The following is a 57,671-nucleotide window of genomic DNA, read 5'->3' on the forward strand; positions in this document are numbered from 1 at the left end:
TTGAAACGTCCTACACATTGGTTCGTTTGCTTGCTTTGTTCAGTTTTCAAAGGTCTACAGTGCTGTGTTAGCAACTTTTATATCATATCAGAGCGACAATTGATTGTCAACTCTTTTTTAAAAGTTTTTTTCGCTCGTTGTTTTTCAACTTCGCAGCGGCTGTCTCAGCGACTTCATTAGAATAACAAATGATTTGTTATTTGTCAACAACTTTTTTTAATTAATTTTGTTGATGTATCAACATCGATTAACTATTTTAAAATTGCGACTTCGTTATAATATCATCTGTCGAGCTGTGCGTCAACCACTTTTTTAAATTCTTTTTACGAATTCGTTTAGTCATTTGGCACATGTAATAATATACCAAGACTTGCGCTATTCGTCAACCATAAAATGATTGATAGACCAACGTTTCTAGTTACTCCGTTTCCAAAGATGATTCGTGATTTTTAGTCCGTGATTTCCGCCTTTTTTAAGGACTTTTTCCGTTATTATTTGCCTATCGTTCGTCTTTTTCCTTTTTGTGTTTTCTTAATTCCTATCATTCTTATAAATTTAAGTATGATTTTATCTATTTTGTGGAATATTTGCTAAAATGGAGAAAAGAATATTGTTCCTAGGAGGACCCAGTATGAAAATACTTGTAGCAGATGATGACAAAGAGATCGTAGAACTATTAAGCATTTATTTACACAATGAAGGTTATGAATCGGTCAAAGCATATGATGGAAAAGAAGCACTGACCAAGATCCGCACCACTTCTGATATCGAACTATTGATCTTAGATATCATGATGCCAGAAATGGATGGCATGCAAGTCGTGAAAGAATTGAGAAAAGAATCCCAAATCCCTATTATTATGCTGACCGCTAAAACAACCGATATGGATAAGATTCGTGGATTGGTCGCCGGTGCGGATGATTATGTCACAAAACCTTTCAACCCATTAGAAGTTATGGCCCGGGTAAAATCGCTATTGAGAAGAACCAAGATGCAGGCTGCTTCAAATCAACCAGAGATTCTAGAAGTAAGCTCCCTTATTATCAATCGCGATTCCCATGAAGTAAAAACCGTCGATGGCAACGAAATTCAATTGACTGCATTAGAATTCGGTATCCTCTACTTGCTGGCATCGCATCCGAACCGTGTCTTTAGCGCCGATGAGATTTTTGAACGAGTTTGGAAACAAGAAAGTGTCGTTTCTGCCAAAACAGTTATGGTCCATGTCAGTCACTTACGAGATAAGATTGAAGAAGCCACGGATGGTGAAAAAGTCATCCAAACAGTATGGGGGGTCGGCTACAAAATAGATGCGAAGTAAACCAACTGAAAAAAAGCGCAACACACCAATCGAAAAAAAGAAACGGATCACGCTGACCTCAAAGGAAATCAGTGAGTTATTTGCCGAAGGAATTGTAACGATTGTTCTTTTACTTCTATTAAATATCGCTATTTTGGTCATCTTGACCTCAATCGTTGAAAATTCACCAGATTTAGTTGATGCCATCTACGCATCGAAGAATGCTTTCACATCTGCCTTTAATACAGATATCTTCCGCAGTGGGCGCAACTTCATTCTACCGATGTTCTTCCTATTAGATGTGATCGTCTTATATTGGCGTTTGATTCGTCGCTACCATCAAATGCAGCTACGTCACATTATCAGCGAGCTTCATTTTATTGCGGAAGGCAATTACGATCATCGCATCCCCTTCGAGTTACGGGGCGATTTAAGTCGGATCGTTTCTAATATCAATGGCTTAGTCGACAGTACGGTGGCGGCGATTGAAGATGAACGGCGGATCGAGCAATCCAAAGATGAGCTGATTACCAATGTCAGTCATGACATTCGAACACCGTTGACTTCGATCATCGGCTATTTAGGTCTAATTGAAGATCGACAATACCATTCAGAAGAAGAATTGCTGAAATATACCCATACGGCGTATGTCAAAGCCAAGCAAATGAAATCCCTTGTCGATGATTTGTTTGAATACACAAAAGTGCGCCAGCCTAGCGTCCCAATCAATGTGATGGAATTTGACATGGCCCAGCTAGTGGAACAATTGGCGGCGGACTTTGAATTAGAAGCTAGTCGGAAAGGCATCAAGATTGAAACATACACCCGTCCGGAACACATCGAGATGGATGGCGATACCGAAAAACTGGTACGGGTCTTCAATAACTTGCTTTCGAATGCCTTGAAATACGGCAAAGGCGCCGATAAGATCCGCATGGAAGTCGAGAAAGTCGGGACCGAAGCGATCTTAACAGTCAAAAACAATGGGCAAATGATCCCTAAGCAAGCCCTTGATTCTCTATTCGACCGTTTCTACCGAGTGGAAGAATCCCGCTCTCAAGAAACAGGAGGAACTGGCTTAGGTCTAGCGATCGCTCAAAGCATCGTCGCCTTACATGGCGGCTATATCTATGCCAAGTCAACGCCGGAATGGACGTCCTTTATTATCCATCTCCCGTTGAAACGCAACAACTTATCCAACACACAAACCTATGGTTGACGACCCAACATTTTTTGGGTATGCTAGAGAAAATAATCAAGGCACAGAACCTAGTATATTTTTTTCATCTGTATAGAGAGCTGATGGTTGGTGAAAATCAGTGTTGGAAAAAATAGAATCCAGTTCTTTAACGTGTATTTTTCGAAAGAAAAATCGTTGGCTCACGATACGAGCAGCAAGGGCAGCGCAAGCTGAACTTGGGTGGCACCGCGAATGGTCATTTCGTCCCAAGCAATACGGGATCGGAATGGCCTTTTTTCTATGGAAAAATCAAAGGAGGATGTATCACTATGTTAGATGTAAAAATGATTCGCCAAAATTTTGCTGAAGTACAAAGCAAACTCGCAACACGAGGTGTCCAAAAAGAAGTGTTGGACCGCTTTTTAACACTTGATGAGCGTCGCCGAGAACTCTTAGTCCAAACGGAAGAGCGCAAGAAATTGCGTAATGAGGTTTCTGGTGAGATCGCCGCCTTGAAACGGGCGAAAGAAGATGCGGCAGATAAAATTGCCCAAATGAAAGAAGTCGGCAGCCAAATTAAGCAATTGGATGAAGAGATCGCTCAAATTGATGAAGACATCAAAGAGATCGCCACGACGTTGCCGAACTTGCCGAATGATTCTGTTCCGGTGGGCAAAGATGAAGATGACAATGTAGAAGTCCGCCGTTGGGCAGACCCAAAAACCTTTGCCTTTGAACCAAAACCCCATTGGGAGATCGCAGAAGACTTGGGGATTCTCGACTTTGAGCGGGGTGCCAAAGTTTCTGGTAGCCGTTTTGTTTACTACAAAGGCTTAGGTGCTCGTTTGGAACGTGCCTTATACAACTTCATGTTGGATCAGCATGTTTATGAGCATGGGTATACGGAGATGATCACCCCGTATATCGTCAACAGCCAAGCAATGTTCGGTACTGGGCAATTTCCGAAGTTTAAAGAAGATGTTTTCCAATTGGCAGACACTGATTTGACTTTGATCCCGACTGCGGAAGTACCTTTGACCAACTACTATCAAGGGGAGATCTTAGAACAAGAACAGCTCCCTGCCTACTTCACTGCCTTGAGCCCATCATTTCGTTCAGAAGCCGGCAGCGCTGGCCGTGACACTCGCGGTTTGATTCGCTTGCACCAATTCAATAAAGTCGAAATGGTGAAATTCAGTGATGCAGAACATTCTTATGAAGAATTAGAGAAAATGACGGCTAATGCCGAAGATATTTTGCAAAAACTCAATTTACCTTACCGTGTGCTTAGCTTGTGTACAGGAGATATGGGCTTTTCTGCAGCGAAGACCTATGATTTAGAAGTATGGATCCCTGCCCAAGAGATGTATCGTGAGATCAGCTCTTGCTCAAACTGTGAAGACTTCCAAGCACGTCGTGCCATGATCCGTTACCGTGATCAAGAGGGCAAGATTCACTACATGCATACACTAAACGGCTCTGGTTTGGCTGTCGGTCGGACGGTAGCCGCAGTGCTTGAAAATTATCAAAACGAAGACGGCAGTGTAACGGTACCAGAAGTTCTGGTTCCTTATATGGGTGGACTGACAAAAATTGAAAAAGCCTAAGCCTTAGTAACCTCAGTAGCAACCCCTAGAGAACAGTCACACCGCGTGAGCTGTTGCCTAGGGGTTTTCTTGTTTACGTAGCCTAGAGTGGTTTCCATCCCCCTAACCACTTTGATCACTTCTTGCAAGAGAAACAACGCAACAAGGCTGTAATTTTTAAGCGAATAATTAGAAAAATCCCTTTGTCTTTTTAATCCTCTATCAGAAACCGGGCATGATCGTTGAAAGTGCCTGTGACTTATGGTAACGTGGGCATAATTTAGGATGGAATGAAGGGAGCTTCACCAATGCCCGAACGAAAGACCTATGCCCGTCGGAGTGACTTGCACAAGAAACCAAACAATAATCAAAAACGAACAGCATCAGCTGAAGAAAGACCGAAAGGACCACCCTCGAGAAAGAAGCCGTATCGGAAAGCAATTTTTTCCTTATTTGCCTTATTATTGATCGTTTTGATCGCAACGGCTGGCTCGGTTCTTTACACCTTGCACCAACAAGAAGTTGCGGCCAAAGCAAAATATGAGGCAGCTGCAGAGAAATTACTGGCATCAATCCAAGCAGAACAAAGCCAAAATGGGTTAAAAACAACGCCTGAAGTGCTCTCAGAAGGAGCAAACAAAGAACTGATCTACCGCCCGCAAGACCTCGATACGTTTCCCATCAAAGATATCAAAGACCGGTTGACAAAAGCCGCTGAGTCATTGCGCAAAAAACAAACGGAAAAAGAAGTCGTCACCGTTGCCCGTATCCAAGCACAAACGGTAGCTGCAAAAGTCTCTACCTATTCATTAAAAGCCGACAGCTATGTATGGAATCGAGAAACCGGTCGTTTTGAAGATGCTGATCGTTTAACAGATGCACCGATCTTCGTATCAGAGAAGACGCAAACCGAATTGTCTTTGAAAGAACTTGTTCCTGATGAGGGCAGCTTATTAGGTATTCAACAAGTCATTCAACAGAAACTGCTGGATCAAGCCAAGGAACCCGCAAAAATCATCGACGCCGTCTTGGCCATGGAGCGGATCACCTTCGATTCGAAATTTACTTATGATCCGGAAAAGCTGACCATCGAATTGCCAAAAAATCAGACGGAAGCGACAGAAATCACCCTGTCTTACAGCGAGATCGCCCCATTCATTGATCCTGATCTCGTGGCTGCTGACCAACTCAACAATGCCTTGCCAAGTCTTGACCCCAATAAAAAATACGTGGCATTGACCTTTGATGATGGACCCAACAGTACCTCCACTATGGATCTTTTGAACATCTTACAGGAAAATGACGTCAAAGCGACCTTCTTTATGCTGGGACAAATGGTTGAGCAATATCCACAAGCCGCCAAAAAAGTCCAAGAAGCCGGGCACGAGATCGCCAGTCATTCTTACTCTCATCCGCAGCTGAATACTCTTTCAGCGGAAGATTTGCAGGCAGAAGTTACGAAAACCAATAAAGCCATTTACAATGCGACGGGTTTACTACCTAGGAATTTACGGCCCCCTTATGGCGCTATCGACAAACAAAGCGCAGAAACCATCGGCATGCCGATCATTCAATGGGACATCGATTCTCAAGACTGGAAATTGAAGGATCCGAAGAAAATCAATGCCTTGGTTCAACAAAATGTCTTTAATGGTGCCATGATCTTGATCCATGATATTCACCCGAAATCTGTGAAAGCCGTACCGGGAGTCATTAAAACACTCAAAAACGAAGGCTACGAATTCGTGACCGTCGATCAATTATTAGAAGCACGGCAAAAACCGTTGCATCAATACTTTGGGATGAACGATGAACGCCTCGTTGATTAAGAGAAAAAGGAACGCAGCAAATTGTCTCTTGCTGCGTTCCTTTTTGGTTATTGGATCATTCCCTCTTTTTTAGCCCTTCTTTTCTTCATACACATTAGTCACAAAAATTTGAATCAATAGATCAGCGACAGCTTTTGGCGGCATCGTTGAAAAATCTTTGAGCCAGCGTTCGATCAAACCGATAGACCCGCAGACAAAAAAGCTAAGGCACAGTTCCAATTCTTCCTCGGAAGCATCTTGAAAGTATTGGGCAAATCGTTTCAAGGTCTCCGGTTTGATTTCTGACAACAAAAGATTCAGCAAATGGCTGTTGTTCAACAAAATCAAATGGGTGGTACTAGGATTCTCATACAAAATCGTCAATAGCTTTTCCAGCCAAAGATCCAATGACAAATTTTCCTGCTGCAAGTTCGATGCGATCTGCTCAACGAGCTCCCCTTCGATCTCCTCCAACAAAGCGGCTGTGTCCTTATAATATTTATAAAATGTTCCCCGATTGATATCTGCTCGTTCCGCAATCTCTTTGATCGTGATTTTGCGATACTCTTTTTCCAACAATAACTCCTGAAAGGCGCGCCGGATCACTTTTTTCGAGTAGATCGTTCGACGGTTCCCGACAGTCCCTACCATATCGTTTCCCCTTTTCTCTGTACATTTAATCAATATTTGTCTATTTAATGACAAATAAGCAAGCATTGAGGATTGCTCTTACTTTTCTTTCTTAGTATACTAACACCATGTGATTAAATCAACACGTGTTTAAAAAATGGAGGCTTTATTAATGAGTTATGTTGAAGTAAAGAATGAATATAAACGCTATCAGATGGGCGAAACCACTATCACTGCCAACAATGATCTTTCCTTTGCCATTGAAGAAGGCGAATTAGTGGTGATTCTTGGACCTAGTGGTGCCGGAAAATCGACCGTTTTGAATATCTTAGGCGGGATGGACTCGCCAGATGAAGGAGAAATCATTATCGACAATGTCGATATCGCGAAGTTTAACGACAAACAATTAACAGAATACCGCCGCACAGACGTTGGGTTTGTCTTCCAGTTTTATAATTTGGTCCCAAATCTGACAGCAAAAGAAAACATTGAATTGGCTACTGAAGTCTCCCCGAATGCACTCGATCCTGATGAAGTCTTGGCCCAAGTCGGGTTAGAAAACCGCAAAAACAACTTTCCTTCTCAGCTTTCTGGTGGGGAACAGCAGCGGGTATCGATCGCTCGGGCGTTAGCCAAAAACCCGAAACTGCTGCTATGCGATGAACCGACTGGTGCTTTGGACTTTGAAACAGGAAAACAAGTGTTGAAGCTTTTGCAAAACGCTAGCCGGAAAAATGGCAATACGGTGTTGATCATCACCCATAATAGCGCCATTGCCCCGATCGCCGATCGGGTGATCCATATCAACGATGCCACTGTCCGTTCCATTGAAGAGAATCCTCATCCCATCTCGATCGATGAAATCGTTTGGTAGGAGGATCTGATGAAAAATAAGACCTATCTTAAAGCAAGTTTGCGAGAGATTCGCCAATCAAAAGGCCGCTTTATCGCAATCACCTTGATCATTTTTTTAGGAACGTTTCTCTTTGTCGGTGTCAAAGCAACCGGCCCGATCCTGAACCATTCCGCGAGTGAATATGTCAACGGCCAGCAATTAGCAGATCTGCAAGTCACTTCCACGCTGGGATTGACGAAGGACGACATTGATGCCGCGGAAAAAAGCGCTGCTCACACAGAAGCCGCCTATCAATTTTATTACGCTGCCAATTCAGATGAAGTCGTGCAAGTGACCTCCTATGACCCCTCACAGGAACTCAACCAGTTACTGGTGAAGGACGGCCGACTGCCAGAAAAAGCCGATGAAATCGTGCTGGACACCGAAGCAAAAAATTATGGCTGGCAAATAGGTGATACTTTTACGATCGATGATGCCGATAATCTGTCGGACAAAGAGTATACGATCGTTGGGTTTGCCACTTCTCCCATTTATATCAGTGCTGCCGAACGGGGCTATGCAAATGTCGGCAGCGGTGTCGTGACGTACTTTGCTTATGTACCGGAAGAACAGTTCACGATGGAGGTCAAATCGATCCTCTATCTCGCCTTTGATGATGTCGCCGGGCTTGAAACATACTCCGATACGTACACCGACAAGATGGCAGCCCATCAAGAAACGATTGAGGAACTGTTTGCGGACCGTCCTAAGGAACGCTTAGCAGAAATTCAACAAGACGCTTTTGATGAATTAGCCCCTGCAGAAAAAGAAGTCCGCGATGGACAAAAACAGTTAGCTGATGGACAAGCCCAACTGGATCAGGCCAAAGCGGAACTAGAACAACAGCAAGCCGCCTTGGCACAGCTGCCGCCCGTACAACAAGCAGCCCTCGAAGGCCAATTGGCGGCTGGAGAAGCAGAATTGACACAGCAGCAAGACCAATTAGATGAACAGCAACAAGAACTAACCGATGCCCAACAAACACTGGCAGAAAAACGGGCAGAGATCGAAGACTTGGCAGAGCCGACGTATCTTTACAACCAACGCAAAGACAATCCCGGTTTCCAAGAATATGGTGGGCTGTCTGATCGTATCGCAGCGATCGCCAATGTGTTTCCTGTCTTCTTCTTCTTTATCGCTGCGTTGATCACCTTTACGACACTGACGCGGATGGTAGAAGAAAACCGCAAAGAGATCGGTACCTTAAAAGCGATGGGCTATGGCAAAGTCGAGATCTCCCTTAAATATTTGATTTATGCCCTCCTTTCTTCGGCCATTGGCATTATTAGTGGTGCCGTATTAGGAACCGAACTGTTGCCGCGTTTGATCTATTTCCTATCCAGCGAACGGTATCTTTTAGACGGGATTCGCGTCTATTATGTCTGGTCGCCAATTATTTTGGCCGCAATCGCCTTTTTACTGGCGACGCTTGGTGCCTGTCTGTTTGTTCTGATCAAAGAATTGCGGGAAAAACCTGCCCAGCTGCTGCAAGTTCGCGCACCAAAGCCCGGGAAACGGATTTTATTAGAAGCAATTACCCCCTTATGGTCCCGTTTAAGCTTCAATCAAAAAGTCAGCTTCCGTAACATCTTCCGCTACAAATCGCGAATGATCATGGCAATCATTGGCATCGCCGGTTGTACGGGACTGATGGTGGCAGGCGTTGGGTTGAAAGATTCTCTAAGTGCCGTGACTGCAAAACAATTTGGGCCCATTACGGATTATCAAGCCGTCGTGACCTTAAATGATGCGAAGGAAGAAACCGTTGCTGCCGCTGAAACGGTTTTAACAGACGAGCCTCTTTTGACCCATTCGATGCTAGTCTACAATGAAACGATCGAGATTCGACCGGCTAACCAAGGAAAACAAAGTCTGACCTTGATGGTTCCGGCAGATCAAGATGCTTTTGCAGACTATGTCCATTTGAAAACGACGGCAGGACAGAAGCTGTCATTAACAGAGGGTGCCGTGCTGACTATGAAGTACGCAGAATTATATGATTTGCACGTTGGCGATACATTGACCTTCTATACCAGCGATCAAGAAGCCTATGAAGTACCTATTAGTGGCATCGCAGAAAATTATTTAGGCAATTCTCTTTATCTGTCGCCGACCGTTTATGAAGAAATCACCAATAGTACCTTTGAACCAAATGCGTTCTTAGTCAAAAGCAAGACGATGACGAAAAAACAAGAGGAAGCTTTATCAACAGCCTTGTTAGATACCGACAAAGTCAAAAACACGACGTTCCTTTCCACTCAGATTAAAATGCAGGATGATTCGATGGGTAACTTGAACGCCATTGTCTTGATCTTAGTTGTATTATCAGGGGCATTAGCCTTTGTCGTCTTGTATAACTTGACCAACATCAATGTTTCCGAGCGGATTCGCGAGCTTTCTACTATCAAAGTATTAGGGTTTTACAATAAGGAAGTGACTATGTACATCGTACGAGAAAATATCGTCTTTACGTTATTTGGGATTCTCGCCGGTTACGTGGTAGGTTACTTCTTGACTGACTTTATTTTGATCCAAGCTTCGATGGAGAACATGGTCTTTCCATTAGTGATCAATTGGCCGGCTTATGCTTTAGCCGGCGGCATGACGATTCTCTTTACGATCATCGTGATGTACGTCACCCATGTGAAACTGACTCATGTCAACATGATCGATGCATTGAAATCAAACGAATAAACTGCTGCTAAAGCGATTTGCTGATCATCCAGCAGCGATTTTAGAGAAAAGGGTGCCGATCTCAGCCATTTTGGCAAGATCGGCACCCTTTTTTAGAACCAACGCCCCCTCTGTCCACTTTTGAACAGAGGGGGCGTTGGTTTTCACGTGAAACATTTTATGATTTTACGGAGTAGTTTGGTGCTTCTTTCGTGATTTGAACATCGTGGGGATGTGATTCTTTTAGTCCGTTGCCGCTCATTTGGATGAATTGTGCTTCATCACGTAATTGCTGCAGATTGCCGGCACCGACATAACCCATCCCTGATTTCAACCCGCCGATCATTTGGAAGATGATATCAGAAACGCTGCCTTTATAAGCGACACGTCCTTCAATGCCTTCTGGAACCAATTTGTTGGCTTCATTTACGCCCCCTTGGAAGTAACGGTCGCTGGAGCCTTTTTCCATTGCCCCCAATGAACCCATTCCGCGGTACGTTTTGAAGCGACGGCCTTGATAGATTTCAAATTCACCTGGTGATTCGTCAGTTCCTGCCAACATGCTACCGAGCATTACAGCATGTCCGCCAGCTGCTAAAGCTTTGACGATATCGCCAGAGTACTTGATCCCACCATCGGCAATGATTGCTTTGCCATATTGACGTGCCACAGAGGCTGCATCATAGATCGCTGTCAATTGAGGAACTCCGACACCGGCTACCACCCGAGTAGTACAGATCGATCCTGGACCGATCCCGACTTTTACGACATCGACACCAGCATCATACAATGCTTTCGTGCCTTCTGCAGTGGCAACATTTCCAGCAATCAATGTCGCTTCTGGGAAATGTGCACGAATTTCAGAGATTTTGCGTAAAACACCGGCACTGTGTCCATGGGCAGTATCAATGACGATCGCGTCCACGCCTGCATCCAATAATGCTTGTGCACGTTCAAAGGTATCGCTGGTAACGCCGACTGCTGCTGCCACTAATAGGCGTCCATGCGTGTCTTTGGCTGCATTCGGGAATTCGATCACTTTTTCAATATCTTTGATGGTGATCAAACCGCTTAAGATCCCTGCTTCATCAACGATCGGTAATTTTTCGATCTTGTGTTGTTGTAAGATTTTTTCCGCATCTTTCAACGAAGTACCGACAGGTGCTGTGATCAATTGGTCTTTGGTCATCACATCATTGATCGGCATCGTATAATCCGTGACAAAACGCATGTCGCGGTTCGTGATGATACCGACTAATTTGCGGTTCTCCATCGTTTCTACGATCGGTACCCCGCTGATGCGGTACTTGCTCATCAAATGTTCTGCATCAGCAACTAAGTGACTTGGTGTTAAGAAAAACGGATCGATGATCACGCCGCTTTCAGAACGTTTTACTTTGCGCACTTCATCTGCTTGCGCGGCGATACTCATGTTTTTGTGAATCACGCCAAGTCCGCCTTGACGCGCCATTGAGATCGCCATTTTACTATCAGTTACGGTATCCATACTGGCACTTATGATTGGAATATTTAGTGTAATATTTGGGGCAAGCTGCACTTTCATATCCACGTCATTTGGCAAGACGTGACTTTCTGCCGGAATCAATAAGACATCATCAAACGTTAACCCTTTTTTTACAAATTTGGTTTCCCAGTTGGACATTTTTGTAACCACTCCTTAAAGTTTTTAGGTATTTTAAAAAAAATAGCAAAGATTTTTTCATAAGTCAACCATTCGGAAAGCTTTCTTAATAATCCTCTTCAAACCTTTGGTCAAATCTCATAATTCGCCATTTTTTCTAAAAAAACACGCTGATCGTGCGGTCTTTTTTAACAAAAGAAGGCGCACGATCAACGTGTAGCCATCAGCCTCTAGGAACAGACAGACTGCTGATGATATTGTATTTGCGTTTCAAGTAGTACTTCGCTGCTAATGCCACTGCCCCGATCAAGGCTTCGATCACAGGGTCCACTTGTGGATTCAATGGTGGTTGGATCATCGCAGAAAGCGAGATCACAACGATCCATAGCATGAAGGCTGCGACTAAAATCAAAATGATCTTCCACATCTTCGGCCGTTTGCTCTTATCAGCACCCGGGCGTTCATATTGATACATGTATTTGTACATCAAGTAGAAGACCCAACCAGCAAGCATCGCCATCAAGAAGAGGGTCAATAAGCCATAAGGTTGTGCTTGTCCTCTAGTAAAGATTCCCATAACCCCTAGCATCAACCCAAAAATCCCTAAAATCAGCAAGGTGTTATCCAACCACATCAAGAAGGGGCCGGATTCTTTTTGCTCAACGGGTTTGTTGATGATGGCTTCGGTACGTTCAGACACTGTACCAAATAATTGGCGGGCCGTTTTGCCGCCTTTTTGTTCTTTGACTAAGACCGGCAGCATCTCATGCAAGGCAATCGTTTTTTCTTCTTCAGAAAGGTTGGCTGCCTCTAGCGATTTTTTTAAATCAAATATATATTGTTGGTTTCGTTTTGTTAATTGTTGTTCTAATTCACGATTTTCGGAAACATAATTTCGCAGAGTTTCTGGTTCCATGAATTGATTCTCCCTTCTGCGTTTTCTTCACAATGGACATTTTACCACAAATTCACTGGGAAGAAAGCCCTTTATACGTTAAAACGGAACAACATCACGTCGCCATCTTGCACGACATAATCTTTTCCTTCCAAACGTACCCGACCGGCTTCTTTGGCCGCTTGCATCGTGCCGTATTGGTTCAGATCTTCAAAGGAAACAGTTTCCGCACGAATAAAGCCGCGCTCAAAGTCCGTATGGATGATCCCCGCTGCTTGCGGTGCTTTGATGCCTTTACGGAACGTCCACGCACGCACTTCTTGTTCACCAGCGGTAAAGTACGTTGCTAGACCCAGCAAATCATAGGCGGCACGAATCAATTGATCCAACCCTGATTCTTCAATTCCTAATGCTTCTAAAAACTCTGCTTTGTCTTCTTCTTCCAGCTCAGCGATCTCTTCTTCAGCACGAGCACTGATGACGATCACTTCCGCATTTTCGCTTGCTGCAAATTCTTTCACTTTGTTGACATAGTCATTGGTTTCATAGTCTGCCACGTCTTCTTCTGCTACGTTGGCAACGTATAAGACTGGTTTGGTCGTTAGTAAAAACAAACTTTTGACGATGCGCTGTTCTTCATCTGTAAATTCGATCGAACGAGCAGAGATCCCTTCTTCTAAGACCGGTTTGATCTTATCAAGAACGGCCAGTTCCGCAACTGCATCTTTGTCTTTGGTTTTGGCAATTTTTGCGACCCGAGTATAGCGCTTGTTGACGGATTCTAAATCCGCTAAAACCAACTCCAAATTGATGGTGTCGATATCAGCTAATGGGTCCACGCGGCCTTCCACGTGGGTGATGTTGTCATCGTCGAAACAACGAACGACATGACAGATCGCATCCACTTGGCGGATATGGCTCAAAAATTGGTTACCTAATCCTTCCCCTTTGCTGGCACCGCGGACGATTCCGGCAATATCCGTAAATTCAAAGGTGGTTGGGACCGTCTTTTTCGGACGGACTAATTCTGTTAAACGCTGTAAGCGCCAATCTGGCACTTCCACCATTCCTACATTCGGATCGATCGTCGCAAACGGGTAGTTTGCGGCTTCTGCTCCTGCTTTGGTTATTGCATTAAATAAAGTAGATTTGCCCACATTTGGCAATCCAACGATTCCGGCAGTTAACGCCATGCTTCACTTCACTCTTTCTCTTTTTTTTCTAGGATTTTCTTCATCTTTTTATCAAATTCTCGGCGCGTCATCATGACGATGTGGCCGCAATTCGTACACTTTATTTTGATGTCTGCCCCCATGCGGATGATTTCCCAACGATTGGCTTTGCAGGCATGCGGTTTTTTCATTTCGACAATATCCCCAAGATCATACATCTTTATCACCTCAAGCTTCATCAAATTGAATGTTCAATAAATCTAAAATACGGGTTAAATCTTTTTGTGACAGGTATTCGATCTCGATTTTTCCTTTGCCTTCTTTTTCGCGGATCTCGACATTCGTGCCGAATTTATCCATCAACCGTTCTTCGCTTTCTCGTAAATAGTACGGTTTTTCCCGAATCAGACGCGGCACTTTTTTCTTTTCGTTTTTCGTGTCGTTCATCTCAGCGACCATTTGTTCTAATTGGCGGACTGTCAGATTTTCTTTGACACAACGATTGGCTAATTTTAAGATCTGTTCTTTGTTTTTCAAGCCTAATAATGTCCGGGCTTGCCCCATAGACAAACGGTCATCTTGAACCATTTCTTTGACGAGTTTCGGCAAGGACAGTAACCGCAAATAATTGGCGATATACGGGCGGCTTTTCCCTAAACGTTCAGCGACTTGTGCTTGGGTCAATTTCAAGTTCTTCATCAGCATGTCATAGGCTTCTGCTTCTTCTAAAGGATTTAAATCTTCCCGCTGCAAGTTTTCTAAAACGGCGACTTGCATCATCGCTTCTTCATCAAAATTGCGGATGATGGCTGGGATCGTTTCCTTGCCAGCTAATTTGGACGCTCGAAACCGGCGTTCACCAGCAATGATCTCATAGCCTTTGACGGATGATTGCCGCACGATGATCGGTTGAAAGACCCCCGAATGCTGGATCGAATTGGCCAGTTCTTGTAATGAAAGCTCATCAAAGGTTTTTCGCGGTTGATAAGGGTTGGGTCTTAATTCGTTTAAAGGCAGTTCAACGACTTTTTCTGTCTTGATATCGACTTCTTCTAACCCTTGCAGGTCTTGAAACAACGCATCGATCCCACGCCCTAATCCTTTCCCTTTATTCTTCACGGGCTAACACTTCCTTTGCTAACGTCTGATAGACTTCGGCTCCTTTTGAGCGTGGATCATAATCAATGATCGACAATCCATGACTAGGTGCTTCAGACAACCGGATATTCCGCGGAATAATGGTTTCGTATACTTTTTCTTGGAAATAGCGGCGGACTTCTTCCACGACTTCCGCGCCTAAGTTCGTGCGGGCATCATACATCGTCAGTAAGACCCCTTCGATCTCTAACTCAGGGTTAAAATGTTTTTGTACTAAACGCACGGTATTCAATAGTTGGCTCAGCCCTTCCAATGCATAGTACTCACACTGGACTGGGATCAAAATCGAATCACTGGCGGTAAAGGCATTGATCGTCAAATGACCTAAAGATGGCGGGCAATCGATAAAGATATAATCGTATTGTTCTTTGATTTCATTCAAAGCCGATTTCAATCGAGATTCCCGTGCCATCATGGAGGTCAATTCAATTTCCGCACCAGCTAATTGGATCGTCGCTGGAACGATATCCAAGTTTTCTCGGCTGCTAGGTAAAATCGCTTCAACGATCGGTGTTTCATTGACTAATACATCATAGATGTCTTGTTCCACATCTGGTTTGCGAATGCCGACACCGCTTGTGGCGTTGCCTTGGGCATCAATATCTACGAGTAACACTTTTTTGCCGACAAATGCTAAGGACGCACCTAGGTTCACCGTTGTGGTGGTTTTGCCTACGCCGCCTTTTTGGTTTGCAACAGAAATAATACGGGCCATTGATTTTCCTCCTATTTAATTGGTTGTTTCGCTGGCATTCCCGGTTTGCGGGGGTATTTCTTTGGCGTTTCTTTTTTCTTTTGAATGATCAAAAGATGGCGTTCATCGCCGCTGACCGGTAAGGTAAAGCTTTTTTCTTCAATAAATTTGCCGCCTAAGAGTGAGATCGCTGGTTTGGCTTCAACCAGTTCTTCCTCGCTTTTGGCAGCTTTGAGCGCATAAAAATAGCCTGCTTTTTTCACCAATGGCACACAGAGTTCCGTTAACACATTCAAACGGGCAACCGCTCGAGCGGTCACATAATCGAATTGCCCACGAAATTGCGGGTTTTGACCAAATGTTTCTGCACGGTCATGGTACAAGTGGACATTTTCCAATTGTAGATCCGTCACAAGAGTTTGTAAAAAGGTGATGCGCTTATTTAAAGAGTCGACGATCGTCACTTCTAATTCAGGAAACACGATTTTTAGTGGAATACTTGGAAAGCCAGCACCTGAACCGACATCGCACAAATGACTTTGCGGGTCAAAGGCGGTTTCAAAAGCTAAGGAAACAGAATCGTAGAAATGCTTTAAATACACTTCTGATTTTTCCGTGATTGCGGTTAGATTCATCTTCTGATTCCATTCGACTAAACGCTCGAAATAGACAGCGAATTTTTCCATTTGTTCTTCGGTTAAAACGATCCCGTTTTTGCGTAATTCTTCATGAAATTCTTCAGGTAGCATAACGAATCCTTTCTATTTTGTGAAACAGAAAAATGTTTCACAGACTAGTTCCTACTTTAACGCAAAAAGCAATGTGATGCAATAGCCAGACATTGCTTTCTAGGAGAATTTACCATTTTTTAACTGGGGCTTTAAGGTTGGTTTAAGGCAGAGGAATTATACTCATTTCAATCCAAAAAACTTTTTTCATTTTTCCTTGACCAGCGAGGCTGCCAACCCTCCTGGTCAGCTTTTTTCTCAAAGAAACAAGCATTGATCCTGTGATCAATGCTTGTTTTTGTTTCATATGAAACTTTTTATTTCACGCGAGGTTCGTTGTATTCTTCGATACGATCAGACGCGCGGGAAGCCGCATGTTTGGCTTTGTTGGTTTGACGTGAAGCAAAGTCGCCGGTTTTAGATGCAGCTGACGATACTTTGTCTTGAACCGTTTCTTGTTCCTCTTCGTATTCAGCGATCGTTTTTACATCTACAACGTTGATGTTGACTTCGATCACTTCTAATTGGGTCATTGTCGTTACTTCTTTTTGAATGACTTCTTTGACTTGTTCAGCGATTTCTGGGATGTTGCGGTCGTATTCAACCACGATATCTAAATCAACGGCTACTTGTTTTTTCCCAACTTCAGTATTGATACCGGCAGTCACATTATCTGTATTAACTAATTTTTCAGCAATATTAGAGAAGAAACCACCATCGACCGTCAACAGGCCATCTACATTTTCTAATGCAATTCCGATAATTTTTTGGATCACTTTGTCATCATAGGTCAATGAACCATGAACGGGTGCTTCCCCGGTTGGTCCTTCAAAATCGTTGTGGCCAGGTTTTGGCGGTGCTGGATGATGTCCGGCTGGATCTGGATTTCCTGGTGCTGGATGATCCCCTGGTTTTGGTCCATTTTGTTGTCCTGCTACTGCTTTTTCAGCATTTGGTACCACTGGATCAGGTGATTCAGTCATTGGAATCGCATTTTCATTGGCTTGATGATTGGTGTTGGGAACCACTGGATCTGGATGTGCACTGACATTTTTTTCATTGTTTAATTCGTTTTTATCGTTATTCATTAAAAATTCCTCCTATAAAATACGTTATTGTTGGTTAAAAAATTCGTCGATGATACCGGTACGTTGGAGATACAATCCTAGCGCAAAACCCAAACCTGTTAGGAGTAGAATCAGCAATGTTTTGAAAAAACCGATCGTTACAAACAACACAGCCAGAATAAGGCCGATTGCTCCAAAAATCAATGGGATTTTGTATTGTTGTAGTTCGTTCATCATAGCCCTCCTATTCTACTCGCGGGTTTTCCGGAGTCTCATTTTGTTCAAAATTCGCGTAATTGACTTCGACTTTGACTTTTTCACTTGAGCCAAGCACTCGTTGGACATCTTGTTGGATTTCCGCCATTAAGTTTTCGGTTTTGCCAACTAAGGCAGACGTCCGTTTCAAGCGGCCTTTGATTTTGATTAAAATTCGATTTTTGGTCGCCTTGACATGAACTTTTGGTCCTTCAACAAATTCTTTTTCATTTACTTTCGTACGTACAAGTCCTTCGATCGCTTTCTTATCGATCGTCAATGCGCCCTTATCCTCTTTCAAAACAAAGGTTGTTTTGGTTTTTGGATAGAACAGCACGACTAAGATCACGATCAAGAATACGGCGATCAAAACAACGGCTACCCAAAACATATATTGACGCATAAACAAGTTGTCAAAGAAATACGTGACGACATTGCCTCTGCTGTCCAAACCAAATGGCAGCTGCATGTAAGGATTACTCATTAAAACAATTGGTAATAAGACAGTGATAAAGATCAACGAAACGATGATTGATACGATTTTCCACCCTTTACTCATAGGACACCTCCTCCTTTTTCTCCGATTTTTTGATAAGCTTACAAGTTGATGGCTTCTCCGCCGGTAACACCATAAATCTGTGCTGTCACATAGCTAGCTTTATTGGAAGCTAAAAAGACATAGACGGGTGCCAGCTCAGCTGGTTGTCCTGCCCGCTCCAGTAATGCTTGCTGACCAAATTCAGGCAGCTTGTCTTGCGGTTGGCCATGATCTAACTGTAATGGTGTCCAGATTGGTCCTGGGGCTACCCCATTGACCCGAATCCCTTTTTCAGCAAATTGTTTCGCCAAGCTGACTGTAAAACTGGCGATCGCCGATTTGGTTGCCGCATAATCCATTAAATGGGCGCTTGGACTAAAGGCTTGGACAGAAGTCGTTGTCACGATCGCTCCCCCAGCCGGTAAGTGTGGCTCAGCTGCTTTCACTAATGCAAACATTGAGATAATGTTTACCATAAAGGTGTCTTTCACTTGTTCAATCGGTAATTCTGCAATCGATGGCCGCGTGATTTGCTGTGCTGCGTTCAATACTAATGTATCTAACCCACCTAATGCTGCTACCGCTTTGTCAACGATCTCTTGTGGTGCCGCTTCGTCTCGCAGGTCATAGGGTAGCAAAATCACTTTGCGTCCGGCTTCTTTGATGTACCCTACAACTTCTTCGGCATCTTCTTCTTCTCCTGGGAAAAAGTGCAGGGCAATGTCTGCTCCTTCACGAGCGAAGGCAATCGCTGCTGCTCGTCCGATCCCAGAATCCCCACCGGTAATCAGTACCCGCCGGTTTTCTAACTGCTGACTTCCCTCATAAGAGTCTTCACCACAATCAGGTTTTGGTCGCATTTCTTCTTGTAAAGCAGGCGTATCTTGTTCCTGTTTGCTGTATTTACCCGTGTGATAAAGTTCCCGTGGATCAGTCAAAATAGGTTCACTCATTCTTACGTCCTCCTTTTCTCTATAATAAAATTCTAAACCATTCATTTTTTTTTGGGAAATATAACGCTTTGTTAACAAAAATAAATCCTCGTTTATTAGAAAATGAAAAAAGAAAGTGCCCTCATTTTTGACCAGAAAGCAAATGATTTCACTTTTTTATAGAAGGGGGTAAACTAATAAGTAATACTTGGTGGTGCCTGTAAAAGGAAACCCTTGAGAAAATGACTTTGGATCAAGAAAAAGGAGGAACCAAACAATGCCTTGGAATGTCCGTGATTATCCTGCGTCAATGAAGAATCTAGACCCCTTAGTTCGTAAAAAAGCGATCGATATCGCCAATGCCCTGCTAGCCGATGGCTATTCTGACGATCGGGCGATCCCGATCGCCACGAGTCAAGCAGAAAAATGGTATGACAATGCAGATGAAGAGGAGAAGAAAGCTTTTCAGAAAGAGAGAAATCCGCAAAAAGATGATGCCCATCAAACCAATAAAAATGCGAAAAAATTAATGGATGCGGATGTTGAAGTTGTGTATGAAGAGGACCAATGGCAAGTCCGTTCCAAAGGAGCAAAACGTGCCAGTGATCATTTCGACAATAAAGCAGAGGCCATCGCCCGTGCCAAAGAAATTGCCGAAAACAAAGAATCCGTGGTGAACGTTTATAAAAAAGATGGCGACCATCAAAAGGATATTGATTTAGGAGAATAAAAATGGCCGCAAAAAAGCGGAAGGAGGTCTTACGTTTGTCGTTTTAACGGCGCGAAACGTTACCTTCTCTTTCGCTTTTTTGTTTCCTTTTACAGCTAGGTTTGGTTAAAACTAAAGCAACCGCTTCTTTAACGTTTCTTTTAAAAAGCAACGTTTCATTGTCAGAAACCTAAAAAACGAAGACCTTTTGAATGAACCATTACGTTTAAAATTTCTCGATATCCTAAAAAATAAGCCTATGAAATGCTGCTCTAGCAACAACTGTAAACCATCCGTTGCCGTTACAAATTAGCTTGTGCTTTCTTTAACTAGCCAAACCTTGTATACTTAAACTATCAAAAGTACAAGGAGTGGTGTTTGTGAAAAAATTATTTTTTGTGCCGTTTATTTTTATTTGTTTCTTCTTTGCTCTCCCAGCTGCCGCCCAAACAGTGGAAGAACCTGAACTCGTTTACGACTTAGCATCAGATAGTCCCTATGAGCAGCTGATCACCGTAGATGAAGAAGGCAACGAGTTGATTTTGACCATTGAAAAATTGCCGTCATTCCGGGCAAATCTGGCAGCAGGAACGTATCGCGTGTCAAAAACATCCACCGGTAATTGGACCGCTAGTTACAATGTCACGGTCAATAGCCGCAATCAATTTACAGGCACTTCGAATTTAAGTTTAGTTGCTCACAGAGGAAGTATCACTTCTAGTTCATTAACTCACACGCCCACTAAAGCCACCTGTACGTTTAAGCAAAAAGCAGGTATAATCACTACCAATGGGAGTGTCGTAACCACGATCTCAAATGGGAAGCTAGTTGTTAAATAGCAGATAGGAGCATACATTGGCTTTAGCAGAACAATTAAAAAGCTGTCGCGAGTCTTCCGGATTGTCGCAAACAGCAGTCGCAGAAAAATTACAGATTTCACGCCAGTCGATTTCAAAATGGGAAAATGGGCGCGGCTATCCAGATATTGAGAATTTGATTTTGTTGAGCGATCTCTATCAAGTCTCGATTGATGAGCTCTTGCGGGAAAACGAAGCGTTAAAAGAGCGGATCGAAACCAATAATCAAGAGATCAACGACAAAAAAGAAAAATTGTCGTTACTCCAAAGAACGATGGCAACGGAAAAAGATGAAAGTCTGCTCTTGCTACTGTTAGCTGGAATCGGCTCATTTCTCTTTCCATTAGGTTTGATTTTAGATGGCTTTGTCTTATGGCGTAACAAAAAGGCCAATAATTTTTATGTATTGATCTATATCGTCTGTGCCTTCTCAATTTTCTTGAATTTGTACGATGGCTATGTCCATCTCAGCAACATCATGAATTGGGGAACCACTACGATTGAAAAAGTTGAATAATTCAATTGCTAACACAAAAAGCCCGCTGCGAGTTACTCTCGTAGCGGGCTTTTGACACTGTATTTACCATTTATAAATTGGTTTTTCGAAGAATATTAACCGTCTTTAGTTAACCTTTGCAATCTTCCCTTGTTCGATATACACCATCAAAATACTAATATCAGCTGGGTTTACTCCGCTGATACGGCTCGCTTGGGCGATGGTTTCGGGTTGGATTTTTTGCAGTTTTTGTTTGGCTTCTGTTGCCAAGCCATTGATAGCGGCATAGTCGATGTTTTCAGGAATGCGTTTGGCTTCCATCCGTTTGAGTTTCTCCACTTTTTCGAGGGCTTTTTTAATATAACCTTCGTATTTGATTTGGATCTCGACTTGTTCGATCTCTTTTGGCTTCAATGCTTCATTGGCTTCGATAAATTGCAGCATTTCCGCATACGTCACTTCAGGCCGGCGCAAGAATTCATTTGCTAAAACGCCATCTTTCAAGGTGGCCGTCCCTTTGGCAGTCAAATATGCTTGTACTTCTGGCGTTGGTTTGATGCGGATTTTAGACAAGCGTTTGATTTCTGCTTCAACAGCTTCTTTTTTCGCTACATATGCTTCGTATTGCGCTTCTGGGACGAGCCCAATTTGATGTCCCACTTCGGTCAAACGCAGATCGGCATTATCATGACGCAGCAATAAGCGGTATTCGGCACGAGAGGTCAATAAACGGTATGGTTCATTGGTTCCTTTGGTCACCAAATCATCGATCATCACACCGATATAACCGTCGCTGCGTTTCATAATGAAAGGTTCTTTGCCTTGAATTTTCAAAGCGGCATTGATGCCGGCAATCAAGCCTTGACCGGCCGCTTCTTCATAGCCGCTGGTTCCGTTGGTTTGTCCTGCCGTAAAGAGGTTTTCGATGACTTTGGTTTCTAATGTTGGACGCAATTGATGAGGTACCACGACATCATATTCAATGGCGTAGCCCGTCCGCATCATTTCCGCTTTTTCTAAACCTGCGATGGAATGCAGCATTTGGACTTGGACGTCTTCTGGCATAGAAGTAGAAAGCCCTTGAACATACACTTCTTCGGTGTTCAATCCTTCTGGCTCCAAGAATAGTTGGTGACGAGATTTGTCTGCAAAACGCACGATTTTGTCTTCGATGGATGGACAATAACGGGCACCTACCCCTTCGACGATCCCTGTAAACATCGGCGCCCGATGTAAATTCTGGTTGATGATTTGGTGCGTCCCTTCGTTCGTATAGGTCAACCAGCAAGGTTCTTGGTTTTGATTGTAGGCTTCATCGGGTGTGCTGTAACTAAAGTGATTCGGTTGTTCATCGCCAGGCTGGATCTCCGTTACCTCATAGTTGATGGTGCTGGATTTGACCCGCGGTGGTGTACCGGTTTTAAAACGAGCGATCTCTAGACCAAGCTCTTTCAAATGATCGGCTAATCCAATCGATGGCTGGGAGTTGTTTGGACCAGAAGAATACTTCAACTCTCCAATGATGATCTCCCCTCGCAACGCTGTTCCTGCAGTGATCACTACAGCTTGGGCTTGGTAACGAGCGCCTGTAGAGGTCACGACGCCACGGCATTCGCCTTCTTCAACGATCAGCTTTTCAACGATCCCTTGGCGCAGTGTCAAATTGGCTTCTTTTTCGATCGTTCGTTTCATTTCAGCCGCATAGGCATGTTTATCGGCTTGCGCCCGCAAAGCCCGCACTGCGGGACCTTTTCCTGTATTGAGCATCCGCATTTGGATGTAGGTTTTATCGATATTTTTGCCCATTTCTCCGCCTAAAGCATCGATTTCGCGCACCACGACGCCTTTTGCTGGTCCGCCGACGGAGGGATTACAAGGCATGAATGCGACCATGTCTAAGTTGATGGTCAGTAAAAGGGTTTTTGCCCCCATTCGGCTGGCTGCTAAGGCAGCTTCTGATCCGGCATGGCCGGCACCAACAACGATCACGTCATAACTTTCTGCTTGATATTCTTGCATGGTGTTCTCCTTTTTACGCCAGTGGCGCATTCTTTATTTTCCTAAACAAAACTGACTGAACAATTGGGTGATCAACTCATCTTGGACACTGTCGCCGACAACTTCTCCTAGATAGTCCCAGCAGCGTGTCATATCGATTTGAACCAAGTCGACAGGCATTCCTGCTTCGATCCCTTGGATGACCTCAGACAACGACTGAACGGCATTTTCTAATAAGGCAATGTGGCGGGTGTTAGAAAGATAGGAAGCATCCTTGTCGGTGGTTTTCCCCCCAAAGAATAGATCGGCAATGGCTTGTTCCAGTTGATCCAAGCCTTCGTTGGTCAATACAGAGACAGAAAAAATCGGTTCATCTGCTGCGTACTGCGCTAATTCAGCGGGCGCTAGTTTTGGCTCAAGGTCGGTCTTATTCAATAAGATGATCCGACGGCTGCCAGCAGTCAGCTCCAGCAATTGTTTGTCTTCCTGGGTCAATCCTTCGCTTTGGTTGAGAACCAGCAAAATCAACTCCGCTTCTGCCAGTGCTTTGCGGCTGCGTTCGACCCCGATTTTCTCAACGACATCTTCCGTTTCGCGGATACCAGCCGTATCGATCAGTTTCAACGGTACCCCGCGAACATTGACATACTCTTCAATGACATCTCGGGTGGTGCCGGCAATGTCTGTCACGATGGCTTTTTCTTCCCTTAATAAATGGTTCAATAAGCTGGATTTACCGACATTCGGCCGACCGATGATCGCAGTACTCAGGCCTTCTCGCAAAATTTTTCCTTGTTGGGCAGTTGCTAATAAGGCTTGGATCTGCCCTTTGACCATCGTGGCCTTTTCTAACAATAAGCGGGTCGTCAATTCTTCCACATCATCGTATTCAGGGTAATCGATATTCACTTCAACTTGCGCCAACGTCTCTAAGATCTCTTGGCGTAAGGTCCGAATCAAGTGGGAAAGATTGCCATCCAGCTGATTGACAGCGAGATTCATCGCCTTATCGGTCTTAGCACGAATCAGGTCCATCACCGCCTCGGCTTGAGAAAGATCAACCCGTCCATTTAAAAAGGCCCGCTTCGTGAATTCCCCCGGCTCAGCCAAACGTGCGCCTTGTCGTAAAACCAGTTGCAAGAGTTGATTGACGACAACGATCCCGCCGTGACAGTTGATCTCAACGACATCTTCTCGGGTAAAGGTCCGCGGCTTTTTCATCACTGAAAGCATCACTTCATCCATCAAACGGTTTTCTTCTGGGTCCACGATATGACCATAATGAATCGTATGACTAGGGACTTGGGCGAGGGTTTTAGTGCCTGCTTGAAAAATCCGATCCGCAATTGCGATTGCTTCTTCCCCGCTTAATCGCACAATACTGATGGCCCCTTCGCCTGGCGGGGTGGAAATTGCGGCAATCGTATCAAATTCTTGCGTAATATTCGCCATGTTGCATGCTCCTCCTATTTTTTCACATAAAAAAAGTGCCCACTCCACCCGTCAAATTGATTGAAAATCAATAAAAACGAGTAGACTTAGCACTTTGACTGCTTGTCAATTAAATTCTGGAAATAGATTAGCACATTTTTGCGCGAGTCGCAAGCTTCCTTCAAAAACTTTTAAATTTTGCATCTGTCCGCAAAAACCTTTAAAATAAAAGCAAAGAATAAGAAAAGAGGGATCTATTATGGAAACCATCAAATCATCAAACAGTGCTGCCCGCATTAAAGAAATCATTTTATCGACAGGAAACGTGAATCGGCCTTATGTCGTGCGGGATATCGTCTTTGCGGCAGACAAAATCGAAGTAGATCTATTTGATACATCTGTGAATTTGAACGATCTTTTGGCAGATGTGACCTATCGCTTAAAAGAAACCGCCCACAGCTACGGTGCGAATGCAGTGATCAACTGTCATTTCGAACACGACCGCATCGTCGAAGGCGACAAAACCTACCTTGAGATCTTTGCCTATGGTACGGTGGTTCAATTTACTCAATCAACCATTGGCGGCTAATTGCCCCTTTGAACAACGAAATACAAAAAAGAGTCCGCGGCATACGGACTCTTTTTTGATACCAAAGGCTGACCTACGTAACGTATGTTGACTTTGATAAGAATGATTTCTAGTCAAGGATACTTGGTTTTAAATTTGTTGTCAATCGCTTTTTCCCATCAAAAAAGGGAAAGGCTTGTCAGACCGCCTTTCCCTTTTTTCATTAAATTCGTTTGTCCGCAGGTTCCACTACTAAGTAGCGATACGGTTCATCCCCTTCAGAATGAGTTTGAACATACGCATCTTTACTCAATACGGAATGGATCTGCTTTCTTTCAAACGCCGGCATCGGCTCTAAAAAGACCGGGCGGCCTGTTCGTTTGACTTTTTCAGCAGTACGGCTGGCCAAACGTTCTAAGATCGCTTGACGTTTTTCACGGTAATCCCCGACATTCACAACGATCGACAATTTGTTTTTCGCGATGCGATGAATATAAACTTGCGCCAAATATTGCAGTGCATTCAAGGTTTTGCCGTGCTTCCCAATCAAAATGCCTTGTTTTTGCGTTTCTAAATGAAAGACGATCACGCCGTCTTGACGAGCGGTTTTTACTAAGGCAGGTGCATTCAATGCTTTTGAAATATTTGTCAGATAGAGTCCCAACTGAGCTAGTGCTTCCTCATCTGAAAGATCCGTCAGCAAAACAGGTTCGCTCGCGGCCGCCTCCATCACACTGCTTGCATCCTCTGTCGTCACAGGATCTGGTTCTACCAGCGGTTTTGCTGGTACTTCTTCAACGGGTGCCGGTTCTTCAACGATTCTTTTTTCAATGGAGACCCGTGCTTGTTTTTTTCCTAGCCCCAAGAAGCCTTTTTTTCCTTCATCCAGGACTTCGATTACTGCTTGATCTTTGGTGATACCAAGGACTTGCAATCCCTCTTGAATTGCTTCAGCTACTGTCAGATTTTCATAAATCGGCATTGCAGTGCAACCTCCTCTTATTTTTTCCGTTTCTTTTTAGGACTCATTGCTTTTTTCAGGGCTCGTTCACGCTCGCGTTCTTTGCGGGCGGCTTCTTCTCTTTCTTGGCGAATCTTGAATGGGTTATTTAAGATCATTGTTTGCAAGACTTGGAATGCATTAGAAACAACCCAGTACAAGGAAAGACCGCTGGCAATGTTGATCCCCATCAGTAAGATCATCATCGGCATAGCGAAATTCATGATTTTCAAACTCGCATTTGATTCCACTTGGCTCATACTTGATAAGTAGGTACTTGCAAAAGTAAAGAGCGCCGCTAAAATCGGCAAGATGAAGTATGGGTCACGATCACCCAGCTGCAGCCATAAGAATTTTCCTTCTTGCAGAGCAGGAACCCGTGAGATCGATTGCCACAAGGCCATCAAAATCGGCATTTGTACCAATAATGGTAGACAGCCTGCATAGGGATTGACATTGTTTTCCGCATACAAACGTTGTGTTTCTTCTTTTAACTTGCTTTGTGTTTCTGTATCTTTTGACGCATATTGCTGCTGCAGCGCTTTTAGCTTCGGTTGTAATTCTTGCGTTTTGCGCATGCTTTTGGTTTGAAAGTGCATCAACGGCATCAAAATGACCCGGATGATCAATGTAAAGAGGATGATCCCGATCCCGGCATTGCCGAAGGAGAGGGCTTTGATCGCCTCTGCAAAATAATAAACGATGTAACGATCCCATAGACCGGTACTTTGTGCATTTACTTCACCTGTTGCACCGCAGGCAGATAAGACAACTACTAATGAGAGAACTCCCAAAAATAGTAAGACGCGTTTCCCTTTTTTCACGTAACTAATTCCTTTCCATTAATGAATAATTTTGGCAAGCTTTAAGACATGCTCTAAATTCGAGTAGATTTCCTTTGAGGAACAAGTGGCGATACTTGGACGGGCGATCACAATAAAATCGATCGCTGGTTCGATTCGCGGCTTCATTTCCGTTAAGCTCGCACGAATCTTGCGTTTGACCTCATTTCGCTTCACTGCATTACCGACTTTTTTTCCTACAGATAAACCAACTCGAAAATGTGATTGCTCTTTAGGTAAGACATACACCACGAACTTCCGATTTGCAAAAGAATTTCCTGCCTGAAAAACTTTTTGAAAATCTTGCTCTGTTTTTACTCGATAGGATTTTCTCATCTTCGGTTCCATCACTTCTTTCAATTAAGCTTCGCGAAACGGATTGAATCCGTAACCACTCACCTGTCAATAATACCATATTTGCCAAAAGTCAGACACTATATTCCGCAAAAACGGCATAAAAAAAAACCACTGGCATTCAGTGGCTTACGCAGAAATAACCTTTCTGCCTTTACGACGACGGCTAGCTAAAACACGACGTCCATTTTTTGTACTCATACGTTTACGGAATCCGTGAACTTTTTGACGTTTACGTTTATTTGGTTGATACGTTCTTTTCATTTATTTCCACCTCCATCAGGATAATGCTTATGCGCACAGACATACTTTGATAGTATAACGAGTCAAGTACTAGTTTGTCAATAAGAAGTTTGCTCAAAATCGACCATTCTTTATCCACAATTCCCTTGATTTGTGTGGGTTTGCTGTTTACAGCTAATTTTTGTGGATAACTTTTTCCCCAGAGTTAGTTTGACTTTTTCCACAAACAAACAGCCTGTAGAAAAGTTTTCCACAATCGCTTTTTCAACTGTTGATAACTCCCCTAAAACCTAGTACTATCAAGGCGTGATCTTCACATAGATCTGTGGATAAGAGAGATTTTTTTCTAGTTATGCACATTCTTTTTCTACCTGTGGATAGTGCATTTTCGAACATGTGCATTTCCTTTTTTCTTTTATCCCGTTTTGTGGAAAAGTATTTTTTTCTAACCTTTTTTATCGTAATCTGTGGAAAACTTTTTCAATCCGTGCTATTTTAGTTATATCTATTCTTAGTTATAGGAGGACAATTTATGCCATCTGCTGATTCTATTTGGCAAGATCTTCAACGTTCCTTTAAAGAAGAGCTGAATCCGGCCAGTTATAGTGCTTGGATCGAGACTGCCAATGTCTTGTCGTTTGAAAAAAATCAGCTGCTGATCGAAGTACCCAGCGATCTTCATAAATCTTATTGGGAAAAAAATCTAGCTGCCAAAATTGTTGAAATGGGATTTATGAAAACTGGTGAAGAATTGATTCCTAGTTTTGTGACTGTCGAAGAAGCAGAAGCTTTAAAAACAGCCCCTTCTACTATTCAAACAGCTGCAAAAGAAAACGAGCGGCCGCCGAAATCGATCTTAAATGAAAAATACACATTTGATACCTTTGTCATCGGGAAAGGCAATCAGATGGCCCACGCTGCTGCTTTAGTTGTTGCAGAAGATCCTGGGTCTATTTATAATCCGCTGTTCTTCTATGGTGGCGTTGGTTTAGGGAAAACCCACTTGATGCATGCGATCGGTCATCAAATGTTGCTAAAACGTCCCAATGCCAAAATCAAGTATGTTAGTAGTGAAAATTTCACCAATGATTTCATTACTTCTATTCAAAAGAACAAAATGGAAGATTTTCGAAACGAATACCGCAATGTTGATCTTTTGCTGGTGGATGATATTCAATTCTTAGTCAATAAAGAAGGAACCCAAGAAGAATTCTTTAATACCTTCGAAGAACTGTATCGCAATAATAAACAGATCGTCCTGACAAGTGATCGTTTGCCAAATGAGATCCCGACTTTGCCGGAACGTTTGGTTTCCCGTTTTGCTTGGGGCTTATCCGTTGATATCACCCCGCCGGATCTAGAGACGCGGACTGCGATTTTGCGGAAAAAAGCCGAAGCCGAACGCTTGGAGATCCCCGACGATACCTTAAGTTATATCGCTGGGCAGATCGATTCGAATATCCGAGAACTTGAAGGAGCACTCGTGCGGGTGCAAGCTTTTGCTACGATGCAAAACTCAGACATTACAACGAGCTTGGCAGCTGAAGCCATCAAAGCCTTGAAATCAAGCCATGGCTCGACCCAAGTTTCGATTTTGCAGATCCAAGAAGAAGTCGCAAAATACTATCACATTCATGTCAATGATCTAAAAGGGAAAAAACGGGTCAAAGGCATCGTTGTCCCACGCCAGATCGCGATGTATCTCTCTCGAGAATTGACCGATAGTTCTTTACCAAAAATCGGCGGCGAATTTGGCGGCAAAGACCATACAACGGTCATTCATGCCCATGAAAAAATTCAGCATTTAGTCGAAACAGATCCCACGATCAAAAATGAGATCGCTGAAATCAAACAAATCCTCTTCAGCTGATCTGTGGATAAGAAAAGAAGAACCAAAAAAGTTGTCCACAAGTTATTCACAGGCATTTTCGTTAGTCTAATCACTCTTTTCTCGAGTTATCCACATTACTAACAAGCCTATTACTACTATTACTTTTATTTAATAACTATAAATTAAAGGAGTATCGCTATGAAGCTAACTTTAAACCGAACAGAGTTCATGCAAGAATTACAAACTGTCCAACGGGCGATTTCAACCAAAACCACCATCCCGATCTTAACCGGAGTAAAATTGTCCCTTTCAGAAAAAGGATTGACCATGACTGGGAGCAATGCCGATATTTCCATTGAAACTTTTTTAAGTGTGGAAAACGAAAAAGCGCAAATGCAAATCGAAAAAACAGGAGCAATCGTTTTACAAGCACGTTTCTTCAGCGAAATCGTTCGTCGTTTGCCTGAAAGTACCTTAACGTTAGAAGTTTTAGACAATAATCAAGTAGCGATCACTTCTGGAAAAGCTAACTTTACCGTCAACGGCTTGGATGCCGATAGTTATCCACATTTACCAGTTGTCGAAAGTCAAGATTCGATCGAGATTCCAGCGCACGTGTTGAATAAGGTTGTTAGTGAAACGGTCTTTGCGGTTTCGCAACACGAAAGCCGTCCAATCTTAACTGGGGTCCACTTTGTCTTAGAAAATCAAAAATTATTAGCTGTTGCGACGGACTCACACCGTTTGAGTCAACGGGTGATTCCCTTGGAAAGCGGGGAAACAGCCTTCAATATCGTGATTCCCGGCAAAAGCCTAACGGAACTTTCTCGTTCCTTAACAGATGAAGAAGAAGCGATCCAAATCAGCATTATGGATAACCAAGTATTGTTCCAAACGAAAACTATGAAATTCTATTCTCGTTTATTGGAAGGAACTTACCCAGATACCAACCGTCTGATCCCTTCAAGCTTCAATACTGAAATTGAATTTTCTGTGCCAGAATTGTTACAGGCTATCGAACGGGCGTCATTGCTTTCCCATGAAGGCCGTAACAACATCGTTCGTTTGGCAATCTCCGAGGAAGCTGTTGTCTTATATGGAAACTCACCAGAAATCGGGAAAGTGGAAGAAGACCTTTCTTTTGAAAAAGTGACCGGCGACCCATTAGAGATCTCTTTCAATCCTGATTATATGAAAGCTGCACTACGAGCATTTGGTGACACCAGCATCGTGATCCGCTTTATCTCAGCGATCCGTCCCTTTACGTTGGAGCCAACAGAGAGCAAAGGCAGCTTTATCCAGCTGATCACACCGGTGCGCACCAACTAGTTTTTCATGTCTTTTGAAAAAAGTTGAAACAATCATCTGAAAATGAATAAATGAGTTAAAAGGGCTTAAAATCGTTTTTAAGCCCTTTTTTCTATTTTGGCTTCTTTTTTGTCTAAAAGCAGTAAGTCTTCTGAGAATGAAAAATATGCCGATGAATTTGTTTTCTTGGCAAAAAAAGAGTATAATAGAGCTAAACGCTCTTTGATAGAATTGAGGGGAATTATGAAAATGCAAATACCGTTAGAAACGGAATATATGACACTTGGACAAATGCTCAAAGAAGTCAGTGTGATCAGCAGCGGCGGCCAAGCGAAATGGTACCTTGCAGAGCACACCGTTTTTGTCGACGGCGAGCCGGAAAATCGACGAGGGCGCAAATTGTATGCGGGAATGCGTGTTGAGCTACCTGATGAAGGTACTTTTTTTATGGTGAAGAAGGAAGACGCAGATGCGGCTGAATGAGTTGCATTTAAGCAATTATCGGAACTATGATTCGCTGACACTGACTTTTGAGAAAGGTCTGGTCATTTTTTTAGGCGAAAATGCGCAAGGAAAAACCAATATTTTAGAAAGTATCTATGTATTGGCGATGACCAAAAGCCACCGCACCTCCAGCGAGCAAGAACTTATCCGTTGGGACACGGAAGGTGCGCGGATCTCTGGCAGTGTCAGTCGGGGACGCTCAACGATCCCGTTAGAACTGTTTTTGTCAAAAAAAGGACGAAAAACGAAAGTAAACCACATTGAGCAAAAAAAGCTCAGTAGTTACATAGGGCAGCTGAATGTCATTTTATTTGCTCCAGAAGACCTCTCCCTTGTAAAAGGAAGTCCCCAAGTCCGCCGCAAATTTCTCGATATGGAAATTGGGCAGATCGATCCAATTTATCTCTATGATCTCGTTCAATACCAATCCGTTTTGAAACAGCGCAATCAATACTTAAAACAGCTGAATGAAAAAAAACAGACCGATGAGATCTATTTAGATGTTTTGACGGAACAGCTGGTGGCTTTCGGCAGTAAAATCATTTTAGCCAGACAACGGTTTGTTCAGCGCTTGGCGTATTGGGCAAATCAGCTGCACCAAAAGATCAGCCAAGGAAAAGAAACCTTGCAGATCGACTATTTATCAAATGTGCCCGGTGAGGCGACCTCGCTGGAGGAGATCCAACAGCAATTTGTCAAAGCCTTGGCACAAGTCAAAGACCGTGAACGATTTCGGCAAGTCACGTTGGCAGGCCCTCATCGAGACGATCTGGATTTTTTGATCAATGAGAAAAATGTTCAGACCTTTGGTTCGCAAGGACAGCAGCGAACAACGGCCCTAAGTGTCAAATTGGCAGAAATCGATTTGATGAAAGAAGAAACAGGGGAATATCCCGTCCTTTTATTAGATGACGTCATGAGTGAGCTGGATGATTCCCGACAACTGCATTTATTGGAAACCATTGAAGGAAAAGTTCAGACCTTTCTGACAACGACGACATTAGAACATGTGAAAGACAAAATGTCTGTGGAAGCAGAGATTTTTTATGTAGAGCAAGGACATATTAAAGGAGAATAGACTGAATGACAGAAGAAGAAAAAAGCTTAGTTGAACGTGCGAAAGCCTATGATGCCAGTCAGATCCAAGTGCTGGAAGGACTAGAAGCCGTCCGCAAACGACCTGGGATGTACATTGGTTCTACCAGTTCAGAAGGTTTGCACCACTTAGTATGGGAAATCGTCGATAACTCGATCGACGAAGCACTAGCAGGCTTTGCCTCAAGTATTCAAGTGATCATTGAACCAGATAATAGTATTACGGTCGTCGATGACGGTCGGGGGATCCCCGTTGATATCCAAGCCAAGACAGGCCGTCCAGCGGTAGAAACCGTCTTTACGATCCTGCATGCCGGCGGGAAATTTGGCGGCGGCGGCTACAAAGTATCTGGTGGACTACACGGGGTAGGTTCCTCCGTCGTTAATGCGTTGTCCACGACTTTAGACGTAAAAGTCTATAAAGAAGGCAAAGTGTATTATCAAGAATACCATCGTGGAGCAGTCGTTGATGACTTAAAAGTGATCGATGAAACCGACCGCCACGGAACGACCGTCCACTTTGTTCCAGATCCAGAGATCTTTACGGAAACAACGGAATTCAATTTTGATAAATTAGCGACGCGGGTTCGGGAATTAGCCTTCTTGAACCGTGGTTTAAAAATCTCGATCGAAGACAAACGGGAAGAAAAACCCGTTTTGAAAGAATATCATTACGACGGCGGGATCAAGAGCTATGTGGAGCATTTGAATGCGAGTAAAACAGTGATTTTCCCAGATCCGATCTATTTAGAAGGAGAACAACAAGGAATCACGGTTGAAGTCTCCATGCAATATACCGATAGCTACCATAGCAACCTGCTAAGTTTTGCCAACAACATCCATACCTATGAAGGTGGAACCCATGAATTCGGGTTTAAGACTGCCTTGACCCGGGTGATCAATGATTACGCCCGCAAGTCAAAATTGATGAAAGAAAACGACGAAAACCTGACCGGAGAAGATGTTCGGGAAGGCTTGACGGCGGTTATCTCCATCAAGCATCCAGATCCTCAGTTTGAGGGACAAACGAAAACCAAATTAGGAAATTCCGAAGTGCGGACAGTCACCGATCGTCTCTTTTCCGAACATTTCACGAAATTCTTGATGGAAAACCCGAATGTGGGTCGTCAAGTCGTGGAAAAAGGACTTTTGGCATCAAAAGCCCGTCAAGCAGCCAAACGTGCCCGGGAAATGACTCGCCGAAAAGGTGCGTTAGAAATCAGTAACTTACCTGGGAAATTAGCCGACTGTTCCAGTAATGATCCAGAAAAATGCGAATTGTTTATCGTCGAAGGAGATTCTGCCGGCGGTTCAGCAAAACAAGGCCGCAGTCGGGAATTCCAAGCGATCTTACCGATCCGTGGGAAGATTTTAAATGTCGAAAAAGCCAGCATGGACAAAATCTTAGCAAACGAAGAGATCCGTTCATTGTTTACGGCAATGGGTACCGGGTTTGGTGCTGATTTTGATGTAGCAAAAGCCCGTTACCACAAGCTAGTCATCATGACCGATGCCGATGTCGATGGTGCCCATATCCGGACCCTACTCTTGACGCTGTTCTATCGTTATATGCGTCCCATCGTTGAAGCCGGTTATGTCTATATCGCACAACCGCCATTGTACGGTGTCAAACAAGGGAAAAATATTCATTATATCCAACCCGGCAAGAATGCCGAACAAGATTTGAAAAATACGATTGAATCACTACCTGCGACACCAAAACCAACAGTTCAACGATACAAAGGTCTAGGGGAAATGGATGACCACCAGTTATGGGAAACCACGATGGATCCTGACAATCGGATGATGCTGCGGGTCAGCGTAGATGATGCCATTGAAGCCGATCAAATTTTTGAAATGCTGATGGGGGATCGCGTCGAACCAAGACGGGCCTTTATCGAAGAAAACGCGCACTACGTGAAAAATCTTGACATCTAGCCAATCGTAGAGGAGGAAACAGCTTGAGTGAAGAAGCAAAACAAAATATTCATGACGTCAATCTGACCAGTGAAATGCGCGAGTCCTTTATCGATTATGCAATGAGTGTAATTGTTGCTAGGGCTTTACCAGATGTGCGGGATGGCTTAAAGCCGGTTCACCGCCGAATTTTATATGGAATGAATGAATTAGGGGTCACACCAGACAAGCCCCATAAAAAATCAGCCCGGATCGTCGGCGATGTCATGGGGAAATACCATCCCCATGGTGACAGTGCGATCTATGAATCAATGGTGCGGATGGCACAGCCCTTCAGCTATCGCTACATGTTAGTCGATGGCCACGGAAACTTTGGTTCAGTCGATGGTGACGGTGCCGCTGCGATGCGGTATACCGAAGCCCGCATGAGCAAACTGGCGATGGAGATGCTGCGGGACATCAACAAAGATACTGTTGATTTCCAAAGCAATTATGATGATACAGAACGAGAACCAGCGGTATTACCAGCACGCTTCCCGAACCTTTTGGTCAACGGGACGACGGGGATCGCTGTTGGGATGGCGACCAATATCCCGCCTCATAACTTGAATGAAGTTATTGCAGCCATCGATCTATTGATGGAAAATCCAGAAGTCACGACAAGTGAATTGATGGAAGTCCTGCCGGGACCAGATTTCCCAACCGGCGGGATCGTCATGGGAAAATCCGGTATTCGCCGTGCCTATGAAACAGGGAAAGGTTCGATCACTGTTCGCGGAAAAGTCGAAGTGACTGAAATGCCCAACGGTAAAGAACGGATCTTAGTGACTGAATTGCCGTATATGGTCAATAAAGCGAAGTTGATCGAGCGGATCTCTGAGCTGCACCGTGACAAACGGATCGAAGGAATCACCGATCTGCGGGATGAATCGTCTCGTGAAGGCATGCGGATCGTGATCGACGTTCGTCGCGACGTCAGTGCGTCGGTGATCTTAAACAATCTCTACAAAATGACTGCACTGCAATCTTCTTTTGGCTTTAATATGTTAGCCATTGAAAAAGGCGTGCCGAAGATTTTGAGTTTGAAACGAATTTTAGAAAATTACATCGAGCATCAACAAGAAGTGGTAACTCGTCGGACACAGTTTGATAAAAACAAAGCAGAAGCCCGTGCCCACATCTTAGAAGGGTTACGGATCGCATTGGATCATATCGATGAGATCATTGCTTTGATCCGGGCATCAAATTCTGATGATGAAGCAAAAAATAGCATGATGGAGCGCTTCAAATTGTCCGATCGCCAAGCGCAAGCAATTTTAGATATGCGTTTGCGTCGCTTGACTGGTTTGGAACGCGACAAGATCGAAAACGAGTACCAAGGTTTGTTAGAATTTATCGCTGATTTGACAGACATTTTAGCAAATCCACAACGAGTCCTAGAGATCATCCAAACGGAGTTGCAAGAATTAGGCCAACGCTTTGGCGATGATCGCCGGACTGAATTATTGGTTGGGGAAGTCTTAAGTCTTGAAGATGAAGACTTGATCGAAGAAGAAGAAATCGTCATTACTTTGACGAACAATGGATACATCAAACGAGTAGCTAAGTCTGAATTCCGTGCACAACGTCGCGGCGGACGTGGCGTTCAAGGAATGGGGATCCACGATGAAGACTTCGTGAAGACGTTGATTTCTTGTTCGACTCACGACACATTACTGTTCTTCACCAATAAAGGGAAAGTTTACAAAGCCAAAGGTTATGAAATTCCTGAGTATGGTCGGGCAGCCAAAGGTATCCCTGTGATCAATCTGCTAGGGATCGATTCTAGCGAACGGATCGAAGCGATCATTTCGGCTTCAGGTGGGCCTCAAGAAGGACGCTACTTGTTCTTCACGACGCGTCTAGGTGTGGTCAAACGGACCTCAGTGACGGCCTTTTCAAATATCCGTGCCAATGGTCTGATTGCGATCGGTCTTCGGGAAAATGATGAGTTGGTTAACGTGATCGAAACCCATGGCGAAGATGTCGTGATCATCGGCACCCACGATGGCTACTCTGTGACTTTCAAAGAAGCCCTTGTTCGGGATATGGGCCGAACAGCTGCTGGTGTGCGAGGCATTCGTCTAAGGGACGGAGACTACGTGGTAGGCGCTGCAGTGATCACAGAAGACAGTGAAGTCTTGGTCATCACTGAGAACGGCTATGGCAAGCGTACCAAAGGCTCTGAATACCCAATCAAAGGTCGTGGCGGAAAAGGGATCAAAACAGCCAACATTACGGTGAAAAACGGTCCATTAGCCGGCTTGACGACGGTCAGCGGTGAAGAAGACATCATGGTGATCACCGATAAAGGCGTCTTGATTCGTTTCAATGTAGCGACTGTTTCCCAAACTGGTCGGGCAACCTTAGGGGTTCGTTTGATGAAGATGGAAAACAATGCCAAAGTAGTGACGATGGCAACGGTTGAACCAGAAGTCGAAGAAGAACTAGCGACTGCTGAAGAAACAGCGGGACAAGACGTGCCAGTTGTGGAAGAAACAACGGAAGACACTACGGATACACAAGAATAAGCAATACGTTTTCTAGGAAGACAGCAACCTGCGAACATGCAGCTTGCTGTCTTTTTACTCTTTTTCAAAAAATCGGCAGCAGCTGACGTATTTATCAGTGTAAGCGATTGTTTGCAGTGATGGGTAGATGCAGGGACGCAAAAAAATAGCTTGCAGTAGGGACGAAAAAAGTGTATAATAATTATTTGTGAGTAGTCTAATTAGACCACTCTCTCTGCTCCTAGAAAACTAGGGGCCAAAGTCCACAGGGAGGTGAAAAATCAATGGAAAACACGAAATATGAGATCTTATATATCATTCGTCCAAACATTGATGAAGAAGCAAAAGCCGCATTGATCGCTCGTTTTGACTCAATCTTAACTGATAACGGCGCTGAAGTTATCGAATCAAAAGATTGGCAAAAACGCCGTCTAGCGTATGAAATGGATGGATTCCGTGAGGGTATCTATCACATCGTTAAAGTTTCTTCTTCAACAACTGCAAGTGCAATCAACGAGTTTGACCGTCTTGCGAAAATCAATGATGACATTATCCGTCACATGATTGTCAAAGAAGAAGCATAATATTGTTTCACATGAAACAAAAGCGATGAGGAGATGATGAACTTTGATTAATAATGTTGTACTAGTAGGAAGACTAACCAAAGATCCTGATTTACGTTACACTTCTAATGGCACTGGTGTCGCAACCTTTACCTTGGCGGTAAATCGCAATTTTACCAACCAAAGTGGAGAGCGCGAAGCTGATTTCATCAACTGTGTTATTTGGAGAAAACCAGCGGAAACATTAGCAAACTATGCACGCAAAGGAACTTTATTAGGGGTTACTGGACGTATTCAAACCCGTTCATACGACAACCAACAAGGCCAACGTGTTTATGTAACAGAAGTCGTTGCTGACAACTTCCAATTATTAGAATCGCGAAATGCTTCCGAGCAAAGACGCACAACTGATAGCGGATCTGGCAGCAGCAATACGTATAACTCAAATAGTTCTTCTGGATTTGGTAACAATAACTCAAATCAAACTCAATCCTCTCAACCATCAGGAATGCCTAATTTTGATCGAGACAACTCCGATCCATTCGGAAACTCATCAATCGACATTTCAGACGATGATTTACCATTCTAAGAAATTGATAGGAGGGAAATAGGATGGCACAACAAAGAAGAGGCGGACGCAAACGTCGTAAAGTAGACTACATTGCTGCAAACCATATTGAACATATCGATTATAAAGATATTGAATTACTAAAACGTTTCATTTCAGAACGCGGTAAAATTTTACCACGTCGTGTAACTGGTACTGGTGCGAAAAACCAACGCAAACTTACCATTGCAATCAAACGTGCGCGTATTATGGGATTACTTCCATTCGTAGGCGAAGAATAAATCGAATGATTTTCATTGACAAGTTTCTTTTGAAGCTTGTCAATTTTTTTATCTACTGAAGAAATACTTGTTATTTTATATACAGATAAAATAACAAGTGACAGAAATTTTCCCATGATTATCTCACCAAAAAAGTTTCACGTGGAACTTTTTGCATCGATCGCCTATTTGATTGTTTTGTGGTAAAATAAGGAACAAAGCTTCAAAAAAATGGGATGATACATTGAGGGGTAAAAAAGATGGCAGCAATTGGGTTGATTTCAATTGATAATTACGATGATTTGATTGAGAAAAAAGACGACAAACAAGTTTCTTATTTGAACTCGCTGATCACGACACTGATTTCTGATTGGGCAAGTGAGAATCATGTTTTTTACAAACGAATCAATTCCGAGCGGTTTCTTTTCGTCGCGAAGTATTCAGATATTGAGCGGATGAAGGAAGAAAAATTCCAATTTTTGACTAGAGTACGGCAAGTTGCGGAAAAAAATGATCTGGCATTAACGATCAGTATGGGAATCTCCTATGGGGAAGAGTCTTTTGAAGAGATTGGTGAAGTGGCACAAAACAATCTCGACATTGCGTTAGTTCGTGGCGGCGATCAAGTCGTTTTAAAAGAAGCCAAAGAAGAAGCAAAACCGCAATTCTTTGGCGGTAATACGGATGGTACGCCGAAGAGAACGCGTGTTCGTTCTCGTGCCATGAGTACGGCGTTGAGAAAGATTTTTGCTGAAAACCAGCGGATCTTTATCATGGGTCATCGTTACCCGGACATGGATGCTTTAGGTTCGGCTTTTGGGGTGGCTTACATGGCGATGATGAGCGACAAAGAATGCTACATCATTTTAAATCCGAAAGAGATCACCGCCGATATTCAGCGGGCATTGGAAGAATTGAAAAAATACCCCGAGCTGGAACGATTTGTGATCACTGGGGAAGAAGCAGTCAATTTATCAAATGAAGAAAGTGTCTTAGTGATGGTAGATTACCATAAGCCGTCGATGTCGATCTCGCAAGCGGTCTATGATGAATTTGACAAAATCGCAGTGATCGATCACCATCGTCGCGGGGATGAGTTTCCCGATAAGCCATTATTGACGTATATTGAATCTTCCGCGTCTTCAGCATCGGAACTGGTAGCAGAATTGATCCAGTATCGCGCTTCTCGCAGATCGCAAGTCCCTAAATTTATTACGACTTCTTTATTAGCGGGAATCTACGTGGATACGAAGAACTTCACGGTGCGAACCACTGGTCGGACCTTTGATATTGCTGGCTATTTGAAAAATCAAGGCGCAGATACGTCATTGGTTCAATACATGTTGAGTACGGATTTAGATTCCTATTTGATGATCAGTGAACTGGTTTCTCGCAGCCAGCATTTCCGAGAAGATATCGTGATTGCTGCAGCGGATGAAGATCGGGTGTACGATAGTGTCACCGTTGCAAAAGCGGCCGATACTCTGCTATCGATCAATGGGATCCATGCCGCGTTTGTCATTACGAAACAGCCAGGAGATTTGATCGGTATTAGTGCTAGAAGTACCGGAAAAGTCAATGTACAAACCTTGATGGAGGCATTAGGCGGCGGCGGACATTTTACCAACGCAGCCACGCAAATAAAAAATAGCAGCATTGGCGATGTAGAAAACCAGTTGCGAGCGGAATTAACGAAAAATGAACAATAACAAGGAGTGACCAAGATGAAAGTTATTTTCTTACAAGATGTCAAAGGCAAAGGCAAAAAAGGCGATATCAAGGAAGTCCCTAATGGCTACGCACAAAACTTCCTGATCAAAAACAACTTAGCCAAACCTGCCAACAATGAAAGCATGGCAGAATTAAAAGGCAAACAAAAAGCCAAAGAAAAACAAGATGCGGAAGTCTTAGCAGAAGCGAAAGAGCTAAAAGCACTTCTTGAAAAAGAAGAAACCGTCGTGAAGATCAATGCCAAAGCAGGGGAAGATGGCCGCTTGTTCGGTTCGATCCCATCAAAACAAATTGCCGATGCTTTGAACAAGCAATACAAAATCAAAATCGATAAACGCAAAATCGAATTGGATCAGCCGATTCGTGCATTAGGGTTTACGCAAGTACCTGTAAAATTGCACCCACAAGTAACAGCAACGATCAATGTTCATACCATTCAAGAATAAGTATTACTCCCAACAGTCACATGTTTGGGTTTTTTTCGGCAAACGTCCAAGCAATCTTGTACTTTGGATGGGAATCTTGTAGAATGAATGGACGAAGGAGCGAATGGCATGAATGAAGTTTGGCAAAATCAAGTTCCCCCACAAGATATTGAAGCGGAACAAGCGGTCCTAGGGGCAGTCTTTTTAGATGCCGATGCGATCATCGATGCAATGGAAGTAATCGCCCCAGAAGATTTTTATCGCCGCAGCCATCAAATAATTTTTCAAGCAATGATCCAGTTGAACGACCGGAGTGAATCGATCGACTTGATCACGTTGAAAGCAGAAATTGAAAAAAGCAACAGTCTTGAAGATGTTGGCGGTCTGACGTATCTGACTGAATTGAGTCAAGCTTCACCATCAGCAGCAAGTATTGCTTATTATGCGAAGATCGTTGACGACAAAGCCACGCTGCGCAATCTAATCCAAACAGCGAGCCGTATCGTAACCAAAGGCTTTGAACAAGATGAAGATGTGCAGTCGATCATTGATCAAGCAGAAAAAAGTATTTTAGAAGTATCCGAAAAGCGCAACAGTAATGGCTTCCAATCGATAGCGGAAGTCTTGAATCGGACGATCGAAACGATCGATCAATTGGCGCAAAACAACGAAGAAATCACCGGATTACCTACGGGTTATGCGGCTTTAGACAAAATGACGGCGGGGCTGCAAAAAGAAGAGCTGATTATTCTCGCTGCCCGCCCCGCGGTAGGGAAAACCGCATTTGCCTTGAATATCGCACAAAATGTCGGAACGAAAACCGATCGTTCCGTGGCGATCTTTAGTCTGGAAATGGGGGCTGAATCATTGGTTAACCGGATGCTTTGTGCGGAAGGCTCGATTGAGGCCAGTCACTTGCGGACGGGGCAGCTCTCAGAAGAAGAGTGGCGGAATTTGATCGTTGCCATGGGCAGTCTTTCTAACGCCAATATCTATATCGATGATACCCCCGGGATCAAGATCTCTGAGATTCGGGCACGTTGTCGGAAACTCGCGCAAGAAAAAGGCAATCTCGGCTTGATATTGATCGACTATTTGCAGTTGATTGAAGGAACGGGTCGCGAAAACCGCCAACAAGAAGTCTCTGAGATCTCTCGCCAATTAAAGAAACTGGCGAAGGAATTGAAAGTGCCGGTGATTGCACTGTCTCAGCTTTCTCGGGGTGTGGAACAGCGACAAGACAAACGTCCTGTTTTAAGTGATATCCGGGAATCAGGATCGATCGAGCAGGATGCCGATATCGTTGCTTTCTTGTACCGAGATGACTACTACCGCAGCGAAGGCGACGATGACGATGAACCAGAAGAACAACAAAACAACAATGTGATCGAAGTCATTATTGAGAAAAACCGGAGTGGTGCCCGAGGGACCGTCGAACTTCTATTCATCAAAGAATACAATAAGTTCTCCTCGGTCTCGCCACGAGAAGAGTTCGGGTAAGGCACCAATGATTTGAGAAACAAAGGCTCCTGCTGCCGTCTGCATCGCGCTGATGGTAGTAGGGCTTTTTTTATGTGCCGACTTTATTCGTTTTTACGTGTATAAATAATTATTCCAAAGAAAATAGTTCGTTTTTTACCCCTGAAAAATGAGAATTTAAAACGATTATTCGATTTTAGATTGAAAGAGCTTGCGAATCTTGTTACAATACTTAAGGAATGCACTAATTAAAGAAAGAGGTCATTATATGTCATCTGTAGTAGTAGTAGGTACACAATGGGGCGATGAAGGTAAAGGAAAGATTACGGACTTTTTGAGTGAAAACGCGGAAGTCATTGCACGTTATCAAGGTGGAGACAATGCCGGCCATACGATTAAATTTGACGGTGTGACCTATAAACTGCATTTGATTCCTTCAGGGATCTTTTATGCAGATAAAATCAGTGTCATTGGAAACGGGGTCGTTGTGAACCCGAAATCATTAGTTAAAGAATTAGCATACTTGAAAGAAAACAATATAATAACAGAAAACTTAAAGATCTCTGATCGTGCACATGTTATTTTACCTTACCATATCCATTTGGATCAGCTGCAAGAAGATGCCAAAGGTGACAACAAGATCGGTACGACAATCAAAGGGATCGGACCAGCCTATATGGATAAAGCGGCCAGAGTCGGCATTCGGATCGCTGATCTTTTAGACAAAGAAATTTTTGAAGAACGTCTGCGTATCAACTTAGAAGAAAAAAATCGTCAATTCGTGAAAATGTTTGATGCAGAGCCAATCGCCTTTGAAGATATTTTTGAAGAGTATTACGAATATGGCCAACAAATCAAAAAATATGTGACGGATACTTCGGTGATCCTTAACGATGCCTTAGATGAAGGCAAACGAGTTTTATTTGAAGGGGCACAAGGCGTGATGCTGGATATCGACCAAGGAACCTATCCTTTCGTAACGTCATCCAACCCCGTTGCTGGAGGTGTCACCATCGGTAGTGGTGTGGGCCCTTCAAAAATCAACAAAGTCGTTGGTGTCTGCAAAGCCTACACCTCTCGGGTAGGAGATGGTCCATTCCCAACGGAACTGTTTGATGAAACAGGTGAACAAATTCGTAAGATCGGTCGTGAATACGGGACAACGACAGGACGACCTCGTCGTGTGGGCTGGTTTGATACCGTTGTGATGCGCCATTCAAAACGGGTCTCAGGGATCACGAACCTATCCCTTAACTCGATCGATGTCTTGAGCGGTTTAGAAACCGTGAAAATCTGTACCGCTTATGAACTAGACGGCGAATTGATCTATCATTATCCAGCAAGCTTGAAAGAGTTGAACCGCTGCAAACCAGTCTACGAAGAACTTCCTGGCTGGTCTGAAGACATTACTGGCTGCAAAACATTGGCAGATCTGCCAGAAAATGCACGCAATTACGTTCACCGCATCTCTGAATTAGTCGGTGTCCGCATTTCGACCTTCTCGGTAGGGCCAGACCGCAGCCAAACCAACATCTTAGAAAGTGTTTGGGCGCAAATTTAACCTGACGCGAAAGCATCAGAACAAGACAAAGAACTTCTGTGTCAGAAGCGGTCAACGATAAGTTTGGCTGCTTTTGATGAGAATTTCTTCTGTCTTGTTCTTTTTTTGCTATAATAGGGGGTAACGAGAGGGGTGAAACCATGTTTCAAATCATGACAGATTCCTGCTGTGATTTACCAGCAGCAAGATTAGCGGAGCTAGATGTTGCGTATATTCCGATGCTGATCGAATTAGACGGCAAAGAATATATCGATGATATGGGCAAAGAATTTGATACGGAATGGTTTTTAGGAAAACTAAAAGAGCATGCGCAGCCGACAACTTCTCAAATCAATGTCGGACGTTATATGGAGTATTTTCGGCCATATGTCGAAGCGGGCACACCGGTCCTTTATTTAGGTTTTTCTTCAGGAATGAGCGGCTCATTCCAAAGTGCCGTCCAAGCCGTAGCCTTACTAAAAGAAGAATACAAAGAAGTCGCGATCACCTTGATCGATACGCGCTCTGCGAGTTTAGGCGAAGGCTTCTTAGTGGCTGAAGCAGCCCAACAAAAAGCCCAAGGGCGTTCGTTGCTGGAAGTCAGCCAATGGGTAGAAGAAAATAAACTGCGTTTAGATTCATGGGTCACCGTCGATGATTTAAAACAATTGGAACGCGGCGGCAGAATCTCTAAAACGGCGGCAGCGATCGGTGGATTGTTGAATGTGAAACCAATCATTACCGTAGATACCGCGGGAAAATTACGCAGTGTTGATCGAGTGCGGGGACGCAACAAAGCGATCCAAAAAATCGTGGATCAAACCATCGCCAATCTTCACGAATCAAAAACCAATACGGTTTATTTTGCCAATGCTGGCGATGCCGAAGCAGCGGAGAAAGTCATCAAGCGTTTGACCGAAAAAGTTCCTGACATTATTATTCATCATTATCCATTAGGTCCAACGATCTCCAGTCATACCGGCTACGGCTGCTTGGCGCTGTTTTCATTCGGCAAAGCCCGTTTAGAACAAGCGTAACCTGCCCAACATGCCCGAAGTATTAGACAAAATAAAAAGAACGCTCCAGTTGCAGCCTTGGTGGCAGGCAACTGGAGCGTTCTTTTTTGCAGAAGCAGCTTATTGATTCATTTCTGCTACGCGTTTTTGGACATCTTTGTTTTCTAAGAATTCATCGTAGGTCGTTTCGGCACGATCCACCACGCCTTTGCTAGAGACCGCAATGATACGGTTCGCAAGGGTTTGAATAAATTGGTGGTCATGAGAAGCAAACAACAATGAGCCGGTGAAGGCCATCAAACCATCGTTTAATGCGGTGATCGATTCTAAGTCCAAGTGATTGGTTGGATCATCCAACACCAATACGTTGGCTTTTGAAAGCATCATTTTCGACAACATACAGCGAACTTTTTCGCCCCCGGAAAGAACGTTGACGGGTTTTAATACTTCATCACCAGAGAATAACATGCGACCTAGGAAGCTGCGCAAGAAGGTATTGTCGTCTTCTTCTTTGCTTGCGTATTGACGCAGCCAATCAACGATCGGGGTATCCGTATCGAATTCGCTGGTCGTATCTTTTGGCAAGTAGGCATGCTGCGTGGTGACGCCCCAACGAACACTACCTGTATCAGGAGTGATTTCCCCCATGATGACTTTGAATAGCGTCGTGGTGGTGATATCGCTATTGGCAACAAAAGCGACTTTGTCGTCTTTATTCAAGGTGAAAGAGATATTGTCTAAAATCTTTTTGCCGTCGATCGTCACACTGACATTGTCGACTTGCAGCAAGTCATTCCCGATTTCACGTTCTGGTTTAAAACCAACAAACGGATAACGGCGGGACGAAGGTTGAATATCATCAAGGGTGATTTTATCCAACATTTTTTTCCGAGACGTTGCTTGTTTGGATTTTGATGCATTGGCACTAAAGCGTGCGATAAAGTCTTGCAGTTCTTTGATCTGCTCTTCTTTTTTGGCATTTGATTGTGATTGTAATTTCGCCGCTAATTGGCTTGATTCCAACCAGAAATCATAGTTGCCGACAAACAATTTGATTTTGCCGAAGTCTAGATCGGCCATATGGGTACAAACTTTATTTAAGAAGTGGCGGTCATGGGAAACAACAATGACGGTGTTGTCAAAGTTGATCAGAAACTCTTCTAACCAGTTGATAGATTGGATATCCAATCCGTTGGTAGGCTCATCTAGGAGCAAGACGTCTGGCTTACCGAAAAGGGCTTGTGCCAGTAAGACTTTCACCCGTTGACCAGCAGTTAGATCTTTCATCAAGACATGATGCAATTCATCGGGAATGTTCAAGCCTTGCAAAAGAACAGCTGCTTCGGGCTCTGCTTCCCAGCCATCAAGTTCCGCAAATTCGCCTTCTAGTTCGGCGGCACGAATCCCATCTTCATCAGAAAAGTCTTCCTTCATGTAGATCGCGTCTTTTTCTTTCATCACTTCGTAGAGACGTTTATGGCCCATGATGACCGTTTCGATCACTGGAAAGTCTTCGTAATCATAGTGGTTCTGTTTCAAGACAGCCATCCGTTCATCAGGACCTAAAGAAACATTCCCAGTCGAAGGTTGGATCTCACCAGATAAAATTTTTAAAAAAGTTGATTTACCAGCACCATTTGCACCAATCAAACCATAACAATTACCAGGCGTAAACTTAATATTAACATCATCAAACAGTTTGCGGTCTGAAAAATGCAAACTTACATCACTTACTGTAATCAATTCTTTTCCTCACTTTATATAAATTGACATGGAGTCTCCTAGCATTATAGCGATGAATGTTGAAACTTTCAAGTAAAGCCGAGGATTTCATCGGGAAAGGCTTAGGGCTGGTGAAAGAAAAATTTTGGCTGCTGCTGCCTTCCTAGTAGAACCTGACGGCTTCCTATGCTAGAGTATTGGTAGAATAGTTAGACAAAGGAGCAGACGAATGGTGGATTGGTTGGTTGGATTGTCGCCATGGCAGCAAGCGCTGGCGGGGACGATCTTTACGTATGGTATGACGGCGCTTGGGGCAGCGCTAGTCTTTTTCTTCAAAGAAATCAATAAAAATGTCCTGAACACGATGCTGGGGTTTGCCTCTGGAGTGATGATCGCCGCTAGTTTCTGGTCGTTATTAGATCCTGCGATCGCACGAGCCGAAGAAAATGGCGACATTCCGTGGCTGGTGGTCAGTATCGGGTTTGGTTTGGGCGGTTTGTTTCTTTATGCAGCAGATAAGACACTCCCACATATGCATTTTGGTCCGAATCATGAAACAGAAGGATTGCCTAGTCATTTGAAGCGAACGATCTTGCTGGTTTTTTCCATCACACTACATAATATCCCGGAAGGCTTGGCGGTAGGGGTAGCGTTTGGGGCGGCGGCTAGTGCTGATGATCCGCGAGCTGCGATCTTAGCAGCACTTTCGGTGGCAATCGGGATCGGGATCCAGAATTTTCCAGAAGGCGCAGCCGTTTCGATCCCCTTGCGCCAAGAAGGGTTAAGCCGAACCAAAGCCTTTATGTATGGGCAAGCATCTGGGATCGTTGAACCGATCGCGGGTGTGATCGGGGCTTTGTTGGTAACGAGTATGTCCGCTGTCTTGCCGTATGCGTTGGCTTTTGCAGCGGGTGCTATGATTTATGTGGTGGTGGAAGAATTGATTCCAGAAGCGCAGCAAACCTTGACGAGTCGCCGCCATTTTGCGGTTTTTGGCGTCATGTTAGGCTTTATCTTAATGATGGTTCTAGATGTCGCATTAGGCTGATGGATAGAAAAAACCACCTGACTGTTGGAAAGTCAGGTGGTTTTGGTTTTCCTGCAATTAACGATAATATTTTCTTGGTTTTTGGCGAATCGAGGTTAACCAGCGAACAATCAAAACGGCCAGCAGTAAAGGAATCCCGAAACGGAAGATCAATCCGATCAACCCACCAACAATGCCTAATACGACAGATAAAACAAGAGATGCTGCGATTAAAACTGCCACGACAGTAACGATTCTTCCTAATAAACTTTCTGTATTCATAGCGACTCCTCCTAGACTTTTTTTCTTATCCTTAGCATAGCAAGAAGGAAGAAGAAACACATCCAACTTAAGGCGGAATAATTGCTCCGCCGTGGGCCATAGGTTTTGTGATAAACTAAACATGAAGTATTCATGAAAGGAGGCGAAACGAATGAACGTAGAAATCCTCACGAGCCAAGTCATCACAGAAGGAGGGTGCAATGCCTGTTTGCCTTATGAACTCAATACCTTCACGCTACAGCTGCCAGATGGTCGTAGTTTTTCGTTAGAAAACTTGGATGTTGCATCCTTGGTGATGCCCATCGCTCAAATCAATCAGTGGCAGACTCGCTTATTATTGGAAGAAGACGAAGGGCTGATCTATCGCAAAGGAACACAAGAAGTGATTTTTGTAGAAGGCAGCCGCCAGGATACGTTTTCCAGCAAAGGACAGACGATTGCTTGTCCGAAAAAGAGTTGTGAAGCAGACGTTTTTGCCACAACCAATCGGGTGCTGACAGAATTGTTTGGCATCGACCCGCTTTCCTTCGTTTTGCGGGCTGCACAAGCATAAGAAGACGCAAAAACAACCCCTTGCACGGGTGTACCGACCTCCAAAAGTTCGCTTTTGATCGAACTTTTTGGGGGACACTACAGCAGGGGGCTGTTTTTGCATATCGTTACTTACGGATCTGTCCTTCGCCATAAATAATGTATTTGGTGGAAGTCAGTGCTTCTAACCCCATTGGCCCACGGGCATGTAGTTTTTGCGTCGAGATGCCGATCTCGGCACCAAAGCCAAACATAAAGCCATCCGTGAAACGGGTCGAGGCATTGACGTAAACCGCCGCCGCATCAACTTCTTTCAAGAAGCGTTGGGAAGCGAAATAATCATCAGTGATGATCGCTTCGGAGTGCTTCGTATTGTAGCGATTGATGTGGGCAATGGCTTCTTCTTGCGAAGCCACCACTTTGATCGCTAAGATATAGTCTAAAAACTCGGTTGCCCAGTCCTCTTCAGTGGCAAGCTGTGCATTGTTTAAAAACGCCAATGCTTTTTCATCTCCTCGCAATTCGACTTGATTGGCAAATTGCTGTTCTACCATTGGCAAAAATTCCGCTGCCACTGCTTCATGGACGAGGATCGTTTCGATGGCATTGCAGACAGAAGGGCGTTGCGTTTTTGCATTCGTAACGATCGCCAGTGCCATCGGCAGCTGGGCGGCTTGATCGATGTAGATATGATTGTTGCCGGTGCCGGTTTCGATCACTGGTACTGTGGCGGTCTCTTTGACGCGACGAATCAAGCCGGCGCCCCCACGGGGGATCAAAACATCCAAGTAATCCGTCAGACGCATTAGTTCAGCCGCTGTTTCGTGGCTCGTGTCTTCGATAAACTGGATCGCATGGCGGGAGTGTCCATTGGCAGCTAATGCCTCTTGTAAAATAGTCACGAGGACTTGATTGGAGTGGAAGGCTTCTTTTCCACCACGCAAAATCACGGCATTTCCTGATTTGAAACACAGACTAGCGGCGTCAGTGGTGACATTAGGACGAGCTTCGTAGATGATGCCGATGACCCCTAAGGGCACCCGCTGTTGACCAATCAAAAGATCGTCAGCATTGCGCCACATTTTATCCACGGCACCGATTGGATCGGGCAATTGGGCGACTTCTCGGATGCCGTTAGCCATCTCTGTGATCCGTTGTTCTGTCAGCAACAGTCGATCCAGCATCGTTTGGCTGGTTCCTTTGGCTTTTGCGGCAGCTAGGTCTTGTTGATTAGCAGCTAAAATCGTCTCAGTAGCTTTTTCTAAAGCATCGGCCATCGCTACCAGTAGGTGATTTTTTTCACTGGCACTCAGTAAGCTTAATGTCTGGGCGCTTGCTTGAGCTTGTTGACCGATCGTTTGCAAGTTGCTCATTGCTCATCCTCCGTTCGTTGATAAAAGTGGGTGCCGACAGGTTCCCCTGCGAGCAAGTCAAAAATAATTTTCGGCTGCTTGCCGTTAGCGAGCAGCATGTGACTGTTCACGTCTAAGATGCGTTGGGCGGCTTTTAGTTTACTGGTCATACCGCCGGTTCCATAAGGACTGCCTTTTCCCGTAGCTTGTTCTAAAAGTTCCGGGGTGATTTCATTGATCTCGGAATACAAAACGGCATCAGGATCATTCAGCGGATTGGCGGAATAAAAGCCATCGATATCAGAAAGCATGATCAAAAGCTCGGCTTTCGTCAACTGAGCGACGATCGCTGACAACTGGTCATTGTCGCCAAATTTGGTGAGATGGTCCAATTCATCTACTGCCACCGTGTCGTTTTCATTAATGATCGGGATGATCCCCATCGTAAGTAGTTGCTCTAAGGTGTTGCTAACGTTTTGACGGCTTTGGGGAAATTCGATGATGTCTCTGGTCAGCAGAATTTGTGCAGTCTGCTGGCTATAGCTTTGAAAACGCTGGTTGTAGATCGTCATCAGTTCCGATTGGCCAACGGCTGCCACGGCTTGCTGCTGTGGGATCTCCACGGGTCGTTCTTTCAAATTTAACTTGTTCATGCCAACACCGATCGCCCCGGAAGAAACTAAGATGATTTCTTTGCCTTGGTTTTGCAAAGCTGCTAAGACAAAGGCTAATTCATCGATGCCAGCTAGATTGATGGCACCATTGGGATAAATCAACGAGCTGGTGCCGATTTTTACAACGATTCGGTTTTTGTTTGAAAGATCTGCGCGCATATGCCACCGCCTATTTTTTGATATTTTTTCTATTGTACTCGCAAACGGGCGTTTCGTCATGCTCTTTTTTCTTTTTGAGCTATTTTAAACGAAGAAATTGTAAAGACTTTTCGATAATTGTGTTTTCCATGAAGAAAATAGTTCTTCCTATGCTAAAATAGCTATATGTTTTATTATTGGAGGAACCCATGAAATTACGAGGATTTGAAATTATTACATCATATAAAGAAAAAAGCATCACCTTGCCTCAACGTGCCACCCATCATGCGGCTGGTTATGACTTTGAAGCCGCGGAAGAAATCGTGGTGCCAAGCATTTGGAAAGCGGGCGTGATCGATGGGGTCAAAGCGCTTTTTGCGAAAGAGACCGCAAAACAGTTGAAGCCAACCTTGATTCCCACTGGGATCAAAGCCTATATGGGGGAAGACGAGTATTTGCAGCTGACAAATCGTTCCAGCAATCCTTTGAAACGTTTCTTAGTCTTGACGAATGGTGTCGGCGTCATCGACAGCGATTACTATGACAATCCAGATAATGAAGGGCATATTATGTTCCAGTTTACTAATTTCGGCCCCACAGATGTCGTCATTAAAAAAGGCGAGCGGATCGGCCAAGGAATTTTCTTGCCGTTCTTAAAAGCTGATCAAGATACAACCACTGCCAGCCGAACCGGCGGCTTTGGCTCCTCGAATCAGTAAATCCTGCCTGGGGGTCTGTTTGATAGAAGTAGTGGAGGAGATCAATGGCAAAAAAAGCAAAAAGTCAATTTGTCTGTCAAAATTGCGGGTATAGTTCCCCTAAATATTTAGGAAAATGCCCCAATTGCGGCAGCTGGAATTCAATGGTAGAAGAAGTGATCCAAGAAACCGCTGATCGTCGTGTACGTACGACATTGACGGGGCAAAAGATGCAGCCGACGAAAATTGCCGATGTCGTACCGAAAAAAGAACCGCGGGTCCAAACGAAACTCGCTGAGTTGAATCGCGTCTTAGGCGGCGGCGTGGTCCCAGGTTCCTTAATTTTGATCGGTGGGGATCCCGGGATCGGAAAATCGACGCTGCTCTTGCAAGTTTCCCAGCAATTAGCAGCGATCGGCGGAACGGTCTTGTATGTGTCAGGAGAAGAAAGTGCCGAGCAGATCAAAATGCGGGCGCAGCGCTTAGGCGCCATCGACACGGAATTTTATCTCTATGGGGAAACGGACATGTCAGAGATCAGTAAAGCGATCGAAAACATCCGCCCAGATTATGTGATCATCGATTCGATCCAAACCATGACCCAACCGGATATCACCAGTGTGGCAGGCAGTGTCAGCCAAGTGCGAGAAACGACCGCAGAATTGCTGAAAATCGCTAAAACCAATGGCATCGCCATCTTTATCGTTGGCCACGTGACGAAGGAAGGCTCGATCGCAGGACCGCGGATGCTGGAGCACATGGTGGATACCGTCTTGTATTTCGAAGGCGAAAAGCACCACAGCTTTCGGATTTTGCGGGCCGTCAAAAACCGCTTTGGGTCCACCAATGAGATCGGGATTTTTGAAATGGAAGAAGGCGGGTTGAAAGAAGTCGCCAATCCGTCACAAGTCTTTTTGGAAGAACGCTTAGAAGGCGCAACCGGATCGGCGATCGTAGTGGCAATGGAAGGCAGTCGGCCAATCTTGGTGGAGATCCAAGCATTGGTCACGCCAACGATGTTCGGCAATGCCAAACGCACGACGACGGGGCTAGACTTCAACCGGGTCTCGCTGATCATGGCGGTTTTAGAAAAACGGGCAGGTTTGCTGCTGCAAAATCAAGATGCCTACTTAAAAGCAGCCGGCGGGGTCAAATTAAATGAACCCGCGATCGATCTAGCGATCGCTGTTAGTATCGCCTCCAGCTATAAAGAAAAAGGCACCAGCCCGACGGAGTGTTTTATCGGTGAAATTGGCTTGACGGGTGAGATTCGCCGAGTCAATGCGATCGAACAACGGGTCAAAGAGGTGCAGAAACTGGGCTTTACAAAAGTTTATTTGCCTAAAAACAATCTGACTGGTTGGCAGCCGCCAAAAGGCATCGAAGTCGAAGGCGTGTCTACCTTAGCCGAAACCTTACGGAAAGTCTTCCGTTAAAGTGGAGTCACTGCAAGAGCAAGGGGCAATCTCCCTTCCTCTTGCCCTGACGCTGCTGGTTCATTCATTGAACCAACCGACAGCCGCTGACTGGTGGAAGGAGTCAGTTTGGCAGCACGGATTTTTGAACAAAAGAAACCTACTGGAGTATGGAGGAACATGTATGCAGAAACGAGTCATTACCGCACTAATGGTACTTGCCGGAGCAAGTCTAGGGATCTCACTGATGCCCATCGCATGGCAAGCCATTGGGCAAACCCAAAATGAATGGCTGAATAATAACATCACTAATAGTTTGCTTGGAGCCCTTATTTTCTTTTTATTATCTTTACTATTAGCGAAATATATTGCAGCCGGTATTCGCAAAATTGAAGAAAAACTAAGTGAATTGAGCTTAACCTATCTCTTGTTTGGCGCAATTGGTTCGATCATCGGTCTGATGATCGGTGTGATCGTGTCGATTCCTTTTTACAATTGGGATATTCCTTTTATCAACGGGATCGCCCCAATCTTAGTGATGGTCCTGTTAGGGTATCTCGGTTTTCAGATCGGGACGACACGGATCGATGAATGGAAAAAAGTCTTTGCCCCGAAAAACAAAAAGGCAGAGCCTCAAGAGCAAGATGAACAGCAGATGCTAGAAAGAAAAATCGCGGACCATTTCCACAAATACAAAATTTTGGATACCAGCGTGATCATTGATGGCCGGATCTATGATATTGCCAAAACCGGCTTTTTGGAAGGCGTCCTGCTGATCCCGAATTTCGTTTTGTATGAATTGCAATACATCGCAGATTCTGGCGATAGTTTGAAACGGGTCCGGGGCCGTCGCGGCTTGGATATTTTGAATGCTTTGCAAAAAGAAGAAGGCATCGCAGTTGAGATGTACGAAGGCGATTTTGAAGACATTTCCGAAGTCGACAGCAAGCTGATCAAGTTAGCGAAATTGCTGGATGGTGTCGTTGTGACTAATGACTACAATTTAAACAAAGTTTCTGAATTTCAAAATGTGCCGGTCTTGAATATCAATGCGTTGGCCAATGCGGTCAAACCAGTGGTGATTCCAGGAGAAAGCATGCACGTCTTAGTAGTGAAAGCTGGCACGGAGCGGCAGCAAGGGGTCGCTTATCTAGATGACGGGACGATGGTCGTGGTGGAAGATGGCCAGCATTACATGAACGAACACATCGAAGTGATCGTCACCAGCGCCTTGCAAACGGCAGCTGGGCGGATGATTTTTGCCAAACCAGCCCATTCTGGTCGCGGCATCGACAACAAAGAAGGATCAAAATCAGAGAAATAATCCTCGGCAGCTGGCGTAAAATATGCCAGCTGCCTTTACTAATTGGGTTATTGATTGTACAATTCAACTTGAGGGTTCTGTTTTTTACGCGGGTCTTTCCCACTAAACTGAACAATAAGCCCCAAGCAGCTTGGCTGGCTTGGAAATCAGATGAAGGAAGAGGAAAACAATGACAAAAGTACGTGTACGTTACGCGCCAAGTCCAACAGGACATTTACACATCGGGAATGCTCGGACGGCTTTATTCAATTATTTGTTTGCTCGTCACAATGACGGTGAATTTATTATCCGAATCGAAGACACCGATCAAAAAAGAAACATTGAAGATGGTGAAAAAAGCCAGCTTGAAAACTTGCAATGGTTAGGGATGGATTGGGACGAATCACCTGAAAATCCAGGGGAATATGGGCCGTATCGTCAATCAGAACGCGGCGATATCTACCAACCACTGATCGATCAATTGCTCGCAAGTAATCGTGCGTATAAGTGTTATTGTACGGAAGAAGAGTTGGAAGCCGAACGCGAAGGCCAAAGAACGCGTGGCGAAATGCCTCATTATGCAGGGAAATGTGCCAACTTAACACCGGAAGAGCAAGCCGAAAAAGAAGCACAAGGCTTGAAACCAGTGATTCGTTTCCGTGTCTCTCGCAATACTGAATACAAATTCCATGACATGGTCAAAGGCGAGATCGTTTTTGAATCAGATAATGTCGGTGGCGATTTTGTCATCCAAAAACGTGATGGCATGCCGACCTACAACTTTGCAGTAGCAGTGGATGACCATCATATGAAAATCACCCATGTGTTGCGTGGAGATGACCACATCGCCAACACACCAAAACAGTTGATGATCTATGAAGCATTTGGCTGGCAAGCACCGGAATTCGGGCATATGACGTTGATCATCAATAGCGAAACTGGGAAAAAATTAAGCAAACGGGACGAATCGATTCTGCAATTCATCGAGCAATACCGTGAATTGGGTTATTTGCCAGATGCTATGTTCAACTTTATTGCACTTTTAGGCTGGTCACCAGTTGGGGAGGAAGAAATTTTCTCTCAAGAAGAATTGATCAAAATCTTTGATCCTGAACGGTTGAGCAAATCACCAGCTGCCTTCGATGCCAAGAAATTGGAATGGGTCAATAACCAATACATGAAACAAATGGATTTGGATGAATTGACGGCAATGTGCGTTCCTTACTTGGTAAAAGCTGGCCGCATCGAAGAAACATTGACCGAAGAAAAAGCTGCTTGGTTGAAAAAAATCGTATCCTTGTATCAACCACAAATGAGTTTTGCGGCTCAAATCGTCGATCTTTCGGAATTGTTCTTCGAAGAACACCCTGAATTAGATGATGCAGCCAAAGAAGTCTTAGCAGGAGAAACCGTACCGACGGTTTTGACAGCCTTTAAAGAAAAATTACAGGCGATGCCAGTCGTTGAGGCTGCGGCAGTCAAAGCAGCCATCAAAGAGATCCAAAAAGAAACAGGCATCAAAGGCAAGAATTTATTCATGCCGATCCGCGTGGCGGTCTCAGGCCAAACCCACGGACCAGAACTACCAGATACCGTTGAATTATTAGGGAAAGAAAAAGCCCTTGATCATTTGAATAACGTGTTATAAACACAGCGAATAGACGAAGTACTAGCCGATTTTTTTCAGAGAGACCACGGAAGGTGAGAGTGGTCAAAAAAGGCTAGGAAATGCACCTAGGAGTGGCTTTGGCGCAAGTCAAAGACGAAGCAGCGGACGTTACCCGCTTGAAGGCAGTGCCGAACTGCGAACAAAAGTGGGACCACGCAAAAAAGCGTCTTTTGAATAAGGAAACTTATTTGAAAGACGCTTTTTTCGTATCAAGAAGTTTGGATAAAGCAGGTGAGAAGATGACTTGGTTCAAAAAAGCAATTGCGGCAACAAAAAAACACGATCCGTCGGTGCGATCAACGTTGGAGATCATCATCACGTATCCGGGATTCCATGCCTTATTTTGGCATCGTTGGGCGCACTTTTTGTTTCAGCATCGCTGGTATTTTTTGGCAAAACTGACGGCCCAGTTTTGGCGTTTCTTGACCGGGATCGAGATTCATCCTGGTGCCCAGATCGGCCAAGGGGTCTTTATCGATCATGGGATGGGGGTCGTGATTGGGGAAACGGCGATCATTGAAGATGATGTCGTCTTGTTTCACGGAGTCACCCTGGGGGGAACCGGCAAAGAGCGGGGCAAGCGTCATCCCACGGTTAAAACCGGTGCGTTTCTCTCAGCCCATGCGCAGATCTTAGGTCCTGTCACGATCGGTGAATATGCAAAGATCGGCGCCAATGCAGTGGTTTTGAAGGATATCCCCGCAGAAGCAACTGCTGTCGGCATCCCGGCAAAGATCGTTCGAATCAAAGGAAAGAAGGTTACCCACGATGATTAAAATCTATAATACGCTGACACGAGAAAAAGAAGTGTTTCAGCCATTGGAAGAAAAGAAAGTAAAAATGTATGTTTGCGGACCCACCGTCTATAACTATATCCATATCGGGAATGGCCGCAGTACTGTTTCATTTGATACCGTACGTCGTTATTTCGAATACCGCGGCTATACAGTGGACTATTTGATGAATTTTACTGATGTCGATGATAAAATCATTCGTGCAGCAAAAGAATTAGGTACGACGGCCCCAGAAGTGGCAGAGCGTTTTATCAACGCCTTCAATGAAGATACTGCAGCGCTGAATGTCAAACCTGCTACGATGAATCCTCGTGTGATGGATCATATTGAAGACATCATTGCCTTTATTGCTGCTCTTGTAGAAAAAGGCTATGCCTATCCAGTCAATGGCGATGTTTATTACCGTACCCGTAAATTTGCTCACTATGGGCAATTAAGCGACCAATCCATCGACGAGCTGGAAGTCGGCGCAAGCCAGCGAACCGGTGAAGAACAAAAAATCAAGGAAGATCCGTTGGATTTTGCTTTGTGGAAAGCGGCAAAAGGCGATGAGATCGCTTGGGAATCTCCTTGGGGAGCCGGCCGTCCCGGCTGGCATATCGAATGCTCGGTGATGGCGACCAAACACCTAGGCGAGACCATCGATATTCATGGAGGCGGACAAGACTTGACCTTCCCTCATCATGAAAATGAGATCGCCCAAAGCGAGGCAAAAACCGGCAAGACCTTTGCCAACTATTGGATGCATAATGGCTATGTGACGATCGGTGAAGACGAAGAAAAAATGAGTAAGTCGCTGGGCAACTTCGTCACGGTGCATGAGATGGTCAAAAAAGTTGATCCACAGGTGCTGCGTTTCTTTTTGGCAACGACTCAGTACCGCCGACCAATCAAATACAGCGAGACTACCTTGCATGAAGCACAAACCAATCTGCAAAAATTGCGTACGACCTATGAAAATGCCAAATTCCGCTTGAATAGCAGTCACTATCAAGCCAGCGATGAGGAAGTCAATGCACCGGTTCTGGAAGAATTTGAAGAACGTTTCATCAAAGAAATGGACGATGATTTCAACGCGGCTAATGGAATCACAGTGGTCTATGAATTGGCGAAGTGGCTGAACTTAGCTAGCGAAGACCCAGAAACAGACTTGGCTTTATTAACCGCTGGATTAGCCAAGTTCAGCGAATGGCTGACGATTTTCGGGATTTATTTTGTATCAGAAGAATTGCTAGATGAAGAAATCGAACAGCTGATCAATGAACGAATCGCCGCCCGCAAAGCCAAAGATTTTGCCCGCAGCGACCAAATCCGTGATGAGTTGAAAGAACAAGGGATCATCTTAGAAGATACCCCGCAAGGAACCCGATGGAGACGAGAAGTATGAGAGATTATAAACAATTGAATGGTTTGGCATTGGCCTATGTGGGGGATGCGGTCTATGAAGTCTATATTCGCGATTATTTAGTCGCCCAAGGCCAAACCCGACCAAACCAACTGCACCATATGGCGACCCACTATGTATCTGCCAAGGCCCAAGCAGCGTTGATCCAAAAGATGTTGGATGAAGAGATCTTGACCGAAGAAGAACATGATTTTTATCGTCGCGGCCGTAATAGTAAAAGTCAT

Annotated in this window: 55 protein-coding genes and 1 other annotated feature (1 of these 56 running past the window's edge); of the genes, 33 read left to right on the forward strand and 22 right to left on the reverse strand. The window is 44.2% G+C overall.

The genetic code is table 11. The features are described from left to right. Window positions 1–631 precede the first annotated feature (631 nt). The 4 genes from ACIPK1_RS07735 (at window position 632) to ACIPK1_RS07750 (ending at window position 5,895) form a co-directional block, all read left to right on the forward strand. Complete coding sequence (locus ACIPK1_RS07735) at window positions 632–1,321, forward strand: response regulator transcription factor (protein ID WP_008376963.1); 690 nt, start codon at window positions 632–634, stop codon at window positions 1,319–1,321. After that, complete coding sequence (locus ACIPK1_RS07740) at window positions 1,311–2,519, forward strand: cell wall metabolism sensor histidine kinase WalK (protein WP_005232945.1); 1,209 nt, start codon at window positions 1,311–1,313, stop codon at window positions 2,517–2,519. The genes ACIPK1_RS07735 and ACIPK1_RS07740 overlap by 11 nt, the downstream gene beginning before the upstream one ends. Window positions 2,520–2,809: 290 nt before the next feature. After that, the gene (gene serS / locus ACIPK1_RS07745; protein WP_005232944.1) at window positions 2,810–4,087 is read left to right on the forward strand and encodes a serine--tRNA ligase; all 1,278 of its coding nucleotides are present in this window, start codon (window positions 2,810–2,812) and stop codon (window positions 4,085–4,087) included. 287 nt (window positions 4,088–4,374) lie between these two features. Beyond that, window positions 4,375–5,895 carry a polysaccharide deacetylase family protein gene (locus tag ACIPK1_RS07750; RefSeq protein ID WP_086316713.1) on the forward strand — a complete coding sequence of 507 codons (1,521 nt, stop codon included), beginning with the start codon at window positions 4,375–4,377 and terminating at the stop codon, window positions 5,893–5,895. 69 nt (window positions 5,896–5,964) lie between these two features. Here ACIPK1_RS07750 and ACIPK1_RS07755 read toward each other — a convergent pair whose 3' ends face one another. Further along, entirely contained in the window at window positions 5,965–6,591 is a 627-nt protein-coding gene (locus ACIPK1_RS07755; protein WP_005232942.1) for a TetR/AcrR family transcriptional regulator, read from the reverse strand. An 85-nt stretch (window positions 6,592–6,676) separates the two neighbouring features. Here ACIPK1_RS07755 and ACIPK1_RS07760 point away from each other — a divergent pair, with 85 nt between their 5' ends. Both ACIPK1_RS07760 and ACIPK1_RS07765 read left to right on the forward strand, forming a co-directional pair. After that, window positions 6,677–7,378, forward strand: a complete 702-nt coding sequence (locus ACIPK1_RS07760) for an ABC transporter ATP-binding protein (protein ID WP_008376960.1) — start codon at window positions 6,677–6,679, stop codon at window positions 7,376–7,378. A gap of 9 nt (window positions 7,379–7,387) precedes the next feature. Continuing rightward, entirely contained in the window at window positions 7,388–10,093 is a 2,706-nt protein-coding gene (locus tag ACIPK1_RS07765; protein WP_086298916.1) for an FtsX-like permease family protein, read from the forward strand. Window positions 10,094–10,250: 157 nt separating this feature from the next. Here the strand turns inward: ACIPK1_RS07765 and guaB are convergent, their stop codons facing one another. The 11 genes from guaB to ACIPK1_RS07820 all read right to left on the reverse strand — a co-directional run bounded on the left by guaB (window position 10,251) and on the right by ACIPK1_RS07820 (window position 19,174). Further along, window positions 10,251–11,735: an IMP dehydrogenase gene (gene guaB, locus ACIPK1_RS07770; protein ID WP_005226250.1), complete on the reverse strand. Its 1,485-nt coding sequence runs from the start codon at window positions 11,733–11,735 to the stop codon at window positions 10,251–10,253. A gap of 202 nt (window positions 11,736–11,937) precedes the next feature. Next, window positions 11,938–12,630, reverse strand: coding sequence for a DUF1129 domain-containing protein (locus tag ACIPK1_RS07775; RefSeq protein ID WP_005226251.1), 693 nt, complete (start codon window positions 12,628–12,630; stop codon window positions 11,938–11,940). 71 nt (window positions 12,631–12,701) lie between these two features. Next, window positions 12,702–13,802, reverse strand: coding sequence for a redox-regulated ATPase YchF (gene ychF, locus ACIPK1_RS07780; RefSeq protein WP_005226252.1), 1,101 nt, complete (start codon window positions 13,800–13,802; stop codon window positions 12,702–12,704). Between the two features lie 8 nt (window positions 13,803–13,810). Then, window positions 13,811–13,999: a DUF951 domain-containing protein gene (locus ACIPK1_RS07785; RefSeq protein ID WP_005226253.1), complete on the reverse strand. Its 189-nt coding sequence runs from the start codon at window positions 13,997–13,999 to the stop codon at window positions 13,811–13,813. Between the two features lie 10 nt (window positions 14,000–14,009). After that, window positions 14,010–14,900 (reverse strand): ParB/RepB/Spo0J family partition protein, encoded by an 891-nt coding sequence (locus ACIPK1_RS07790; protein WP_005226254.1) that lies wholly within the window; start codon window positions 14,898–14,900, stop codon window positions 14,010–14,012. Continuing rightward, window positions 14,890–15,654 carry a ParA family protein gene (locus tag ACIPK1_RS07795; RefSeq protein ID WP_005226255.1) on the reverse strand — a complete coding sequence of 255 codons (765 nt, stop codon included), beginning with the start codon at window positions 15,652–15,654 and terminating at the stop codon, window positions 14,890–14,892. Before ACIPK1_RS07795 ends, ACIPK1_RS07790 begins: the two co-directional genes overlap by 11 nt. 11 nt (window positions 15,655–15,665) lie before the next feature. Continuing rightward, window positions 15,666–16,382 carry a 16S rRNA (guanine(527)-N(7))-methyltransferase RsmG gene (gene rsmG / locus ACIPK1_RS07800; RefSeq protein WP_005226256.1) on the reverse strand — a complete coding sequence of 239 codons (717 nt, stop codon included), beginning with the start codon at window positions 16,380–16,382 and terminating at the stop codon, window positions 15,666–15,668. A gap of 296 nt (window positions 16,383–16,678) precedes the next feature. After that, window positions 16,679–17,449, reverse strand: coding sequence for an Asp23/Gls24 family envelope stress response protein (locus ACIPK1_RS07805; protein WP_301389065.1), 771 nt, complete (start codon window positions 17,447–17,449; stop codon window positions 16,679–16,681). Between the two features lie 24 nt (window positions 17,450–17,473). After that, window positions 17,474–17,662: a DUF2273 domain-containing protein gene (locus tag ACIPK1_RS07810; protein ID WP_301389063.1), complete on the reverse strand. Its 189-nt coding sequence runs from the start codon at window positions 17,660–17,662 to the stop codon at window positions 17,474–17,476. Window positions 17,663–17,672: 10 nt separating this feature from the next. Next, the gene (gene amaP, locus ACIPK1_RS07815; RefSeq protein ID WP_005232936.1) at window positions 17,673–18,242 is read right to left on the reverse strand and encodes an alkaline shock response membrane anchor protein AmaP; all 570 of its coding nucleotides are present in this window, start codon (window positions 18,240–18,242) and stop codon (window positions 17,673–17,675) included. Window positions 18,243–18,280: 38 nt separating this feature from the next. Further along, window positions 18,281–19,174, reverse strand: coding sequence for an SDR family oxidoreductase (locus tag ACIPK1_RS07820; RefSeq protein WP_301389060.1), 894 nt, complete (start codon window positions 19,172–19,174; stop codon window positions 18,281–18,283). 256 nt (window positions 19,175–19,430) lie between these two features. On the opposite strand from ACIPK1_RS07820, the gene ACIPK1_RS07825 reads away from it, so the two are divergent. From ACIPK1_RS07825 to ACIPK1_RS07835, 3 genes are all read left to right on the forward strand, one after another. Continuing rightward, window positions 19,431–19,883 carry a DUF2188 domain-containing protein gene (locus ACIPK1_RS07825; protein WP_196043920.1) on the forward strand — a complete coding sequence of 151 codons (453 nt, stop codon included), beginning with the start codon at window positions 19,431–19,433 and terminating at the stop codon, window positions 19,881–19,883. Between the two features lie 350 nt (window positions 19,884–20,233). Then, on the forward strand, window positions 20,234–20,701 hold the full coding sequence (locus tag ACIPK1_RS07830) for a DUF5626 family protein (RefSeq protein ID WP_318036246.1): 468 nt from the start codon (window positions 20,234–20,236) through the stop codon (window positions 20,699–20,701). 16 nt (window positions 20,702–20,717) lie between these two features. After that, window positions 20,718–21,236, forward strand: a complete 519-nt coding sequence (locus ACIPK1_RS07835) for a helix-turn-helix domain-containing protein (RefSeq protein ID WP_005232932.1) — start codon at window positions 20,718–20,720, stop codon at window positions 21,234–21,236. Window positions 21,237–21,341: 105 nt separating this feature from the next. Here ACIPK1_RS07835 and mnmG read toward each other — a convergent pair whose 3' ends face one another. Further along, window positions 21,342–23,234, reverse strand: a complete 1,893-nt coding sequence (mnmG, locus tag ACIPK1_RS07840; protein ID WP_008376950.1) for a tRNA uridine-5-carboxymethylaminomethyl(34) synthesis enzyme MnmG — start codon at window positions 23,232–23,234, stop codon at window positions 21,342–21,344. A gap of 33 nt (window positions 23,235–23,267) precedes the next feature. Beyond that, window positions 23,268–24,665 (reverse strand): tRNA uridine-5-carboxymethylaminomethyl(34) synthesis GTPase MnmE, encoded by a 1,398-nt coding sequence (gene mnmE, locus ACIPK1_RS07845; protein WP_034859087.1) that lies wholly within the window; start codon window positions 24,663–24,665, stop codon window positions 23,268–23,270. 238 nt (window positions 24,666–24,903) lie between these two features. Between mnmE and ACIPK1_RS07850 the strand changes: the two genes are divergently transcribed. Next, window positions 24,904–25,233, forward strand: a complete 330-nt coding sequence (locus ACIPK1_RS07850) for a heavy metal-binding domain-containing protein (RefSeq protein ID WP_005226284.1) — start codon at window positions 24,904–24,906, stop codon at window positions 25,231–25,233. Window positions 25,234–25,435: 202 nt separating this feature from the next. On the opposite strand, the gene jag is transcribed toward ACIPK1_RS07850, so the two are convergent. The 4 genes from jag to rpmH all read right to left on the reverse strand — a co-directional run bounded on the left by jag (window position 25,436) and on the right by rpmH (window position 27,672). Continuing rightward, a complete protein-coding gene (gene jag, locus ACIPK1_RS07855; protein ID WP_005232929.1) occupies window positions 25,436–26,194 on the reverse strand; it encodes an RNA-binding cell elongation regulator Jag/EloR in 759 nt (252 codons plus the stop codon). A 17-nt stretch (window positions 26,195–26,211) separates the two neighbouring features. Continuing rightward, on the reverse strand, window positions 26,212–27,036 hold the full coding sequence (locus tag ACIPK1_RS07860; RefSeq protein ID WP_008376942.1) for a YidC/Oxa1 family membrane protein insertase: 825 nt from the start codon (window positions 27,034–27,036) through the stop codon (window positions 26,212–26,214). A gap of 18 nt (window positions 27,037–27,054) precedes the next feature. Continuing rightward, a complete protein-coding gene (gene rnpA, locus ACIPK1_RS07865; RefSeq protein WP_008376940.1) occupies window positions 27,055–27,390 on the reverse strand; it encodes a ribonuclease P protein component in 336 nt (111 codons plus the stop codon). 147 nt (window positions 27,391–27,537) lie between these two features. After that, on the reverse strand, window positions 27,538–27,672 hold the full coding sequence (gene rpmH / locus ACIPK1_RS07870; RefSeq protein WP_002356012.1) for a 50S ribosomal protein L34: 135 nt from the start codon (window positions 27,670–27,672) through the stop codon (window positions 27,538–27,540). A gap of 511 nt (window positions 27,673–28,183) precedes the next feature. Here rpmH and dnaA point away from each other — a divergent pair. The 14 genes from dnaA to ACIPK1_RS07940 all read left to right on the forward strand — a co-directional run bounded on the left by dnaA (window position 28,184) and on the right by ACIPK1_RS07940 (window position 44,458). Then, entirely contained in the window at window positions 28,184–29,521 is a 1,338-nt protein-coding gene (gene dnaA / locus ACIPK1_RS07875; protein ID WP_005232925.1) for a chromosomal replication initiator protein DnaA, read from the forward strand. Window positions 29,522–29,680: 159 nt separating this feature from the next. Next, the gene (dnaN, locus tag ACIPK1_RS07880; protein WP_005226354.1) at window positions 29,681–30,811 is read left to right on the forward strand and encodes a DNA polymerase III subunit beta; all 1,131 of its coding nucleotides are present in this window, start codon (window positions 29,681–29,683) and stop codon (window positions 30,809–30,811) included. Window positions 30,812–31,033: 222 nt separating this feature from the next. Further along, on the forward strand, window positions 31,034–31,273 hold the full coding sequence (yaaA, locus tag ACIPK1_RS07885; RefSeq protein WP_008376781.1) for a S4 domain-containing protein YaaA: 240 nt from the start codon (window positions 31,034–31,036) through the stop codon (window positions 31,271–31,273). Further along, entirely contained in the window at window positions 31,260–32,372 is a 1,113-nt protein-coding gene (gene recF, locus ACIPK1_RS07890; protein WP_005232923.1) for a DNA replication/repair protein RecF, read from the forward strand. The genes yaaA and recF overlap by 14 nt, the downstream gene beginning before the upstream one ends. Window positions 32,373–32,377: 5 nt before the next feature. Beyond that, the gene (gyrB, locus tag ACIPK1_RS07895) at window positions 32,378–34,327 is read left to right on the forward strand and encodes a DNA topoisomerase (ATP-hydrolyzing) subunit B (RefSeq protein WP_005232922.1); all 1,950 of its coding nucleotides are present in this window, start codon (window positions 32,378–32,380) and stop codon (window positions 34,325–34,327) included. 23 nt (window positions 34,328–34,350) lie between these two features. Next, window positions 34,351–36,876 (forward strand): DNA gyrase subunit A, encoded by a 2,526-nt coding sequence (gene gyrA / locus ACIPK1_RS07900; RefSeq protein WP_301388913.1) that lies wholly within the window; start codon window positions 34,351–34,353, stop codon window positions 36,874–36,876. A gap of 263 nt (window positions 36,877–37,139) precedes the next feature. Next, a complete protein-coding gene (gene rpsF / locus ACIPK1_RS07905; RefSeq protein ID WP_005226363.1) occupies window positions 37,140–37,439 on the forward strand; it encodes a 30S ribosomal protein S6 in 300 nt (99 codons plus the stop codon). Window positions 37,440–37,482: 43 nt separating this feature from the next. Then, a complete protein-coding gene (ssb, locus tag ACIPK1_RS07910) occupies window positions 37,483–38,007 on the forward strand; it encodes a single-stranded DNA-binding protein (RefSeq protein WP_005232920.1) in 525 nt (174 codons plus the stop codon). A gap of 23 nt (window positions 38,008–38,030) precedes the next feature. Next, on the forward strand, window positions 38,031–38,267 hold the full coding sequence (gene rpsR / locus ACIPK1_RS07915) for a 30S ribosomal protein S18 (protein WP_005226367.1): 237 nt from the start codon (window positions 38,031–38,033) through the stop codon (window positions 38,265–38,267). 239 nt (window positions 38,268–38,506) lie between these two features. Continuing rightward, window positions 38,507–39,955: a DHH family phosphoesterase gene (locus ACIPK1_RS07920; RefSeq protein WP_005232918.1), complete on the forward strand. Its 1,449-nt coding sequence runs from the start codon at window positions 38,507–38,509 to the stop codon at window positions 39,953–39,955. A 15-nt stretch (window positions 39,956–39,970) separates the two neighbouring features. After that, window positions 39,971–40,423, forward strand: coding sequence for a 50S ribosomal protein L9 (gene rplI / locus ACIPK1_RS07925; RefSeq protein WP_005226371.1), 453 nt, complete (start codon window positions 39,971–39,973; stop codon window positions 40,421–40,423). A gap of 108 nt (window positions 40,424–40,531) precedes the next feature. Further along, window positions 40,532–41,902, forward strand: coding sequence for a replicative DNA helicase (dnaB, locus tag ACIPK1_RS07930; protein WP_005226374.1), 1,371 nt, complete (start codon window positions 40,532–40,534; stop codon window positions 41,900–41,902). Between the two features lie 247 nt (window positions 41,903–42,149). Beyond that, window positions 42,150–43,442 (forward strand): adenylosuccinate synthase, encoded by a 1,293-nt coding sequence (locus tag ACIPK1_RS07935; protein WP_005232916.1) that lies wholly within the window; start codon window positions 42,150–42,152, stop codon window positions 43,440–43,442. Window positions 43,443–43,582: 140 nt separating this feature from the next. After that, entirely contained in the window at window positions 43,583–44,458 is an 876-nt protein-coding gene (locus ACIPK1_RS07940; protein WP_016611673.1) for a DegV family protein, read from the forward strand. Between the two features lie 99 nt (window positions 44,459–44,557). Here ACIPK1_RS07940 and ACIPK1_RS07945 read toward each other — a convergent pair whose 3' ends face one another. Beyond that, the gene (locus ACIPK1_RS07945; protein WP_301388907.1) at window positions 44,558–46,180 is read right to left on the reverse strand and encodes an ABC-F family ATP-binding cassette domain-containing protein; all 1,623 of its coding nucleotides are present in this window, start codon (window positions 46,178–46,180) and stop codon (window positions 44,558–44,560) included. Window positions 46,181–46,388: 208 nt separating this feature from the next. On the opposite strand from ACIPK1_RS07945, the gene ACIPK1_RS07950 reads away from it, so the two are divergent. Beyond that, window positions 46,389–47,207 carry a ZIP family metal transporter gene (locus ACIPK1_RS07950; RefSeq protein ID WP_005232914.1) on the forward strand — a complete coding sequence of 273 codons (819 nt, stop codon included), beginning with the start codon at window positions 46,389–46,391 and terminating at the stop codon, window positions 47,205–47,207. A gap of 57 nt (window positions 47,208–47,264) precedes the next feature. Here ACIPK1_RS07950 and ACIPK1_RS07955 read toward each other — a convergent pair whose 3' ends face one another. Then, the gene (locus tag ACIPK1_RS07955) at window positions 47,265–47,468 is read right to left on the reverse strand and encodes a hypothetical protein (protein WP_008376766.1); all 204 of its coding nucleotides are present in this window, start codon (window positions 47,466–47,468) and stop codon (window positions 47,265–47,267) included. Between the two features lie 151 nt (window positions 47,469–47,619). Between ACIPK1_RS07955 and ACIPK1_RS07960 the strand changes: the two genes are divergently transcribed. Continuing rightward, window positions 47,620–48,021, forward strand: coding sequence for a DUF4809 family protein (locus tag ACIPK1_RS07960; protein ID WP_086316721.1), 402 nt, complete (start codon window positions 47,620–47,622; stop codon window positions 48,019–48,021). Window positions 48,022–48,127: 106 nt separating this feature from the next. Here the strand turns inward: ACIPK1_RS07960 and ACIPK1_RS07965 are convergent, their stop codons facing one another. Together ACIPK1_RS07965 and proB are read right to left on the reverse strand one after the other, a co-directional pair. After that, a complete protein-coding gene (locus ACIPK1_RS07965) occupies window positions 48,128–49,372 on the reverse strand; it encodes a glutamate-5-semialdehyde dehydrogenase (RefSeq protein ID WP_301388903.1) in 1,245 nt (414 codons plus the stop codon). Beyond that, complete coding sequence (proB, locus tag ACIPK1_RS07970) at window positions 49,369–50,184, reverse strand: glutamate 5-kinase (RefSeq protein WP_034872095.1); 816 nt, start codon at window positions 50,182–50,184, stop codon at window positions 49,369–49,371. The genes ACIPK1_RS07965 and proB overlap by 4 nt, the downstream gene beginning before the upstream one ends. Window positions 50,185–50,372: 188 nt before the next feature. Here proB and ACIPK1_RS07975 point away from each other — a divergent pair, with 188 nt between their 5' ends. The 7 genes from ACIPK1_RS07975 to ACIPK1_RS08005 form a co-directional block, all read left to right on the forward strand. Then, window positions 50,373–50,882: a dUTP diphosphatase gene (locus tag ACIPK1_RS07975; protein WP_005232909.1), complete on the forward strand. Its 510-nt coding sequence runs from the start codon at window positions 50,373–50,375 to the stop codon at window positions 50,880–50,882. Between the two features lie 44 nt (window positions 50,883–50,926). Next, window positions 50,927–52,297: a DNA repair protein RadA gene (radA, locus tag ACIPK1_RS07980; protein WP_005226394.1), complete on the forward strand. Its 1,371-nt coding sequence runs from the start codon at window positions 50,927–50,929 to the stop codon at window positions 52,295–52,297. Between the two features lie 163 nt (window positions 52,298–52,460). Further along, window positions 52,461–53,600, forward strand: a complete 1,140-nt coding sequence (locus ACIPK1_RS07985; protein ID WP_005232908.1) for a PIN/TRAM domain-containing protein — start codon at window positions 52,461–52,463, stop codon at window positions 53,598–53,600. 169 nt (window positions 53,601–53,769) lie between these two features. Beyond that, window positions 53,770–55,227: a glutamate--tRNA ligase gene (gltX, locus tag ACIPK1_RS07990; RefSeq protein WP_195265652.1), complete on the forward strand. Its 1,458-nt coding sequence runs from the start codon at window positions 53,770–53,772 to the stop codon at window positions 55,225–55,227. Beyond that, window positions 55,224–55,422, forward strand: a binding site (T-box leader). (Overlaps the previous gene by 4 nt.) Window positions 55,423–55,487: 65 nt before the next feature. Further along, window positions 55,488–56,024 carry a serine O-acetyltransferase EpsC gene (gene epsC / locus ACIPK1_RS07995; protein WP_034872105.1) on the forward strand — a complete coding sequence of 179 codons (537 nt, stop codon included), beginning with the start codon at window positions 55,488–55,490 and terminating at the stop codon, window positions 56,022–56,024. Beyond that, complete coding sequence (gene cysS / locus ACIPK1_RS08000) at window positions 56,017–57,429, forward strand: cysteine--tRNA ligase (RefSeq protein WP_005232905.1); 1,413 nt, start codon at window positions 56,017–56,019, stop codon at window positions 57,427–57,429. Before epsC ends, cysS begins: the two co-directional genes overlap by 8 nt. Further along, window positions 57,426–57,671: the 5' portion of a Mini-ribonuclease 3 gene (locus ACIPK1_RS08005; RefSeq protein ID WP_005232904.1), read on the forward strand. It continues 177 nt past the right edge of the window; only the first 246 of its 423 coding nucleotides appear in the window; the start codon lies at window positions 57,426–57,428; its stop codon lies beyond the right edge, outside the window. Before cysS ends, ACIPK1_RS08005 begins: the two co-directional genes overlap by 4 nt.

It is taken from the genome of Enterococcus sp. NPDC086594 (assembly GCF_044746145.1).
GTDB classification, from domain to species: domain Bacteria; phylum Bacillota; class Bacilli; order Lactobacillales; family Enterococcaceae; genus Enterococcus_D; species Enterococcus_D entomosocium.

Excerpts from the sequence above, each read along its gene's own strand:
- ACIPK1_RS07735 (WP_008376963.1), top strand. The coding sequence starts at position 632 with ATGAAAATACTTGTAGCAGATGATGACAAAGAGATCGTAGAACTATTA.
- ACIPK1_RS07740 (WP_005232945.1), top strand. The coding sequence starts at position 1,311 with ATGCGAAGTAAACCAACTGAAAAAAAGCGCAACACACCAATCGAAAAA.
- serS (WP_005232944.1), top strand. The coding sequence starts at position 2,810 with ATGTTAGATGTAAAAATGATTCGCCAAAATTTTGCTGAAGTACAAAGC.
- ACIPK1_RS07750 (WP_086316713.1), top strand. The coding sequence starts at position 4,375 with ATGCCCGAACGAAAGACCTATGCCCGTCGGAGTGACTTGCACAAGAAA.
- ACIPK1_RS07755 (WP_005232942.1), bottom strand. The coding sequence starts at position 6,591 with ATGCTTGCTTATTTGTCATTAAATAGACAAATATTGATTAAATGTACA.
- ACIPK1_RS07760 (WP_008376960.1), top strand. The coding sequence starts at position 6,677 with ATGAGTTATGTTGAAGTAAAGAATGAATATAAACGCTATCAGATGGGC.
- ACIPK1_RS07765 (WP_086298916.1), top strand. The coding sequence starts at position 7,388 with ATGAAAAATAAGACCTATCTTAAAGCAAGTTTGCGAGAGATTCGCCAA.
- guaB (WP_005226250.1), bottom strand. The coding sequence starts at position 11,735 with ATGTCCAACTGGGAAACCAAATTTGTAAAAAAAGGGTTAACGTTTGAT.
- ACIPK1_RS07775 (WP_005226251.1), bottom strand. The coding sequence starts at position 12,630 with ATGGAACCAGAAACTCTGCGAAATTATGTTTCCGAAAATCGTGAATTA.
- ychF (WP_005226252.1), bottom strand. The coding sequence starts at position 13,802 with ATGGCGTTAACTGCCGGAATCGTTGGATTGCCAAATGTGGGCAAATCT.
- ACIPK1_RS07785 (WP_005226253.1), bottom strand. The coding sequence starts at position 13,999 with ATGTATGATCTTGGGGATATTGTCGAAATGAAAAAACCGCATGCCTGC.
- ACIPK1_RS07795 (WP_005226255.1), bottom strand. The coding sequence starts at position 15,654 with ATGGCCCGTATTATTTCTGTTGCAAACCAAAAAGGCGGCGTAGGCAAA.
- rsmG (WP_005226256.1), bottom strand. The coding sequence starts at position 16,382 with ATGCTACCTGAAGAATTTCATGAAGAATTACGCAAAAACGGGATCGTT.
- ACIPK1_RS07805 (WP_301389065.1), bottom strand. The coding sequence starts at position 17,449 with ATGAATAACGATAAAAACGAATTAAACAATGAAAAAAATGTCAGTGCA.
- ACIPK1_RS07810 (WP_301389063.1), bottom strand. The coding sequence starts at position 17,662 with ATGAACGAACTACAACAATACAAAATCCCATTGATTTTTGGAGCAATC.
- amaP (WP_005232936.1), bottom strand. The coding sequence starts at position 18,242 with ATGAGTAAAGGGTGGAAAATCGTATCAATCATCGTTTCGTTGATCTTT.
- ACIPK1_RS07820 (WP_301389060.1), bottom strand. The coding sequence starts at position 19,174 with ATGAGTGAACCTATTTTGACTGATCCACGGGAACTTTATCACACGGGT.
- ACIPK1_RS07825 (WP_196043920.1), top strand. The coding sequence starts at position 19,431 with ATGCCTTGGAATGTCCGTGATTATCCTGCGTCAATGAAGAATCTAGAC.
- mnmG (WP_008376950.1), bottom strand. The coding sequence starts at position 23,234 with ATGCAAGAATATCAAGCAGAAAGTTATGACGTGATCGTTGTTGGTGCC.
- mnmE (WP_034859087.1), bottom strand. The coding sequence starts at position 24,665 with ATGGCGAATATTACGCAAGAATTTGATACGATTGCCGCAATTTCCACC.
- ACIPK1_RS07850 (WP_005226284.1), top strand. The coding sequence starts at position 24,904 with ATGGAAACCATCAAATCATCAAACAGTGCTGCCCGCATTAAAGAAATC.
- jag (WP_005232929.1), bottom strand. The coding sequence starts at position 26,194 with ATGCCGATTTATGAAAATCTGACAGTAGCTGAAGCAATTCAAGAGGGA.
- rnpA (WP_008376940.1), bottom strand. The coding sequence starts at position 27,390 with ATGAGAAAATCCTATCGAGTAAAAACAGAGCAAGATTTTCAAAAAGTT.
- rpmH (WP_002356012.1), bottom strand. The coding sequence starts at position 27,672 with ATGAAAAGAACGTATCAACCAAATAAACGTAAACGTCAAAAAGTTCAC.
- dnaA (WP_005232925.1), top strand. The coding sequence starts at position 28,184 with ATGCCATCTGCTGATTCTATTTGGCAAGATCTTCAACGTTCCTTTAAA.
- dnaN (WP_005226354.1), top strand. The coding sequence starts at position 29,681 with ATGAAGCTAACTTTAAACCGAACAGAGTTCATGCAAGAATTACAAACT.
- yaaA (WP_008376781.1), top strand. The coding sequence starts at position 31,034 with ATGAAAATGCAAATACCGTTAGAAACGGAATATATGACACTTGGACAA.
- recF (WP_005232923.1), top strand. The coding sequence starts at position 31,260 with ATGCGGCTGAATGAGTTGCATTTAAGCAATTATCGGAACTATGATTCG.
- gyrB (WP_005232922.1), top strand. The coding sequence starts at position 32,378 with ATGACAGAAGAAGAAAAAAGCTTAGTTGAACGTGCGAAAGCCTATGAT.
- rpsF (WP_005226363.1), top strand. The coding sequence starts at position 37,140 with ATGGAAAACACGAAATATGAGATCTTATATATCATTCGTCCAAACATT.
- rpsR (WP_005226367.1), top strand. The coding sequence starts at position 38,031 with ATGGCACAACAAAGAAGAGGCGGACGCAAACGTCGTAAAGTAGACTAC.
- ACIPK1_RS07920 (WP_005232918.1), top strand. The coding sequence starts at position 38,507 with ATGGCAGCAATTGGGTTGATTTCAATTGATAATTACGATGATTTGATT.
- rplI (WP_005226371.1), top strand. The coding sequence starts at position 39,971 with ATGAAAGTTATTTTCTTACAAGATGTCAAAGGCAAAGGCAAAAAAGGC.
- dnaB (WP_005226374.1), top strand. The coding sequence starts at position 40,532 with ATGAATGAAGTTTGGCAAAATCAAGTTCCCCCACAAGATATTGAAGCG.
- ACIPK1_RS07935 (WP_005232916.1), top strand. The coding sequence starts at position 42,150 with ATGTCATCTGTAGTAGTAGTAGGTACACAATGGGGCGATGAAGGTAAA.
- ACIPK1_RS07940 (WP_016611673.1), top strand. The coding sequence starts at position 43,583 with ATGTTTCAAATCATGACAGATTCCTGCTGTGATTTACCAGCAGCAAGA.
- ACIPK1_RS07950 (WP_005232914.1), top strand. The coding sequence starts at position 46,389 with ATGGTGGATTGGTTGGTTGGATTGTCGCCATGGCAGCAAGCGCTGGCG.
- ACIPK1_RS07955 (WP_008376766.1), bottom strand. The coding sequence starts at position 47,468 with ATGAATACAGAAAGTTTATTAGGAAGAATCGTTACTGTCGTGGCAGTT.
- ACIPK1_RS07960 (WP_086316721.1), top strand. The coding sequence starts at position 47,620 with ATGAACGTAGAAATCCTCACGAGCCAAGTCATCACAGAAGGAGGGTGC.
- ACIPK1_RS07965 (WP_301388903.1), bottom strand. The coding sequence starts at position 49,372 with ATGAGCAACTTGCAAACGATCGGTCAACAAGCTCAAGCAAGCGCCCAG.
- proB (WP_034872095.1), bottom strand. The coding sequence starts at position 50,184 with ATGCGCGCAGATCTTTCAAACAAAAACCGAATCGTTGTAAAAATCGGC.
- ACIPK1_RS07975 (WP_005232909.1), top strand. The coding sequence starts at position 50,373 with ATGAAATTACGAGGATTTGAAATTATTACATCATATAAAGAAAAAAGC.
- radA (WP_005226394.1), top strand. The coding sequence starts at position 50,927 with ATGGCAAAAAAAGCAAAAAGTCAATTTGTCTGTCAAAATTGCGGGTAT.
- ACIPK1_RS07985 (WP_005232908.1), top strand. The coding sequence starts at position 52,461 with ATGCAGAAACGAGTCATTACCGCACTAATGGTACTTGCCGGAGCAAGT.
- gltX (WP_195265652.1), top strand. The coding sequence starts at position 53,770 with ATGACAAAAGTACGTGTACGTTACGCGCCAAGTCCAACAGGACATTTA.
- epsC (WP_034872105.1), top strand. The coding sequence starts at position 55,488 with ATGACTTGGTTCAAAAAAGCAATTGCGGCAACAAAAAAACACGATCCG.
- cysS (WP_005232905.1), top strand. The coding sequence starts at position 56,017 with ATGATTAAAATCTATAATACGCTGACACGAGAAAAAGAAGTGTTTCAG.